Source organism: Hyunsoonleella flava (genome assembly GCF_004310325.1).
Lineage (GTDB): Bacteria > Bacteroidota > Bacteroidia > Flavobacteriales > Flavobacteriaceae > Jejuia > Jejuia flava.
Genome location: NZ_SIRT01000010.1, coordinates 115,343 through 163,941, shown reverse-complemented (window position 1 = coordinate 163,941; position 48,599 = coordinate 115,343). Strand labels below are relative to the sequence as shown.

At 35.7% G+C, this 48,599-nt stretch carries 40 protein-coding genes (1 of these 40 cut by a window edge); 24 read left to right on the top strand and 16 right to left on the bottom strand.

Annotation, left to right across the window (positions count from 1 at the left end; all coding sequences use genetic code 11):
* Positions 1-243: 243 nt before the first annotated feature.
* The 5 genes from EYD45_RS12255 to purN form a co-directional block, all read right to left on the bottom strand.
* Positions 244-693 carry an SMI1/KNR4 family protein gene (locus EYD45_RS12255; protein ID WP_130964848.1) on the bottom strand — a complete coding sequence of 150 codons (450 nt, stop codon included), beginning with the start codon at positions 691-693 and terminating at the stop codon, positions 244-246.
* A 602-nt stretch (positions 694-1,295) separates the two neighbouring features.
* A complete protein-coding gene (locus tag EYD45_RS12250; RefSeq protein WP_130964847.1) occupies positions 1,296-3,194 on the bottom strand; it encodes an amidophosphoribosyltransferase in 1,899 nt (632 codons plus the stop codon).
* A 76-nt stretch (positions 3,195-3,270) separates the two neighbouring features.
* On the bottom strand, positions 3,271-4,197 hold the full coding sequence (locus EYD45_RS12245) for a PfkB family carbohydrate kinase (protein ID WP_130964846.1): 927 nt from the start codon (positions 4,195-4,197) through the stop codon (positions 3,271-3,273).
* A gap of 90 nt (positions 4,198-4,287) precedes the next feature.
* Positions 4,288-4,929 carry a ribonuclease H1 domain-containing protein gene (locus EYD45_RS12240; RefSeq protein ID WP_130964845.1) on the bottom strand — a complete coding sequence of 214 codons (642 nt, stop codon included), beginning with the start codon at positions 4,927-4,929 and terminating at the stop codon, positions 4,288-4,290.
* Between the two features lie 118 nt (positions 4,930-5,047).
* A complete protein-coding gene (gene purN, locus EYD45_RS12235) occupies positions 5,048-5,611 on the bottom strand; it encodes a phosphoribosylglycinamide formyltransferase (protein ID WP_130964844.1) in 564 nt (187 codons plus the stop codon).
* A gap of 183 nt (positions 5,612-5,794) precedes the next feature.
* Here purN and EYD45_RS12230 point away from each other — a divergent pair, with 183 nt between their 5' ends.
* The 5 genes from EYD45_RS12230 (at position 5,795) to pyk (ending at position 10,081) form a co-directional block, all read left to right on the top strand.
* On the top strand, positions 5,795-6,028 hold the full coding sequence (locus tag EYD45_RS12230; protein ID WP_009778413.1) for an acyl carrier protein: 234 nt from the start codon (positions 5,795-5,797) through the stop codon (positions 6,026-6,028).
* Positions 6,029-6,040: 12 nt separating this feature from the next.
* On the top strand, positions 6,041-7,291 hold the full coding sequence (gene fabF / locus EYD45_RS12225) for a beta-ketoacyl-ACP synthase II (RefSeq protein ID WP_130964843.1): 1,251 nt from the start codon (positions 6,041-6,043) through the stop codon (positions 7,289-7,291).
* 7 nt (positions 7,292-7,298) lie between these two features.
* The gene (rnc, locus tag EYD45_RS12220) at positions 7,299-8,039 is read left to right on the top strand and encodes a ribonuclease III (protein WP_130964842.1); all 741 of its coding nucleotides are present in this window, start codon (positions 7,299-7,301) and stop codon (positions 8,037-8,039) included.
* Between the two features lie 114 nt (positions 8,040-8,153).
* Positions 8,154-8,639 (top strand): IPExxxVDY family protein, encoded by a 486-nt coding sequence (locus tag EYD45_RS12215; protein ID WP_130964841.1) that lies wholly within the window; start codon positions 8,154-8,156, stop codon positions 8,637-8,639.
* On the top strand, positions 8,639-10,081 hold the full coding sequence (pyk, locus tag EYD45_RS12210; RefSeq protein WP_130964840.1) for a pyruvate kinase: 1,443 nt from the start codon (positions 8,639-8,641) through the stop codon (positions 10,079-10,081). The genes EYD45_RS12215 and pyk overlap by 1 nt, the downstream gene beginning before the upstream one ends.
* Before the next feature lie 293 nt (positions 10,082-10,374).
* Here pyk and EYD45_RS12205 read toward each other — a convergent pair whose 3' ends face one another.
* From EYD45_RS12205 to dinB, 3 genes are all read right to left on the bottom strand, one after another.
* Positions 10,375-10,653: a VOC family protein gene (locus EYD45_RS12205; RefSeq protein WP_130964839.1), complete on the bottom strand. Its 279-nt coding sequence runs from the start codon at positions 10,651-10,653 to the stop codon at positions 10,375-10,377.
* 129 nt (positions 10,654-10,782) lie between these two features.
* Positions 10,783-12,012: a hypothetical protein gene (locus tag EYD45_RS12200; RefSeq protein WP_130964838.1), complete on the bottom strand. Its 1,230-nt coding sequence runs from the start codon at positions 12,010-12,012 to the stop codon at positions 10,783-10,785.
* Positions 12,013-12,071: 59 nt separating this feature from the next.
* A complete protein-coding gene (dinB, locus tag EYD45_RS12195; protein ID WP_130964837.1) occupies positions 12,072-13,172 on the bottom strand; it encodes a DNA polymerase IV in 1,101 nt (366 codons plus the stop codon).
* A 54-nt stretch (positions 13,173-13,226) separates the two neighbouring features.
* Between dinB and EYD45_RS12190 the strand changes: the two genes are divergently transcribed.
* Positions 13,227-13,697, top strand: coding sequence for a CYTH domain-containing protein (locus tag EYD45_RS12190; protein ID WP_130964836.1), 471 nt, complete (start codon positions 13,227-13,229; stop codon positions 13,695-13,697).
* Positions 13,697-14,254 carry a YciI family protein gene (locus EYD45_RS12185; protein WP_130964835.1) on the top strand — a complete coding sequence of 186 codons (558 nt, stop codon included), beginning with the start codon at positions 13,697-13,699 and terminating at the stop codon, positions 14,252-14,254. The genes EYD45_RS12190 and EYD45_RS12185 overlap by 1 nt, the downstream gene beginning before the upstream one ends.
* A gap of 2 nt (positions 14,255-14,256) precedes the next feature.
* On the opposite strand, the gene pbpC is transcribed toward EYD45_RS12185, so the two are convergent.
* Positions 14,257-16,608 carry a penicillin-binding protein 1C gene (gene pbpC, locus EYD45_RS12180; RefSeq protein ID WP_130964834.1) on the bottom strand — a complete coding sequence of 784 codons (2,352 nt, stop codon included), beginning with the start codon at positions 16,606-16,608 and terminating at the stop codon, positions 14,257-14,259.
* A 124-nt stretch (positions 16,609-16,732) separates the two neighbouring features.
* Here pbpC and EYD45_RS12175 point away from each other — a divergent pair, with 124 nt between their 5' ends.
* From EYD45_RS12175 to EYD45_RS12165, 3 genes are all read left to right on the top strand, one after another.
* Positions 16,733-17,596 carry a hypothetical protein gene (locus tag EYD45_RS12175; protein WP_130964833.1) on the top strand — a complete coding sequence of 288 codons (864 nt, stop codon included), beginning with the start codon at positions 16,733-16,735 and terminating at the stop codon, positions 17,594-17,596.
* Positions 17,587-18,072 carry a hypothetical protein gene (locus EYD45_RS12170; RefSeq protein ID WP_130964832.1) on the top strand — a complete coding sequence of 162 codons (486 nt, stop codon included), beginning with the start codon at positions 17,587-17,589 and terminating at the stop codon, positions 18,070-18,072. The genes EYD45_RS12175 and EYD45_RS12170 overlap by 10 nt, the downstream gene beginning before the upstream one ends.
* A gap of 550 nt (positions 18,073-18,622) precedes the next feature.
* Positions 18,623-20,359 carry a T9SS type B sorting domain-containing protein gene (locus EYD45_RS12165; RefSeq protein WP_130964831.1) on the top strand — a complete coding sequence of 579 codons (1,737 nt, stop codon included), beginning with the start codon at positions 18,623-18,625 and terminating at the stop codon, positions 20,357-20,359.
* A 328-nt stretch (positions 20,360-20,687) separates the two neighbouring features.
* Here the strand turns inward: EYD45_RS12165 and EYD45_RS12160 are convergent, their stop codons facing one another.
* Complete coding sequence (locus tag EYD45_RS12160) at positions 20,688-21,530, bottom strand: GIY-YIG nuclease family protein (protein WP_130964830.1); 843 nt, start codon at positions 21,528-21,530, stop codon at positions 20,688-20,690.
* 169 nt (positions 21,531-21,699) lie between these two features.
* Positions 21,700-27,285: an alpha-2-macroglobulin family protein gene (locus EYD45_RS12155; RefSeq protein WP_130964829.1), complete on the bottom strand. Its 5,586-nt coding sequence runs from the start codon at positions 27,283-27,285 to the stop codon at positions 21,700-21,702.
* 246 nt (positions 27,286-27,531) lie between these two features.
* Between EYD45_RS12155 and EYD45_RS12150 the strand changes: the two genes are divergently transcribed.
* Complete coding sequence (locus EYD45_RS12150; protein WP_130964828.1) at positions 27,532-28,035, top strand: CAP domain-containing protein; 504 nt, start codon at positions 27,532-27,534, stop codon at positions 28,033-28,035.
* On the opposite strand, the gene EYD45_RS12145 is transcribed toward EYD45_RS12150, so the two are convergent.
* Positions 28,032-29,081, bottom strand: coding sequence for an isoaspartyl peptidase/L-asparaginase family protein (locus EYD45_RS12145; protein WP_130964827.1), 1,050 nt, complete (start codon positions 29,079-29,081; stop codon positions 28,032-28,034). The genes EYD45_RS12150 and EYD45_RS12145 overlap by 4 nt on opposite strands.
* 122 nt (positions 29,082-29,203) lie before the next feature.
* On the opposite strand from EYD45_RS12145, the gene amaB reads away from it, so the two are divergent.
* The 5 genes from amaB (at position 29,204) to EYD45_RS12120 (ending at position 34,958) form a co-directional block, all read left to right on the top strand.
* Positions 29,204-30,757, top strand: coding sequence for an L-piperidine-6-carboxylate dehydrogenase (gene amaB, locus EYD45_RS12140; RefSeq protein ID WP_130964826.1), 1,554 nt, complete (start codon positions 29,204-29,206; stop codon positions 30,755-30,757).
* Positions 30,758-30,825: 68 nt separating this feature from the next.
* Positions 30,826-31,500 (top strand): hypothetical protein, encoded by a 675-nt coding sequence (locus tag EYD45_RS12135; RefSeq protein ID WP_130964825.1) that lies wholly within the window; start codon positions 30,826-30,828, stop codon positions 31,498-31,500.
* Entirely contained in the window at positions 31,478-32,176 is a 699-nt protein-coding gene (locus EYD45_RS12130; protein ID WP_130964824.1) for a hypothetical protein, read from the top strand. Before EYD45_RS12135 ends, EYD45_RS12130 begins: the two co-directional genes overlap by 23 nt.
* Positions 32,177-32,276: 100 nt before the next feature.
* The gene (locus tag EYD45_RS12125; protein ID WP_130964823.1) at positions 32,277-33,659 is read left to right on the top strand and encodes a DUF1800 domain-containing protein; all 1,383 of its coding nucleotides are present in this window, start codon (positions 32,277-32,279) and stop codon (positions 33,657-33,659) included.
* 108 nt (positions 33,660-33,767) lie between these two features.
* The gene (locus EYD45_RS12120) at positions 33,768-34,958 is read left to right on the top strand and encodes a DUF1501 domain-containing protein (RefSeq protein WP_130964822.1); all 1,191 of its coding nucleotides are present in this window, start codon (positions 33,768-33,770) and stop codon (positions 34,956-34,958) included.
* Between the two features lie 241 nt (positions 34,959-35,199).
* On the opposite strand, the gene EYD45_RS12115 is transcribed toward EYD45_RS12120, so the two are convergent.
* From EYD45_RS12115 to EYD45_RS12100, 4 genes are all read right to left on the bottom strand, one after another.
* Positions 35,200-35,724 carry a DinB family protein gene (locus EYD45_RS12115; RefSeq protein ID WP_130964821.1) on the bottom strand — a complete coding sequence of 175 codons (525 nt, stop codon included), beginning with the start codon at positions 35,722-35,724 and terminating at the stop codon, positions 35,200-35,202.
* A gap of 230 nt (positions 35,725-35,954) precedes the next feature.
* Positions 35,955-37,088 (bottom strand): ATP-binding protein, encoded by a 1,134-nt coding sequence (locus EYD45_RS12110; RefSeq protein WP_130964820.1) that lies wholly within the window; start codon positions 37,086-37,088, stop codon positions 35,955-35,957.
* Positions 37,089-37,119: 31 nt separating this feature from the next.
* Entirely contained in the window at positions 37,120-37,749 is a 630-nt protein-coding gene (locus EYD45_RS12105) for an HD domain-containing protein (protein WP_130964819.1), read from the bottom strand.
* On the bottom strand, positions 37,746-38,498 hold the full coding sequence (locus EYD45_RS12100; RefSeq protein WP_130964852.1) for an SDR family NAD(P)-dependent oxidoreductase: 753 nt from the start codon (positions 38,496-38,498) through the stop codon (positions 37,746-37,748). The genes EYD45_RS12105 and EYD45_RS12100 overlap by 4 nt, the downstream gene beginning before the upstream one ends.
* 163 nt (positions 38,499-38,661) lie before the next feature.
* Here EYD45_RS12100 and EYD45_RS12095 point away from each other — a divergent pair, with 163 nt between their 5' ends.
* The 8 genes from EYD45_RS12095 to EYD45_RS12060 all read left to right on the top strand — a co-directional run.
* Positions 38,662-39,762: a DUF4382 domain-containing protein gene (locus EYD45_RS12095; protein WP_130964818.1), complete on the top strand. Its 1,101-nt coding sequence runs from the start codon at positions 38,662-38,664 to the stop codon at positions 39,760-39,762.
* Between the two features lie 242 nt (positions 39,763-40,004).
* Entirely contained in the window at positions 40,005-41,006 is a 1,002-nt protein-coding gene (locus tag EYD45_RS12090) for an AAA family ATPase (protein WP_130964851.1), read from the top strand.
* A 112-nt stretch (positions 41,007-41,118) separates the two neighbouring features.
* A complete protein-coding gene (locus EYD45_RS12085) occupies positions 41,119-41,985 on the top strand; it encodes a DUF58 domain-containing protein (protein ID WP_130964817.1) in 867 nt (288 codons plus the stop codon).
* Positions 41,986-41,999: 14 nt separating this feature from the next.
* Positions 42,000-43,658 carry a hypothetical protein gene (locus EYD45_RS12080; protein WP_130964816.1) on the top strand — a complete coding sequence of 553 codons (1,659 nt, stop codon included), beginning with the start codon at positions 42,000-42,002 and terminating at the stop codon, positions 43,656-43,658.
* Positions 43,658-44,665 carry a vWA domain-containing protein gene (locus EYD45_RS12075; protein ID WP_130964815.1) on the top strand — a complete coding sequence of 336 codons (1,008 nt, stop codon included), beginning with the start codon at positions 43,658-43,660 and terminating at the stop codon, positions 44,663-44,665. The genes EYD45_RS12080 and EYD45_RS12075 overlap by 1 nt, the downstream gene beginning before the upstream one ends.
* Before the next feature lie 118 nt (positions 44,666-44,783).
* Positions 44,784-45,821 (top strand): VWA domain-containing protein, encoded by a 1,038-nt coding sequence (locus tag EYD45_RS12070; RefSeq protein ID WP_130964814.1) that lies wholly within the window; start codon positions 44,784-44,786, stop codon positions 45,819-45,821.
* 207 nt (positions 45,822-46,028) lie between these two features.
* Positions 46,029-46,865 (top strand): tetratricopeptide repeat protein, encoded by an 837-nt coding sequence (locus tag EYD45_RS12065; protein WP_130964813.1) that lies wholly within the window; start codon positions 46,029-46,031, stop codon positions 46,863-46,865.
* Between the two features lie 73 nt (positions 46,866-46,938).
* On the top strand, positions 46,939-48,599 hold the 5' portion of the coding sequence (locus EYD45_RS12060; protein ID WP_130964812.1) for a BatD family protein. Its footprint extends 112 nt past the window's final position; 1,661 of the gene's 1,773 nt are visible here — the first part of the coding sequence; it begins with the start codon at positions 46,939-46,941; its stop codon lies beyond the right edge, outside the window.

Here is a 48,599-nt window from a genome sequence, read left to right as displayed (position 1 = left end):
GTAAGTTCGTCTAAAATTTTCAGTTTAAAAGGTTCTGAATACCGTCTGATTACTTTGTCATTTTTATACATAATGTTTAAAATTATGTAGCCTTTATTCAGGACGGGTCAAGCTTGTTACCAACGGTCTGGTATAACCGTCAGTTAAGGTTAAATTAGCATTAATTTTCGGTTTAGCACAGACGTTAGCAATTCCTAGTGGATTCGGACGTAGTCGAATCTGCCGTAATTGCGGTTATACATCTTAAGTTTGTAATCCATTAAATTTCGATTTTATTCTGTTCCAAAAAGAGCTTTTTTCAATGTAAAGTTTATTAATAGACTCAGCTATTTTTTCCATTTCTCTCGTTTCGTGATTCCAGAAATATAATTCGTCAGTTAAGTTTCCATTTCCGATGTGGGTCAGGATTAGTTGATTCCCAAATCCGTCTGCTCCAATTGCGATTCCATTTTCAGGAAATCCATCCCATTCACGAGCATTTTTTGTTTCAAGTCCGATGTGATTACAAGTTCGACTTATTCTTTTTCGGTCAGATTTATCGAAAAATGGGTACAGTTCAAACTCAAACTCATCCGAAACCAATAGTTCTCCACCATTTGATTTTATCATTCGGTTTTTAAATTCAGATGGGAATTTCACATTCAATTCTGATTCAGTTTCTTCTATATATTTTTCGTCTAGTGGAAATGGCATTTTGCGGTTTGGTTAAATTATGCACAACACGTTATCTAGTAACTTTTGTAACTGATATCCCGTAAATATATCAGGATATAGAAAGTTTTTTGTCTCTGTTACCTCGTAAAGATAATTTTTTATGATAAAGAAATAATATGAAGATCTCATAATTTATGAGAATATATAAAATGAAAAAGGTGAACTAGAAAGTTCACCTTTTTGCCCCAAATCTACCATAAACTTAACCTACTTATGTTATGGTGAGTCAAATATATATTGATGCCAAAGCATGCGAAAATATTTTGGCTGAACTGCTTATATATTGGCTTAAAGGAAATACGGTATATAAAAAGGGATGAACGGTACTGTTTAAAAAGAACTAGGGATTTATCACTACGTTTTAATTCTTATCATTTGTTAACAAGAACGCATAAAAAAAGGCGAACAGTTGTTCACCTTTTTTTGCCCCAAATCTACCATGAACTTAACCTACTTATGTTATGGTGAGACCAATTTATATCTATTTCGGATAATCAGAATATTTATTAGATGAATTGCGCATTTATCAGACAAAATACATCTTTTACGGTTTAACCGTAAAAAAACTATTAATATGATAATTAATAAGCCCTTTCTTTATTGCCTTCGTAAAAATTAATGAAGGCCCTATTTACCACTCTATTCCCTCCATCGGTTGGATAATTCCCCGTAAAATACCAGTCGCCCAAGTTATGCGGACACGCCTTGTGGAGGTTCTCAACAGGCTGGAAAAGAATCTTTACTTCTGCTTTAATTGACGTATCACTTAGCAGCTCCGAGATTTTTAAAGAGATATCGTCATCTGTAAAAGGATCATAGATTTCTTTTACATAATTCTGCACATTTTTATCTTCAAAATTCTCTTGAGATTTACACTTAGCATATACCTCTTCTACTATATGGTATTTGCCATGGTCCTTTAACAACGCCAATGCAGCCCTAAAGGCTACTAAATCTTCTAGTCTTGCCATGTCTATACCATAACAATCTGGATAGCGTATCTGTGGAGCCGAAGATACCACCACTATACGCTTTGGATCTAAACGGTCCAGCATTTTAAGGATACTCTTTTTAAGCGTAGTGCCTCGTACAATACTGTCGTCAATAATTACCAAATTGTCATTCGGTTTAATTACACCGTAAGTAATATCATAAACGTGCGCCACCAAATCGTCACGACTGCTATCCTCAGTAATAAAGGTTCTTAGCTTAACATCCTTAATGGCAATTTTTTCGACACGAATTCTTTCAGAAAGAATCTCCGTAACCTTTTCTGCTGAAATATTACGTTGCCCCTTTAATATGTATGACGTTTTTGTTTTGTTAAGTTCAGATTCTGCAGTTTCAACCATCCCGTAGAAGGACGTTTCCGCAGTATTTGGTATATATGAGAATACTGAATTCTTCAAATCATTATCAATCGCTTCTAAAACTTTTGGCATTAGTAATTTGCCCAACATTTTACGTTCCTGGTAAATTTCGGCATCACTACCTCTAGAGAAGTAGATACGTTCAAAAGAACATGCTTTTCGTTCTAAAGGTTCTAAAATTTGTTTGATTGCAAAATCACCAGATTTTTTTGTGATGATGGCATGCCCGGGAGGCAATTCGTTCACATCCTCAAACTTCACATCAAATACAGTTTGAATTACAGGACGTTCAGAAGCAACAACAATTACTTCATCATCACTATAATAATAACACGGTCTGATACCTGCTGGGTCGCGAAGTACAAAAGAATCTCCATGACCAATTAATCCTGCCATGGCATAACCGCCATCCCAGTTTTTGGCAGCACGTTTTAGGATTTTAGATACTTTTAAACGTTCTGCAATTAAAGGAGAAGCTTGTTGTTTATTATACCCTTCTTTTTTTAAGTCTTTATATATCTTACTCACTGCGTCATCCAGAAAATGACCAATTTTTTCCATTACAGTAATGGTATCGGTATATTCTTTTGGATGCTGGCCTAACTCAATTAAATTTTGAAAAAGCTCCTTAACATTGGTCATGTTAAAGTTACCTGCCATGATAAGATTACGATGCATCCAGTTATTCTGTCTTAAAAAAGGATGTACACTTTCTACACTATTCTTTCCAAAAGTACCGTAACGCACATGCCCCAAAAGCAACTCGCCTATGTACGGGATGTTTCTTTTTTGTAATGCTACGCTATCGTTATACTCAGGATTTTCTTTAAACGCTGTGTTAATGCGGTCATTTATCTGATCAAAAACATCTTGAATGGGTTGTTGCGCTACTGAACGTACTCTGCTTATATAGCGCTGTCCAGGATCAACATCTAGCTTAATACTTGCAAAACCAGCACCATCTTGACCACGATTGTGCTGCTTTTCCATCATCAGATACATTTTATTTACACCATAAAAAGCGGTGCCGTACTTTTCCTTATAGTATTCTAGAGGTTTTAAAAGCCTGATAACTGCGATTCCACATTCATGTTTAATAGCGTCACTCATTATAATTGTTGTTTTCTCGCTTTCGCGGAATGATACTTATGTAAAATAAAAACGCACTCGTTTAGAGTGCGATGGTTTAGGTTAATTCTATTTCAAACTGCGTTAGTTGTTTAAACTGCAATAAACGCTTTTCTACTTCTGCTCTTGATAGGTTTTGCATACGCTCAGTACCAAATTTTTCAACACAAAACGAAGCCAAAGTAGAGCCATAAATTACCGCATTTTTCATGTTTTCAAATGAAACATCTTCCGTCTTTGCTAAGTATCCTGCAAATCCTCCAGCGAAGGTGTCTCCAGCTCCTGTAGGATCAAAAACTTCTTCTAACGGTAAGGCTGGTGCATAAAACACATTATCATCATGAAACAGTAACGCACCATGTTCTCCTTTTTTTATTACCACATATTTTGGACCCATCTCATGAATCTTTCGTGCTGCTACTACTAACGAGTACTCGCCTGTTAACTGTCGCGCTTCTTCATCATTTATTGTGATAACGTCAATACGTTTTATAACGCTTAGCAAATCTTCTAAAGCACAATCCATCCAAAAATTCATGGTATCCAAAATGACCAGTTTAGGTGTTTCCGTCATCTGATCTAAAACACTGCTTTGGACAAGCGGATGTAAATTTCCTAACATTACTACATCAGCATCAGTATAATCTTTTGGCACTACGGGATTGAAATCTGCTAGGGTATTCAGCTCTGTAATCAAAGTATCTCTTGAGTTCATATCATTATGATACCTACCGCTCCAGAAAAATGTCTTGCCATCTTTTACAATTTCAATACCAGAGGTGTCAAGATTTTTACTAGCTAATAAATCCAAATACTTTTGCGGGAAATCGCCTCCTACAACAGAGACTAAAGTGGCATCAACATTAAAATGAGAAGCTGAAAGACCAATAAAAGTAGCGGCGCCACCTAAAATTTTGTCGGTTTTACCAAACGGCGTTTCAATAGCATCAAAAGCCACAGTACCAACAATTACTAATTTGCTCATAAAAAAGAGTCCTGAATTTTCTGCAAATATAACGCTTTTAATACTAAATTGATGATTATTTTTTAGCGTGAAGAAGTGCTATTTTCAAATCTATTTTCTCCCAAAATCAGCAGGAATTTCTCCCCAAGCTTTGGTTTCCCATTTTACAATTACAGTGTTGTAAGTATTGTTTTTTAACCAATCCACAGCACGATCTACCAATTCAAAAAGGGCTTTGTTTTTAGTATTGCGCTCTAACTTTGTGTTGCACTTTTTCTTTTTTATCCAGCTAATGGCAGTTCTAGAATCGGTATAAATGATGCGATTGCTTTTCTTTTTCTTTAGAAATGCCAATCCATGAACAATAGCCAAAAACTCACCGATATTATTGGTGCCTTCCTCAAAAGGTCCTTGAAAAAATAACTGCTTTTTGGTTTTGGTATCCACGCCACGATATTCCATTTTTCCTGGGTTACCAGAAGAGGCTGCATCTACTGAAATAGAGTTATAATTGGGCTTTCCTATTTTTTTAAGTTGTTCCTCAGAAAGTTCACTTTTAAATTTTGAGGTTTTTCCAATGTAATCTTTATAATTCCCTTTTAAAGCTTTTTTTGCGGCATCAAAAGTTGAAAAGGATTTGTATATCGCACCTTCAAAATTGGTGATTTGCGCCTTGCAATCCTCCCAAGATTCAAAAACACCAGTGTGATGTCCTTTCCAAACGGTGTAATATTTTTTCTTTTTTTTACTCATTTTGTCATCCTGAACTTGTTTCAGGATCTCATTATGATTTGTCATTCAGAGGGAGGAACGACCGAAGAATCTTCAAATTTGAGTGTTGAGATTCTTCGCTTCGCTCTGAATGACATTTTTATTTTAATAATTCATTTACAACCTTAGGAAAATGTTCCATCTCCAATTCATGAATTTTAGCAGCAACATCCTCAGCAGTATCTGTTTTTAAAACATCACATTCCGCTTGAAAAATAGTAGCGCCTTCATCATAATTTTCATTTACATAATGTATAGTAATACCTGTTTTTGTTTCATTATTTGCTACAATGGCTTCATGAACGTGCATGCCATACATGCCTTTTCCTCCATAATTAGGTAACAATGCAGGATGTACATTGATAATCTTATTAGGAAATTCATTTAAAATAAATTCGGGAAATTTCCATAAAAAACCAGCCAAAACAATCAAATCTGGTTGAGACGCTTTTAAAATATTAAGTACATCATCGGTTTTAGTAAATGCAATTCTATTGAAGGATAATGCACTAACTTTCAGTTTTTTAGACCGTTCTAAAACTTTGGCATGGGGATTGTTACTCAACACTTGAATAACAGATGCATTATCGCTGTTGTGAAAAAACCTGATTAAATTTTCAGCATTAGTACCACTTCCGGACGCAAAAATTACGATACGTTTCATTTTACAGACTGTAGTGTTAAGATTATTCGAACAAAAAGAATAAATATTAACAATTAGAAGGTAAAAGTAAATACTTGAATGTAATTTTTTGTAAATTACAATCACATTTTTTTAGCAAAATATTGTATTACAATAAAGTTTTTTATTTTTGCCAACTAATTAAACCTTTAAAATTAAAAGATTATGTCAGACATTGCATCAAGAGTAAAAGCAATTATCGTAGATAAGTTAGGTGTAGACGAAAATGAAGTAGTTGCAGAAGCAAGCTTCACTAACGATCTAGGAGCGGACTCTTTAGACACTGTAGAATTAATTATGGAATTCGAAAAAGAATTCGATATTCAAATACCAGACGACCAAGCTGAGAACATTGCTACTGTTGGTCAAGCTATCTCTTATATAGAAGAAGCAAAATAAGCAAAACATTTTATGGAAATAAAGCGCGTTGTAGTTACAGGACTAGGAGCTTTAACCCCTATTGGCAATACCAAAGATGAATATTGGGATGGCTTAGTGGATGGTAAAAGTGGTGCTGCGCCTATTACATATTTTGACACTGAAAAGTTTAAAACTAAGTTTGCTTGCGAACTTAAAAACTTTAATGCAACCGATTTTCTTGACAGAAAAGAGGCTCGTAAAATGGATAAGTTTGCGCAATATGCTATGGTAGCTTCAGATGAAGCTATTGCAGATGCAAATCTTAATACAGACGAGCTTAACAAATTGCGTGTTGGTGTGATATGGGGTGCAGGTATTGGCGGACTTGAGACATTTCAGCAAGAAGTATTAAACTTTGCTGATGGCGATGGTACTCCTAGGTTTAACCCGTTCTTTATTCCAAAAATGATTGCAGATATAGCACCTGCAAACATCTCCATAAAATATGGTTTTATGGGGCCTAATTATACCACAGTTTCGGCTTGTGCGTCTTCTGCTAATGCTATGTTTGATGCTCTAAACATGATTCGTTTAGGACATTGTGATGTAGTGGTTACTGGAGGAAGTGAAGCGGCTGTAACCATTGCCGGTATGGGTGGTTTTAATGCAATGCATGCACTATCTACTAGAAACGAAAGTCCAGAAACAGCCTCTCGTCCGTTTGACGGAACAAGGGATGGTTTTGTTTTAGGCGAAGGTGCGGGAGCACTTATTCTAGAAGAATATGAGCATGCCAAGGCAAGAGGTGCAAAAATATATGCTGAAGTAGCTGGAGGTGGATTATCTTCAGATGCGCATCATATGACGGCACCGCATCCAGAAGGCGTTGGTGTAGTTGAAGTTATGAAAAACTGTTTAGAAAACGCAGGATTAAATCCTGAGGATGTAGATCATATAAACACACATGGTACTTCAACACCATTAGGCGATGTAGCTGAGTTAAAAGCAATTTCCAAAGTATTTGGAGATCACGCTAAGAACATAAATATTAATTCTACAAAATCAATGACGGGTCACTTATTGGGTGCCGCTGGGGCTATTGAGGCCATTTCAAGCATACTTGCTATAGAAAATGGTATCGTACCTCCAACGATTAATCACACCACAGTTGATGAAAACATTGATCCAGAATTAAATTTAACCCTTAACAAGGCTCAAAAAAGAGATGTTAAAGTTGCAATGAGTAATACCTTCGGATTTGGCGGACACAACGCTTGTGTATTATTCAAGAAAATAGATTAAGTCCCGAATGGCTTTCATTCGTAACATACTAAATTCCCGTTCTAAACAAGACGGGAATTTTTTTATGCAGTTACATCAAATTTTAGGCTATAAACCCAAGAATATTGATGTTTTCAAAAAGGCATTTACACACCGTTCCATGAATATAAAGGATAGTAAAGGAAACGCTATCAATTACGAAAGATTGGAGTTTTTAGGCGATGCCATGTTAAGTGCCGTAATCGCCTCACATTTATTTCAAGAAGTCCCTAGTGGAGATGAAGGCTATCTTACAAAGATGCGCTCCAAGGTAGTAAGTAGGGAGCATTTAAACGAATTAGGTAGAGAACTTAATTTAATTGATCTTGTAGAAAGCAAGATACCAGCTGGCCAATTTGGAGATAACATTCATGGTAACCTGTTTGAGGCATTGGTGGGGGCAATTTTTTTGGATAGAGGCTATAAATACTGTGAAAAATTTATCTACAAAAGAGTAATTACACCGCATGTTGATATTGAAAATTTAGAAGGCAAAGTTATAAGCTATAAAAGCCTTTTGATAGAATGGTGTCAGAAAGAAAAGAAAATTTTCAATTACAATGTATACGAGGACACGGGGAATGACGATGTAAGGCATTTTTCTGTAAAATTATCTATTGATGATAAAATTATAGCCAAGGCAAGGGCAACTTCAAAGAAAAAAGCCGAGGAAAAGGCATCAAAACGTGCTTTTTTTGCGTTTCAAAGTAAGATGTCTAAAATGATTTAGCAAAAAGACGCAACAACTACAACGTTTTAGTAGGTTTTTGGCGTTAAGAAATGGTAAATCCTTTTACTTCTAAGTATTTTTAACACTATATTTACACCGCTAATAAGTCAGGTTATGGCAGTACACAAACTTATTCTGGACGATATTTTTGAGGATGTGTCTTGCACTTTAATTGCCATTCATTGTGCAATTGAAGATTACAGGCTAGCCTATCTTTTGAATAAGTATTTGGATATTACCTTAACAAGAAAACCAAAGGATTTAGATTTTAATAATGGGGTAACTGAATATTCAGTTTTTGAATATGAAGATGAGAACAAATTGGATACATGGCATTTAGTATCCAACATTTGTAAAATAGAAACCGAATCTAAGATAGAGCAACAATCATTATTCAATGCACATCATAAAGTAATTAGAACCTATAATTTAGTGCCAGAATATGGTAAAGTAAATTACTTTTTAAAAATTGATAATGAATTTAGTAATAGTAAAGAAAAGCAAATAATAAATAACCTTCTTAAGATTCCGCAAATAGCTATGGCCTATAATGTTGATATGAGCGCGTTAAAATCTAAGGAGCATTTAATTTTCGATTGATGGGATTAAGAAAAAAAACCAAAATAGTAGCCACATTAGGGCCTGCAACAAGCACCAAGGAAATACTTAAAGGTATGATGGATGAAGGTGCCAATGTATTTAGAATCAATTTTTCGCATGCAGATTATGAAGATGTAAAAAAGCGTATTACAATGATACGCGAACTAAATGAAGAATTTGGTTATAATGCTGCAATATTAGCCGATTTACAAGGGCCAAAGCTTCGTGTAGGTGTAATGAAAGAGGAGGTTGAGGTAAAACCGGGAGACGAAATTATTTTTGAGACAGGCGAACGTTTTGAAGGCACTAAAGAGCGTGTTTACATGACCTACGATAGGTTTCCACAAGATGCCAAAGCTGGAGAGCGTATCCTTCTAGATGATGGAAAACTAATTTTTGAAGTAGTATCAACGGATAAGAAAACTCAAGTAAAAGCTAAGGTTATTCAAGGTGGCCCGTTAAAATCTAAAAAAGGGGTAAACCTTCCAAATACCGATATTTCACAACCAGCATTAACTGAAAAAGACATCGAGGATGCTATTTTTGCCATAAAACAAGATGTAGACTGGATAGCATTGTCTTTCGTGCGTCATGCTGAAGATTTAATGCAACTGCGCGATTTAATAAAAGAGCATAGCGATTATAAAATTCCGATAGTAGCAAAAATTGAAAAGCCAGAGGCTGTTGAGAACATTGATAAGATAGTAACACAATGTGATGGTATCATGGTAGCTCGTGGCGATCTAGGTGTCGAGGTGCCTGCAGAGGAAGTACCGCTTATTCAAAAACAATTGGTGTTACGTGCTAAAAAAGCAAGAATTCCGGTAATTATTGCTACACAAATGATGGAAACCATGATTTCCAGTTTAACACCAACGCGAGCAGAGGTAAACGATGTTGCAAATTCTGTTATGGATGGAGCAGATGCCGTAATGCTATCTGGAGAAACCTCTGTGGGAAGCTACCCTGTTGAGGTCATCAAACAAATGAGTGATATTCTCAAAAGCGTAGAAGATTCGCCATTAATTAAGGTGCCAGAAATGCCACCGCATATTCGCACAAATCGCTACATCACGAAATCTATTTGTTACCACGCCGCCGTAATGGCAAACGAAATTGATGCAAAAGCCATCTCCACACTAACTAATAGTGGATATACAGCGTTCCAAATTTCAGCATGGAGACCATCTTGCCATATTTTGGTATTTACATCGAACAAGCGTATTTTAACACGTTTAAGCCTCCTGTGGGGCGTTCGCGCATTCTACTATGATAAGTTTGTAAGCACCGACGAAACCATAGAGGATGTAAACGCCATAGCCTGTAAAATGGGCTATTTAGATGTTGGCGACATGCTTATCAGTTTAGCCGCAATGCCAATACAAGACAAGGGTATGGTAAACACCCTACGTGTTACCGAAATTGAAACTTGTAGCTTTTAATTACTAATTATTTGGGCGTTACCCTGCGGGTCGCGCTTTCCACTATATCTTTTACAAACAAAAATGCTGCCTAAAAGCAGCATTTTTGTTTGTAAAAGGATGCCGCTTCAATCGCTAACGCGGGTGTATTTGCAAACGCATGTTTTAACCCGATTGTTGTTTTTGTTTTAGGAAAGCAATATCACAAAATTTGACCAAAACATAAGATATACCCATTATTGTCTTCGATTTCAAATTCACGATTACCATAATCTGAATTTTGAACGTCTTTAATAATTTTCACTTGGGTTTCTTTAACAGAGGTATAAAGTTCCTCTAAATTTATCCACCCATATATAAGCATCCCAAGCTTCAGCACCTTCGAAATGCCAGCCGGAATCTATAAAAGGAATTCTATTCGGCCTTTTTAGTTTTTCTTTTTTTAATTGACGAAACATAAAGGTGATATTATCTCTACTGATTATGGCAGACAAATTACCCTTCCAGTCAACACTAAATTCTAGTTTTTTTGTGTAAAATTCAATGGTTTCCTCTAAGTCGTCAACTATCCATTGTGGTGCTAGCTTTTTCAAGATTTTAGTACTAAGTTAAATCTCAAAACTCAAATTTTTATTCCTTAGAAAACAGGAAAGGTTTTTTAAAAGTACTTTGCGCGATTATATTTATCCCTGTAAATAAAAATAAAGTTAAGATTTTTAATTTCATAATAGTCTATATTTTAATAAAAACACAAATGCATTACCACCTTTTGCATTAGCTCCTGCTTTTATAGTACTTGTTTTAACATAACGAAGCTCTATACCATATTGCGAATTATATTGATAACCCAGTCCTAAATGGAATCCAATTCCATTTTCAATTTCAGGTTCTATAGAAAAAAATTCAACAAATTCAGGTTCGTTGGTAGTTACTTCTTCCTGTGAAAGCAAAATATTATACGTAATAGCTCCATTGTAAAAAATATGACTTTTAATACCAATATTACTGTTGTAACGAAATCCGATGGGTAGTAATTCTAAATTTGTGTAGTTGGATGAAAATAAAGCCTTGCCTATTGCCATAGCATCAGGGTTTGAAGGGACATTTAAAGGGAAATTATAGTTAAAACTCCCATCATATTCATATTTTGAGTAGTTCACCCCAGAGTACAAGGCCCATTTGTACCCATTAAAAGGTATACTATATTCAATTTCAAGTCCAGCTGTATACGAATTTGTTGTATTGACTGTTATTCCATCTAATATATTTGTTGAGTTAAAATTTTGGTTTTGCTCTGTGTCAAATAGCGATGCGCCGCCAACCATTGAAAGATGAAATTTCCCTTGAGCTCTAAGTAGATTATAGTTTTTATATTCTTTGTTTCTACATGAATTAAAATGTTGAAAAACATCAATTAGATGTTTTTCAACATATTTTATGGAACGAAGATTGGATACTGTAATAGAATTACATTTCAACTTTGTAAACAGTTGTTGCTTATAACTGTTGTTTTCAGATTTGCTTTCTAGATTACGGGATTTACTATGCACTAATTTGATAATACCAGAATTTTCAATTTTAAAAAAGAACTCTTCTTTTCCTTTATTTGTATAAGAGTATAAGGAAGCTTCTCCAAGTAACAAGCATTTTAAAAAACGTTTTTCATATGTAGGTGCTTTTCCTATCTGAGGAATTTCAACTTGAGCTAACAAATACTTTTGATTGGTATTATAGATGACCAATTCTTGTAAGGTATTTACATCCCTAACAATAACAGGGCTATCAGTAGACAATTTATACGAAACGGTTTTTGGAGTATTTGACCAATTCTTGTTTAGGATTAAACATTCTTTTTTTTCATTATTAAAAATCAAATATCCTTTTTGAAATTCTAGCTGAGAAAAAAGTTGTTTACTACAAAAGAGCAGGAGGATTATTATAATTTTTTTCATCAAATAACAATAGGTTGAGTAGTTGCATTCCTAACAAATATATTGGATTTTTCTGTAAACTAAAACTCAAACTGCAATTGTACACTCACACTTTTCTTAACTTTAGGTTTTTCCTTTTTCTCCGTATTCAGATTAGATAAAGAAATACCCAATAGCCTAACTGAGTTTTTCAGTGCTTCTTGGTATAACAAATCTTTTGTTGTTTCTAAAATCACACTTTTATCACTGATATAGTAGGGTAAAGTTTTGCTTCGAGTCTGCAATGTGAAATCGCTATACTTTATTTTTAAGGTTACTGTTTTTCCAGCTACTTTACTTTTTGCTAATCTTCGGGACACTTCTTCAGCGATATGGTCTAGTTTTTCTAACATAAAAACTTCAGAAGATAAATTTTTACTAAACGTACGCTCTGCAGCTAAACTTTTTCTGGTTCTGTGTGGTTTAACTTCACTATTGTGAATACCTCTTACAACATAGTAATAATACCTCCCAGATTTCCCAAAGTTTTCATCTAAGTAGTCAAGGGACTTTTGCTTTAAATCTAACCCAGTAAAAATCCCCTTTTGGTACATTTTTTCTGCGGTAACTTTCCCAACACCATAAAATTTTCTGATATCAAGCTGCTCTAAAAATTTTAAAACTTCCTCTGGATTTACTGTTTTTTGTCCGTTTGGTTTGTTGTAATCGCTTGCAACTTTCGCAATAAACTTATTAATGGAAATACCGGCCGAGGCCGTTAAACCAACTTCATTAAAAATACGCTCTCGTATTTCTTTGGCAATTAATGAAGCACTTGGGTTGCCCTTTTTATTTTCAGTAACATCCAAATAAGCTTCATCTAAAGAAAGAGGTTCTACCAAATCAGTATAATCATAAAAAATCTTACGAATTTGCTTAGAAATTTCAGAATAGCGTTCAAAATTTGCTCTTACAAAGATTAAATCGGGACAAAGTTTTGCAGCTAAGGTTCCAGCCATGGCGCTTTTAACCCCAAATTTACGAGCTTCATAACTAGCGGCGCTAACAACGCCTCGCTTTCCTCCACCACCTACCGCAATGGGTTTCCCTTTCAAATCAGGGTTATCCATTTGCTCTACAGAGGCATAAAACGCGTCCATATCTACATGAATGATTTTTCGTATTGGTAAATCGCTAGACATACTGTAAATTTAGACATTAAATGCCTTTTATTTAAACCAACGCTTAGATAATAAATGATAGAAATAGAACGAAAATTCTTGGTAACTTCAGCACAATACAAAGCTGATGCAACAACTAAAACAAGAATAATTCAAGGGTTTTTAAATACAGATAAAGAAAGAACGGTGCGGATAAGATTAAAAGGAGAAAGTGGATTTTTAACCGTAAAAGGAAAATCCTCTGAAGATGGATTATCTAGATTTGAATGGGAAAAAGAGATATCTAAAATTGATGCCGAGGCTTTATTAAAACTTTGTGAGCCAACAATTATTGATAAGATACGTTATGAAATACATGTTGATTCACATATTTTTGAAGTAGATGAATTTTTCGGTGAAAATGAAGGTTTGGTAATAGCCGAAGTAGAATTAACTACTGAAAATGAAACCATACAAAAACCTGATTGGCTAGGAGAAGAAGTAACGAGACAAATAAAATATTACAATTCGCAATTAAGTAAACAACCTTATAAAACCTGGATGTGATGAAAAAAACAATCTTAATTTTAATGCTAGCTCTAGCTTATTTTAGTTGTAAAAAGGAAGCAGAAACCTCAATTTCAGAAACAAATAAAAATGTTGAAATAGAAGAGGAAATCAAAGACGTTGTGTCAGAGGAAGTTGATGTTACCCAAACCAAACAAATAGAAGTGCCAACAGCCAAAGAACTTAAAGAAGCATTAACGGCTAAAGGCTTTAAAACTTTTGATTATGTAGATGAAAAGACAAAGGATACCATTTTAATGCAGCAATACTTTATGGCGTTTTTAAAAAGTGGACCAATTAGAGGACAAAATGAAGAGGAATCTGCCGAATTGCAAGAACAGCATTTAGCACACCTTACAAAAATGTATGAATTGGGGTATGCTGATATCTCTGGGCCTTTTGGAGATAATGGGAATATTCGCGGGATAACCATCTATAATGTGCCTACATTAGAAATGGCAGATAGTTTAGCTAATGCCGATCCTATGGTAAAAGCGGGACGCTTGGAAATTGAAGTTCATCCTTGGTGGGCGGCGAAAGGGTATGCGTTAAGGTAATATTAATTTGATATTTCAAATTGCCTTTTGGCCTCATTTCCAAATTCATCAACAACTGTAATAAGGTGTTTACCTGGTTGTGGTTTAATACCTAATTCATGAATATCTTTTGTGCTGCTAACGAAGGTGTCATCAACATACCAAAACACAGTACTTTCAGGTTTTGAATGAGCCAATTTTAGAATGAGATCGTTCGTCTTTCCATCAAAATCTTTAGGTAAAAATATGGTGTTATTTACCTTAGGATAAATAAATTCAATTGAGATAGATGTATCTCCCAAACAATCTTCTCTAAATTTCGGCAAAGGTTTGTAGAACGGATTTTTTGTTTTGTAATAATACGCCATAAGCGGAGGTAGTACAAACCACGATTTGTGAATCATATTTGATACATCTTCGCAAGAGGAATTTGCTTGATACGTTTCGCTTTTATCCAAATGAACCAATTTATGAAACGGACAAGGTTTTGTTTTTAGACCACTTACTTGAATGTAATTTTCTTCTACAACATCACAATTTGGCGAAGCCCTGTACCCACTTAACTTGCAGATAGAGACTTCTTGCATTTCATCAAAGGGTTTTGCAAACCAATCACTATTGGGCAAAATATCAAACACATCAAAAAGTATTGGTGCTGCTGCTTGCACGCCAACTAACCCTGGGCGCCCTTCACCATCGGCATTTCCAACCCAAACGCCAATAACATAATCTTTTGTAGTGCCAATAGCCCAAGCATCACGAAAACCAAAGCTTGTACCTGTTTTCCAAGCAATTTGTTTAGAGCCATCAAAAAACTCCCAACTTTCATCACTTTCAGGGCGATTTACATTTTTCATACTTTCATACGTCAAGTAAATTGAAGCGGCATCAAAAAGTGTTTTATCATTAGTTTTCTTTCCGAAATCTACCGTTTCAGAAGCCAAAAGTGTAGGCTCACAAAATTCATTTTCAAAATATTCACTAGAACTTTCAGAAAAATGATTTAAAGTGGAGGACATGGCTGCATAACTTTTACACAAATCCCATAAATTGCTCTCGGCGCCACCCAAAACCAGTGACAAGCCATAATGATTAGCGGAATATTTTAAATCTTTAAGTTCCAATTGTTTTAAATAATGATGAAATCTATCCAAACCAAATTGCTGCAGTAGCCTTACCGCTGGCACGTTTAAAGAACGCGATAAGGCTCTACTGGCAGGTACTGCACCATCATAGCTGGTGTTAAAATTTTCTGGGGTGTAGTTACCAAATTGCGTTGGTACATCGGCTACCAAAGTATTGGGCAACAAATCGCCACTATCCAACATTGCAGCGTATAAAAAAGGTTTTAAGATGCTACCTGTACTACGAGGTTTATTAATAATATCTACTTGATTTTGATGTGCTTTATCCGTTGGGGCATTGCCTACATAAGCCATAACCTTTCGGGTTTTTACATCCAAAATAAGTACAGCAGCATTATAAATTTCATTCTGACTCAACTGATTATAATGTGTTTTTACAATGTAGTTGGTCTGTTCCTGCAGATGTTTGTCAATACTTGTTTTTACAAATTCGCCATGATAATTTTGAGCTACCCTTTGTAATAAATGTGGTGCAATTTGCGGCAATGAAAATGGTTTTTGAGGTAGGGATTCAGCAACAGATAAATCGTAAGTTAAGGTATCAATTATACCGTTTTGCAACAGTTTTTTTAGCAGTCTGTTACGTTTTTCCAATAAACGTTTTTGGCGTTTGCCTGGATAAATTAAACTAGGCGCGTTGGGCAATACCGCTAAAGTGGCACTTTCCGCCCAGGACAACTCATACGGACTTCTATTAAAATACCGCCACGATGCGGCATCCAAACCTACAACGTTGCCGCCAAAAGGCGCATTGCTGGCATAATATGCTAAAATGTTTTCTTTTGAAGTTCTGAACTCCAATCGCGTAGCAAGAATAAGTTCTTTAAGCTTTTCAAAATACGTACGTTGTTGTCCTTTTCTGGATAATCTAATTACTTGCTGCGTTATCGTGCTACCGCCACGTTTTATACCATTAGACTTTAAATTTTCTCGCAGCGCCTTAAACATCGAAACAGGATTAAATCCAGGGTGCTTATAGAAATATTCGTCCTCAAATTGAATAATACATTTCTTAAATTTCTCTGGAACGGAATCATTATGCGGAAACCGCCATTGCCCATCGCTAGCAATTTGTGCACCTAATAAATCGTTCGTTTCACTTGTAATTATTGTAGCCGTTGGGTCTTTAAACAATTGATTAGGTAAGCAGAAATAATAAGTGGTTATAATCAATACGAAAAGAATTGATTTAACTTTATTATTCTTAATATAATAGTTTAGTCTATTCATCTAAAATTATATACTGCAATACCTTAGTAATCAGACGTTGTTTAAGATAAGTTTATGATACTTACAGATATATAGCTGAATTATTATTGTAATTTGTATTCATCATCAATCATTCAAAATCGATATGCTAAAATTAATCAAAAAACACATCTGGATATTGTGTTTTGTGCTTGCTTTACAAGTTCATGCTCAACTGGGGTTTTGTGGAGGGAACTCTGGGGAACCAATTTACATCGAAGATTTTGGTACTGGAAGAGTTGATAGTAAATTAAACCCAGGACGTACAACCTATAGTTTCACACAAGGATCACCAAGAGACGGTTTTTACAAAGTGTCTAGTAATACAAATTACTATGGATGGTTTGTAACTAAAGACCACACTCCAAATGACAAGGATGGCAGATGTTTAATTGTAAATGCAAATAACCTCCCAGAAGAGTTTTTTACTATACCTATTTCTGGTCTATGTGAAAACACAACCTACGAGTTTACCTCTTGGCTAATTAATTTGTTTCCTTACTATCACAAGGTATGTGGCTTTAGCGGTAATCAAGTTGCAAACCCCATAAATGTTACTTTCGAGATTTGGGATAGCACCAATAGTTTTATCATCAAACAAGGGAATACAGGAGATATATATGGTTCTAACACTCCAAATTGGCAGCAATATGGTTTGGTGTTTAAAACTGCACCACAACAGACATCAGTGATTTTAAAAATGCGTAACAATGGTTCAAGTGGATGTGGTAATGATTTGGCCATAGATGATATTATGTTTAGAACCTGTGGCGATTCTGTCATCATTGAAGATGCGTCAAAAAACAAAAACAGCGTTAACGTTTCTCAGACTAATTTTCCTTACACATCAAAGCTTACAGCAAATCCAGATTTTGCTGTATTTACATCACACTATTACCAATGGCAAAAGAGTACAGATGGTACTAATTGGAAAAATATAGAAGGAGAAAACAAAAAACAATGGCAATAAAAAACGTAAGTAAAACTACATACTTTAGAGTACTAGTAGCAGAAGATATTGTTAACGTATTAAACACTTCATGTCATTTAATTTCAAAGCATTTCAAGGTGGATATAAAACCTGCACTTAAAAAACCTAAGAAGGTAATAATAAAAGCTACAGTTCCAGCGCCTAAATCTATCGTAGTTGCTAATAAAAAGGACACCATAGCTGTTGCTAAATCAATTGTTAAACCAAAACTAATAGATACAGATAAGCTCCCCAAAACCTATAAAGACGTTGTGATTGTGAAAAACGGACATAAAATTATCACTGATAAAGTATGGATAGATGGCGTAGTAGGCAAGTACGTTCAAACCACAGAAAAGGTCACAAAACAAGGACATGACCGTGGCGATATCGTCATAAATGAAACTTTATATTACAGATCTGTATATGGTTACAACTGTGTAAAAAGAACCTATAGTATTAAGGCAAAACCCTAGATTTTTCAATGCGTTACTATAAGCGGATGATGCGTTATTGTCTACCAGCTAGCTTTATGCCATTACCCATCTTTAGCTATCTGTGCACCCAACAAATCGTAAGTAGTATTTGTAATTACTGTAGATGTTGGGTCTTTAAAAAGTTGTTTGGGTAAGCAAAAATAGTAAGCAATTAAAAGGATGAGTATAGTTATACTCCTTACTTTATGTCTTTTAATATACTTTATAATAGCCATTCTTAAAAAATATACTCTTTGTTTTACTAATTTAGATGTTTTATAGCGCAAAAATTATACTAACTAAATATCTAGTATAAATAAGTCCTATTGAATGGCACATAAGTTGTGGCTATTTTGTTAAGAGGGACACTATTATGCTTTATTTTAAGTTATTGTAGCGTGGTAAAATAATAGCTATCAAAAAGATAATTTTCATAACAATTGGTATTGCATTTATTTGCAAGGTTAGTGCACAAACAGATTTTTGTACGGGCATATTCGGGGACCCTATTTTTACAGAAGATTTTGGAAACGGCACAAACGATACTCCATTGTCATTTGGAAATACGTACTATACCTTCACATCAGAAACTCCTAATGAAGGTTTTTATAAAGTAGCAAGTAATACTGATTATTTAGGTTGGTTTGATACTGAAGACCATACTCCAGGTGATGCCAATGGTAAAATGTTAATAGTAAATGCTGATATCAGTCCTGGAGAATTTTTTAGAATGACAGTCCCAGATTTATGTGAAAATACAATCTATGGGTTTTCTACTTGGATCATAAATCTTATGCCCTTTTACCATGACGGGTGTGGTGCTGAAGGCCTTAGTGTCCCTATCAATATAAGATTCGAGGTTTGGGACAGCACAAACACAAGTCTATTGGCTAGTGGCAACTCAGGCAATATCCTAAGTACAATTACCCCCGATTGGCAGGAATACGGACTGGTTTTCAAGTCGCTTCCAGGTCAAACGTCAGTCATTTTAAAAATGTTCAATAACGAATCAGGCGGCTGTGGTAACGATTTTGCTATAGACGATATATGGTTTAGGTCTTGCGGTGATAGTGTCCCTATTTTAGATTCGCAAAATAATACATCTCGCTTTAGCTGCAATGGAGAGGTGATTTCTAGTACCACATTAACAGCTGTACCAGATTCCTCAATTTTCTCAGAGCATTTTTACCAGTGGCAAGAGAGTAGAGATGGTATAAATTGGGTAGATATACCAGGCGAAACAAGTGATACCTATGTTACGCCAGTAATTACCAGTCAAGTGTTTTATAGAACTAAAGTAGTAGAGAATCCTCTTAATATTTTAAACTCTTCTTGCAATACCTTGTCTGATGTATTTGAGTTTGGCGTTGGTAGAATACCACCAGCTCCAGAAGTTATAGAGAATTTATCACTTTGCGATAATGCTATAGAACCATTAGCAGTAACTGTAACCGAAGGGGTTACAGTAAATTGGTATGATGCCCCAACTGGTGGAAACTTGCTTCAATCCAATAGTACAACTTTCAGTACGGATGTACCGGGGATGTATTACGCTGAAGCTGTAACAGTTCGTGGTAGATGTACTTCTGTATCAAGAACAGCTGTGGAATTTGATTTTTTTGAGACACCAATAATAACTGATGAAGTTTTAGAATTTTGCGAAAACACAAATATTACGTTAAATGCAGATACCAATATCTCTACGGCTACATATAGTTGGAGTACTGGCGAAGTTACAGAAAGCATAATGGTAAGTACACCAGGCGTTTATACTGTAGATGTTACCAATATTGGCTGTACGGTTACTAAAACCATTCAAGTAAATCAAATAGATAATCCTATTATTGAAACCATTGAATCAAACGGAAATAGTATTACCGTCAACCTTTCAAGTCCTAGCAATTTTTTATACTCTTTAGATGGGAGTACCTATCAAACAAACAACACCTTTTTAAATGTTAAAGGAGGCAGGTATACTATTTATGTTAAACTTCAAGAATGCGATAATGCAGTAACAACAGAATATCTACATTTTTTTATCCCTTCATTTTTCACACCAAACAACGATGGCGTAAATGATCGATTCGATTTAAAAGGTATTGAACTCTTCTCAACATCATCGGTTTCCATTTTCAATCGCTACGGAAAGCTTTTAAAATATGCTAAAAACACCTCGTTTTCATGGGATGGTACATTCGCAGGACAACAATTGCCTTCAGACGATTATTGGTATGTCATCGCAATAGAAAATCAGAAGTTTACAGGCCATTTTACTTTAAAGCGATAGTTTTTGGGCGTTACCCCACTCGGTCGCTGAGGCTATCGAAGCGGGGTCGGGCTTTCACTAGTCGCTCTCTGCGAGGAGCTCCAACACCTGTGCTGAGCACAGTCGAAGTATGCCGTTCAATCCCTAACGCGGGTGTGTTTGCTGGCTTGGTTGTTTAAAGAAATTTAGTTCTGCTTTTGGAGGGGTTCGTTTAACGGTCTCGTATAACCGTCAGTTACGGGTTAAATTAGCGATTATTTTCGGTTTAGCACATACGTTAGCAATTCCGAGTGGATTCGGACGTAGTCGAATCCGCCGTAATTGCGGTTATACATTGTTGTACTGCGTTTTATTTTCTTTTAATTTCATCTAAAGTTTTCCCGCCCTTATTTTTCCATTTAGTCCAACCATTTGTTGAACGTCCTAAAACAACTCCTCCAGCTGTACTTGGCGAATTAAAAACATAATCTTGTACGAATTCATAATTACCGTTTTTCTCAATCAGAATTTCATTTTGGATTAGTTTTTGTCTTAAATTGATTAAATATTCATGACAAGACGGAACAGTATCTTTCTTTACTTGTGAACCTTTAAAAACGACAAATCCATCGTCAATTAAATCTCCTTCGGCTTTAATATTACGACCATTTAAAAAGAGTAATTCTTTAGATGTAACTTGTTCTTTACCAACTTTGTCATAAACAGGGAAACCAAGAGTTGAAAGAAGTATTTTGATTGTATCAAAACTATCCAATAAATCGGCTTCCATTGATTCAGTCACGAATGGTTTACTTGGAGCAGTTTGATTTTCAGTTTCGTATCTGTTTGATTCTTTAGCTTGGTCAACTGCAATATGTTCCAAGTATTTCGCGTGTGATTTAGTAAATGCATTGATTTTTGAAACCATCACAACAGCATAATTCCAAAACTCTTTTGTTCGGTTATGTTGTTTTAGTCTTTCAAGACAATCTTCAGCTTCTCCAATATAGACTATTGGTTTTGCCTTTTCAGCAGATTCTCCAAACAAGAAATAAATTCCAACATTATTTAATTCCGTTCTTGTCGATATATATTCGAGTTTATTTCTGGGAACTAATACAGCTTTAACAACTCGATTTGTTATTTCTGCAATTTTTACACTTCTCGGAGAGCCATCTGGCAAAAAAATCTGTATTGTTTGTGGTCTATTCATTTAGTTTGTTTTCAAATGCAGTACAATGTGGAGATATGGTTCCGTTTTAATGAACTATATCGGATGTTAAACGAAATTATCATTTTTTTCTGACAAAATCAAGTTAAACATCAGTACAATATTCTACATTAGATTCCTTCCGATAGCTATCGGAATTCGCAAGAGTTTATCACTTCTCAACCACAACCCATTTCCCTTTTGTTCTAACCAAAAACTCATTATCATACATCGCTTCAGCCTGAATTCCCGGTAAATAATAGGTGCCCAAATACGAAGCATTTAGCATTACGTTAAAGGTTTTGGTGCTGTGTTTGCCTTTTTCAGGTAAATCAAAATAGAAATACACACGGTCGTCCCTAATATCGGTATGTCTTGCATTACTGGCCGTATTACTTCCAAAAGCTGTAAAACGTGTATTTACAATTTCCCAACCCGATGGAAAAATTTGGGTTAAGGCGACATCATTCACCTTACTATTTTTTAAGTTACTTACGCGCACAGTAGCTACAAAATCCTGACCTTGCATCAATTTAGAGATATCAATAGTATTTCCTTGTAAGTCTTTGTATTGCACCGACACACTTAATCCGCGTTGTTCTGCCAACTCTTTACCTAATGGTAATTTCCCTGAGTTTAAAAAACGGACATAAACCACATTGTCTTTGGTATTTTTCAATACTAAACGATTCACACCATCAGCAATGTTGAGGTCACGTTGGGCAATGGCATTTTTAGTAGTAATACTTTCCGTTTTTCCATTAATGGTATAGTTTAGGTGTAACGCTTTTCCGCCATTGGCATTTACCAGTTTCGCCATGGCTAACAAACTGTAAGCCGTGGTTTGTGTACTCATCCAGCGATTGCTTGATAAATCTTTAGCAATCGTTTCAGCTAATTCTCGGGTTTTTGAGTTTTTAGTCAGCACCATAGTTTCTAAAGCCATGGCGCGATTTCTATCTACCGAACCATAGGTGTAATAATTATAGCGTTGCGGTTTAAAATTAATATTAGCCGATTGCGAAATTTTATCGCTCGCTTCTTGTTGTCCCGCCAAAGCATAGGCGGCAGCCAATCGCCATTTGGCTTCATTAGAAATTTCACTAAACTCCCGCAAACGGTTCATACTTGCTAAATCTGGACTGCCCGCTAATGCCAAGGTGTACAACCTATAAGCTTGTGCTAAATCAGAATTGTAGCGTCTATAACTCGGTCGCCAATTTCTAGCGGTTTGCTTTTGATATTTCAGCCAATTGCTCTTAAAGGTCAGCGGTAATACGTAGCCTTTCTTTTCGGCTTCAATCATAAAATGGCCAGCGTAGCTGGTGCCCCAATCATTGGCGTTGTTTTCTCCCATCCAGTAGCTTAAGCCTCCATATGCTCTTTGAAAATGCCCGAGACGTGTAATGCCTTTTTCAATATTGTCTCTAATTTTTTTCTTCTTATCAAACGTTAAATCAAAAATATCTTCTAGAAATAACTGCGGAAATACACTCGATGTGGTTTGCTCCACGCACCCATGAGGATAACGAATCAAATATTCCAAACGTCTCGTAAAATCCATTGGCGGTAAGGTTGAAAACTCAACGGTTGCCGAATTTGTACCTGCTACACCAAAGGTTGAAAACTCCAAAGTTTCAGCCCCATTTGCTGTGAGTGTTTTATCAATAGCTTTGGAGGTAATTGGATTTGTATTCTCTACATCCAACTCTACTTTATATCTTGATGTTTCGCCGTGTCCTGAAGCAATAACTTCAACAGTGTTGATACCTTTGGCTTTACTTACATCCAATTCAAAATATGCCATTTGCTCATCGGGTTTAGCAAAACTCAACGTTTTTTTAGCATTGCCAACAACCGAAATACCCTCGCTTAATTTTAAACTAATATTGACGTTTTTCACTTTCGGTTCCATGGCAAAAACAGTAACAGGTAGGGTTACTTTTTCGCCCGGGCTTAATTTCCGCGGCAATGTTGCTAACACCATCAACGGTTTTTTAACAGGAACAGTTTTGTCTGTACTGCCGTAAGCTTCGTTTGCATTATTTCCAGCCACTACCATGGTGCGTACCGAACCAATATAATTAGGCAGTTTTATTTGGTGGCTTTTTGTTTTTCCAGCATCTAATTTAAAAGGCCCTAAATAGGTGACCACAGGTTTAAAACGGTTTGCTTTTTTGTTTTTACCACCAGCGGCACTACCATCGCCACCAATGGCAAATACTTGATCTATACTCCCCGAAAACGCGCCAATTACATCATCAAAAACATCCCAGGTTTTTACGCCTAAAGCTTCACGCTTGTAAAATTCTGCCCAAGCATTTGGGGTTTTAAATCGGGTTAAATCCAATAAACCTTCTTCTACTATAGCAATGGTATAGGTCATGGGCTTGTTGTCTTTCTCAGACACTTTTACTACAAAGGTTTGTTCGGGTTTCAGCGTTTCTGGCATTTGCAATTCGGGGTGCAATTTGGTGCTAGGGTTTTCTACCATAATTGGAATGACGCCATATAAACGAATAGGTAAATCGTTCGCTGTAATCGCATGCGGTTGTAAGAGTGAAATATTCACAAATACATTGGGAGCCATTTCTTTAGTGACAGGTATATCAACAACTGTTTCGCCTTTTGCTGTTTTTACCCATTTATAATCCAATACTTCAGTGCCATTTTCAATGCTTACCAAAGCGCGACCTTCACTACCAGAGGCAAATGTAACCTTAGCCGTTTCTCCAACATTATAGTTTTCCTTATCCGCAGAAAACACTAACATTTTAGCGGCCTCTTTATCACTAGATGGCGCTTTTTGCCACCAGTTTTTATAGAAATAGGCGGTGCGCCCCGTAGCATGACCACTTACGGGATCTACCACGCGTATCAAATACCGTCCGCGATCTTCATCAGGAATTTTTATATTGAAATTGGCCTTACCATTACCATCAGTATTCACTTTTAAAGTTTTATAAGGTCTATGATATTTACTAGACACGTAGCTGGCTAAATCATCGTATGAGGAATTCCACCACCAACGCCATTCTACTTTATAAATTTTAACCTCAAGATTATTACGTTTTACGGGTTTAGAATTTTCGTCAACCACAACCACATCAAAGGTTTGATTTTCATCTGTAAAAAATGAACCATAAGCATTGCCTTTTGGCGAACGCAAGCCCACAAACGAACTGTAAGGTGCATATTTTTTGGTAAAGGCATCCATGGAAAAATCGCCACCATTTTCAAAGGCTCTTACTAAAAACTGAACATTCAGCATTCCTGGAGCATTCTTCCCGATGTTGAGCTTTTTATTGATAGAGGCTAATCCTTCTTCATTCACTTTCCCTTCAAACACCGTAACTTCTTCGGTTTGAAATTTTCGTGTGGGGTCATTAAAGGTGTAGTTTTTATAATTTTCAAAAGCGGTGTAAGCTGAACTAAATTTCGCCTTCACTTCAGCTTTTAAATTTTTTCCTGGAGCACCATGTAACCATTTCACATCCAAATCGCCATTAAGAGGTTTAGTGCTTGAAAGCATCTCATCATCAAAATCAATTTTAATTTTTAGACGGTTAGGTTTTACGGTTTCAATTTTAAGGGTTTTATTGAACGTTGCGCCACCGACTGAAACTTTTGCATTGTAATTCCCTGTTTTGTCTTCTGTGGATGTTGGTACGGTAAACTTGTAGAAATTGTTAAGATTATCCGTAGTTACATTTTTATACACCAGTTTTCCGTTAGGATCTGTTAATTCTAACTTTATAGGATGACGCTTTGGAAGCGGATTTGCGTTATCATTCAACATAAAAGTTAAATGCAAAGTGTCTCCCGGTCGCCACACACCGCGTTCGCCATACAAATAGCCTTTTAAACCACGCTGTAAACGATGACCAGATACATCAAACTTACTAAGCGATAAAGAGTTCCCATCTTGTAACTTCACATAAGTGGTGTTATTCCCTTTTGAAACTATGGCGAAATTAGCGTGCTTATCGGCATCAATAGTGGTTAATCCTTGGGCATCAGTAGGTCTGCTTGCAATTTCTTGCTGTTGAAAATTATAAAGTGCAACTTTAGCATTCGCTTCTGGCTCAGTATTTAAAATATTGGTAACCGCAAAATAATAGGAGTTATTCCCTCCACGTTTTGCAATAACGCCCAAGTTTGAAGCGAGTAAATTTTGAGATACAATTTTACGTTCGTTGTAATATGCATCATGACATGGGTTTTGTTCCTCGCGCCAATTATAGCTGTAATTTTTATAGCGATATAACAAATTATCCCAATACATTTCCTCGCGTAAATCTTCATCCCGATAGCTATCGGGATCTGAAGCTAAATCATCATAGTTTTCCTCGTAGTAATCTTCCTCGTAATACGTATCATAATCATCATTTTCAGAACGGGATACATTGGCATTGGCTTCACAATCGTATAAAGAGTAACGGCGGTCGTAACTTAACTCAATACGATAAATGGCGCCTGCATCTGCTTGAAAAAACTTGGATAAATCAATACTATAGGCTTTCCATTTTCCAGTGTTTTCTGAGGCGGTTTGGAGTTGAATGGTTTGTTTTGCAATGCGACGTCCAACTTTCTTTATATCATATCTGTTGTTGCTATTCAAATTATTGTCTTGAAGAAATTGAAGCACATTATCTTCAAATATTTTAATAACACGTACATCAACGGCACTTAAATTTACGGCTTCAAAATTGAATTTTAACTCTTGAGAATTTGGTAAAATGGTGCCATTGCTTATCAATCTCACTTGCGGTTTTAAATCTTCAAAGGCAATAGTTTCAGAAAAGGGTTGCTTCAATTTATAACCATCGGTGTTTTTTATACCTTGAAAAATATCAACTTGAATATTGCCTACTAACTTGCTGTCTGGATAGACTTTTAATACGTTGCCTTCAACAATATATCTTGGGTTTTTTACTTTTTGAATGGATACTAAGCCATCAAAATTTTGCTGTTTTTTTAAAGGATCAGAAAAGTTAATGGATAAGAATTGCTCGGGTGACTGTGTTACTTCAGTATCCACAATAGTAAAGTTGTTTTTACCCGGAATTACAACTGTGTTTTCGCCTTTGTTGTCTGCCTTAATGGCTTTTCCATTCCATTTTACAAGAATTTTGCTGTCTTCAACGAAGCGGTTAATACTATCAATTTTAAATTCGAAATGCTTGGAACTTGTATTTAATTCGTTAAAAATAACATTTAATTTTTTGCCATTTTGCGATGCTTCAACTAAGGTTTTTGCATCTTCAATAGTAATAATATCAGCAGATTTTATAACACCTTCTAAATATTGCCATGCTTTGCTGTAGGATTGTAAACTATTGGTAACCACATTAAAACTAGGTGTTATGGTTTTAAACTGAAAGGTATAATCTTCAAAACCATCTGGCATATTTTTATAAATATCCTTCAGTTTTACACTAACGGTATATTCGGTATCAGGCTCTAAATGCTCATCTGGTGTAAATAGTAAGCTGTGTTTATTGGCAACGGTTAATTTACCTTCAATATGTGGTGTGATGGAAACAATGTTATCGGTTATTTCCTGTCCCATTTCCCAACCTTCTACATCATTGGCTAAATTTATTTGAATAGGATTTGCTACCGAACTCATTCCTGAAGTCGTATAACTGACATAATCTCGGAACTTGAAAATATTATCGGTTTCTACAGCTTTCTTTTTACAGGAAATCGCTAGTGCAATTATGATTACAAAAGCAAGGCGTTTTTTGAATGACATGATGAAGATATTTAAGTGAACAAATTACTGAAAAAACGAAAGCGTAGGTAGAATCTCGTTAATTTAATTACGGAGGAATTTTGAGATTTAGTCTTTTTCAGATGTTAAATAAGTCTTAATGTTTTAAGCGAAGCACGAAATTATCGATGAATGACATGTTTTTGTGTAAGATTATCGATTTTCAAGGATTTTTTCATCCCTAAACCTTTGGTACGCGTATATTTCAATACCTAATCTACTTATATTATGAATACATTTCGTTTAAAAACCTACACCCTTTTATGTTGTTTTGCTGTAATTTTTTCAAATATATCTTGTTCTAAAGATGCTGTTTCAGTAGAAGAGATGGAGCAATTAGAGGCTCTTTCGATGGCCGAAGAAATTCTACAGATTGTAAATGCACATAGAGCGAGTATTGGCAAGAATGCTTTAGAATTTAATATTTTGGCAAATGATTTAGCCTACGAGCATACATTGTATATGATTGAACAAAGTGATATCAGTCATGATGATTTTGACAAACGGTCAGACAGATTGATTACCGAAGAAAATGCAAATAAAACAGGAGAAAATGTAGCTTACGGTCAGCGCGATGCTAAAGCAGTTATGGACGCTTGGTTAAACAGTTCGGGTCATCGCGAAAACATTGAAGGCGATTTTACGCATATTGGTATTGCAGCGGTAAAAAATAGCTCTGGAACGTACTATTATACACAGATTTTCCTTAAGAAAAGAAATTCTAATGCTTAATCCTTAAACATCCCAACATACAATTCACCTTCATCATTCATAGTAGCGCGAAACATGCCAGGGGTATTAAATTCCATCACCATATTACCATGTTTATCAACAGCAATAATACCGCCATTACCTTTGCCGTCACCTATGCTTGGTAATTTATTTTGGACAACTTGTTTCGCAGCTTCCTTTAAAGACAAATTTTTATATTCCATCAATGCGGAAATATCATAGGCCACCATACCACGGATGAAGTATTCGCCCCAACCGGTACTGGAAATAGCACAGGTATTATTATTAGCATAAGTACCAGCACCAATAATAGGAGAATCTCCAATGCGTCCCCAACGTTTATTCGTCATACCACCTGTTGATGTTCCTGCAGCTAAATTGCCATGTTTATCTAATGCAGCACAACCCACTGTACCAAATTTAGAGTTTTGAATATCGGAATCATAGAAGGAAGCTACTTTTTTATTTTCAGAAGCTTTGACGCGTTCTAAGGCTTTCATGCTTTTTTCTGTGTAAAAATAAGAAGGATCTACAATGTCTAAACCTTGTTCTTGAGCGAAGGTTTCTGCACCTTCTCTTGCAAGCATAACATGAGGAGATTTTTCCATAATAGCCCTTGCCAAATCTATGGGGTTTTTAACGGTTTTAGTGCCTGCTGATGCACCAGCATTTAAGGTGCTGCCGTCCATAATAGAAGCATCGTGCTCGCACATGCCTTCGTTTGTATAAACACCGCCTTTGCCAGAATTAAAAAGAGGCGAATCTTCCAAGATATTTATAGTTTTTTGTACAGCATCTAGACTGCTACCGCCGTCTTTCAATATGTTGTATCCAACCCGAATGGCTTCCTCCAGTTTTTGACGATATTCTGCTTCTTTCTCGTCAGATGTACTATCTTTTCTAATATAACCAGCACCACCATGAATAACAATTGAAAACTGTGATGTTTCAGGTGTTTTTTCTGCATATGTAGCGGTTTCTTTTACATCTTCTTTACAAGAGTAAAATAAAATGATGGATACAAGCAATACAATAATTTTTTTCATTGTGAAATATAATTTTTCAGCTACTAAAGTTAGTGATTTTATCATTAATAAATTTCAACAAAAACAACATTTTATTAGTATATTCGCAAATAATTTAAACATATTTAATAAATCAATAATTAATGAAGACATTAGCGACTGATTTCGGTATAGATGAGGCACTTGAAAGTTTAGGTATAAAAGCTATTAACGAAGGCACATCTACAGGATCAAATAATTTTTCGAATGGTGAAATCATCGAGAGTTATTCGCCAGTTGATGGACAACTAATCGGAAAAGTAAAAACCACTACAAAAGAAGATTATGAGCAAGTGATGGATGCCGCAACTTCCGCATTTAAAACATGGCGAACTATGCCTGCACCACAGCGTGGAGAAATTGTACGCCAATTTGGGGATAAATTACGTGAAAAGAAAGAGGCTCTGGGTAAATTAGTGTCCTACGAAATGGGTAAAAGCTACCAAGAAGGTTTAGGAGAGGTTCAAGAAATGATTGATATCTGTGATTTTGCTGTCGGTTTATCACGTCAGCTACATGGCTTAACGATGCATTCAGAGCGCCCAGGACATCGTATGTACGAGCAGTATCATCCACTAGGTGTTGTGGGTATTATTTCAGCTTTTAATTTTCCAGTAGCGGTTTGGTCTTGGAATACCGCTCTCGCATGGATTTGTGGTGATGTTTGTGTTTGGAAACCTTCAGAAAAAACACCTATTTGTGGTGTGGCTTGTCAAAATATAGCAGCAGAAGTTTTTGCCGAAAATAATCTGCCAGAAGGCATTTCATGTTTAATAAATGGCGACTACAGGGTAGGAGAATTCATGACGAAAGACACCCGAATTCCATTAATTTCAGCAACTGGCTCTACCAGAATGGGTAAAATAGTTGCAAAAGAAGTTGCGGGTAGATTAGGGAAATCACTTTTAGAATTAGGTGGGAACAATGCCATTATAGTAACTCCTGATGCTGATATAAAAATGACCGTGATAGGTGCGGTTTTTGGTGCTGTTGGTACAGCGGGACAGCGTTGTACGTCCACACGTCGCTTAATAATTCATGAATCCGTTTACGATAAAGTGAAAAACGCGGTCGTTGATGCTTATGAGCAATTGCGTATTGGAAATCCCCTTGATGAAAACAACCATGTAGGTCCGCTAATTGATACAGATGCAGTAAAGATGTACAATCAAGCTTTAGAAAAAGTTGTTGAAGAAGGTGGGCATATGGTTGTTGAAGGAGCCGTACTTTCAGGGGAAGACTATGAAAGTGGTTGCTACGTAAAACCAGCCATAGCAGAAGCGAAACCAGATTTTAAAATTGTACAACACGAAACTTTCGCACCTGTATTGTATTTGTTAAAATACTCAGGTGATGTTGAAAATGCAATTGCCATTCAAAATAATGTAGCACAAGGTTTATCTTCAGCAATCATGACGAATAATCTTCGCGAAGCGGAACGGTTCTTATCGCATGCTGGTTCAGACTGTGGCATTGCTAATGTAAATATTGGAACTTCAGGAGCCGAAATAGGTGGTGCCTTTGGTGGTGAAAAGGAAACAGGTGGTGGACGTGAATCTGGCTCTGATGCTTGGAAAATTTATATGCGTAGGCAAACAAATACAATTAATTATACTACTGAGTTACCATTGGCACAGGGGATTAAATTCGATTTGTAATTTATTAAGATATTTCGCGCAACCTTTTCTTGGTTTTTGTATCTATATAATAGATTAAATCAAACCAGATGCAGCAAAACTTTTTAATGCTCCTCACTTTGTTTTTCATGGTGAGTTGTGGTCCTCCCGAATTTGAAAAAAACACAAGAATTTTAGTGAAAGGAAATATTGTTGATGAGAATGATGTTCCCGTTTCAAACATTAAGATTAACATATATACTGAAAGAGCTAGAGGTGCTTTTGTTTTAGGGAATGGTTCAACTAATGAAGACGGTTCTTTTTCAATAATTTCTCTTTTTGATAGGGATGAAGAATTTCAAATAGAAATTTATGGGGAGCAATTATTTTCAAATTATTTTTACTTAAGAGACACTAAAGATCATCCTATTAGAAACCTGATTTATGATTTAGGTATTGTAAAACTTAACAGGTTAGCTCAATTAAATTATAATATTACCAGAACCAGTCCCCCCAATACACAATTAAAGTATGCCTTTCAATATCTAAATACAGAATGTTTTCAGGTTTTTGATAATAGAGGATTGAATTTAGTTGAATCTAGGTGTTTAGAGGAAGTTAATTTAAACAGAACTTTGTCAGAAAATCAACCTGAAATCTCAAGAGGTTTTACGACATTGTTAGGTTCCGTAGTAAGCTTCACTTATTCAATAGATAATAAGCCAGAAATAACCGAAACATTTACCATCGATACAGAAGATTATGAATTCAATTTTTCATATTAAGTATTTTCTTTTTGGTATTTTTTCCTTGATAGGAGCTATTGTCTTTGCACAGGAGTTACCCGAAAATGAGGATGAAAATAACCCAGAAGATGTTACCAAAAATGATTGGCAAAAGCTAGGTTTTGGGGCAATAGAATATGTACAACCGATAACAACAGGAGATAATAATTTTTTTGGACTTGGCATAAAGGGTAAAAGCGGTTTTAACATTAGGGCACAATTATTTGTTTACGAGCATATTTTTGTTTCTGCAACCATTGGCACGAGTTATTTTACTGTTAACGACAAATCACTTGTTGGGAATTACAATAAAACACAAGTAAACCATCAATATGTCAACATTGGCTATGAAATTATTCCAGTAAAGAATGTACGTATAGGGTTGAGTTTTTCTGTTTTTGGTCAAGTAGATCATGAAAATAAAAGTAGAACCAATACTAACGATGCGTTTCAGATTGATGATGGCCAAGTAAGAAGTTATGAGGGGTATATTGATTATATGCTGAATAAGGAATTTGCTATTTGTTTAAACTATTCTTATCGCAATGATAAAATGGATATTGTATCGCCTCCAGAAATACAATCTCTTTTTGAACGCGCGTCTTTCCATAATATAGGTGTTGGTGTTAAGTTGTATTTCGGGCAATCTGCAGTATTTCCAACAGTATTTGAATAAAAAAACTTTTCGTATCTTCAATTCAAATTAAACCTTTTTAACTTCTTGCGGTCTAAAGAGTTAAAATTGATATCTTCATCAATCAGCAAACTTTTAAAATATGAAGAAGCACATACAACATCTCTACAGGCGTATTGGTTTTGGGATTTTACCTTCTGAGTTGGATAAATTATCCGAAAATAGCAGAAAGGAAATTGTAAGCGGGTTGTTTAAAGCCTCCAGTGTTATGTCTCCTTTAGAGGTTGATGCTTCTGAAATTAAAGCTGCATTTTCAGAGATGATGGGTAAAAAACTGGACTCGCAGACGCGGATGAAAGTGCAAAAAATAAGTCGCCAGAAACAAATAGAACTGAATGTGGCTTGGATTGATAGGTTATCTACTTCAAAAGAAATACTAAGGGAAAAGCTTACCTTATTTTGGGCAAATCACTTTGTATGCGAAGACAACAACATACTTTATATTCAAAAGTTTAATAACACACTTCGAAAACATGCTTTAGGCAATTTTAAAGATTTTGTTAATGCCATTTCAAAAGAAGCGGCAATGACGAAATACTTAAATACCAAACAAAATAGAAAACAAAAACCTAACGAGAATTTTGCACGGGAATTGATGGAATTGTTCACATTAGGCGAAGGGCACTATACTGAAGCTGATATTAAAGAAAGCGCAAAAGCATTTACCGGTTATTCCCATAATTTAAGAGGTGAATTTGTGTTTAGAAAAAGGGCACATGACTATGGAGATAAAACCTTCTTTGGAAAAACAGGGAACTTTAATGGTGAAGATATTATAGATATTATTTTAGAAAATAAACAATGTGCCAAATTTATCTGTGGAAAATTGTATAGGTATTTTGTGAATGAAAATGGCAACGATAAACATATCAACGAATTAGTAGATGTATTCTACAAAGACTATGATATTGAAAACGTTATGCGTCATATGTTAATGGCCGATTGGTTTTATGATGAAAACAATGTTGGTAATAAAATAAAATCTCCAATTGAGTTTTTGGTAGGTATGAAAACGTTGGTGCCAACCGATTTTAAAAAACCAAGACAATTAATGTATATACAGCGTCTGTTAGGGCAAACCTTGTTAGATCCTCCAAACGTAGCAGGCTGGAAAGGAGGCAGGAGCTGGATTGATAGCAACACCATTGTGTTGCGTTTAAGGCTACCATCGCTATTATTAAATGGAGCTTACATTTCAAAAACCAAGGAAGGTCAGATAGATACGCAAATGGAAATGAAAAAAGAACTGTTTAAAAAGAGATATGGCAAACGTTTTACAACAGAGACCAATTGGGCGTATTTCACACAGCAGTTTAAAAGTGTAAAGATTGATGAGCTTGCACCACATATTTTGGCCTGCGGGGTAAGTCCAGAAGCCAAATCGTATTTAAATGCTCTAGAGAAAGTATCCAAGCAAGAGTATTGCATACAATTAATGTCGTTACCCGAATATCAAATGTGTTAATGATAAAAAACTCAACAATGCGCAGCATTGGTGTATCAGTTGAAATTGTCATTCTCGCGAATGCGGGAATCTAAAAAAAGAATTTTGCCTTAGGAAAATTATTTATTTATGGACAGAAGAAAATTTTTAAAACAGTCATCCTTAGCTAGTAGCCTATTTTTTGTGCCTAGTTTTGTTAGAGCATTTGAGGAAGTTGCCAGTGGTTCTTTGGGTTATAAACGTTTGGTAATCATTCAGCTTTCAGGCGGTAATGATGGTTTAAATACTATTATACCTTACAGAAACGATATTTATTACAGAGAACGTCCATCGCTAGGGATAGCAAAACCAGAAGTAATAAAATTAACGGATGAGGTAGGGTTAAACCCAAGTTTAACACCTTTAAAAAGGCTTTACGATAAAGGCTATTTATCCATTATAAACAATGTAGGTTACCCAAATCCTGTAAGATCGCACTTTAGGTCTATGGACATTTGGCAAACTGCCACAGACGCCGATGAGTTCTCCCAAAGTGGTTGGCTGGGGCGATATTTGGATCATTATGGTAAGCATCCCTATACTGCCATTGAGGTGGATGAAAGTCTCTCACTGGCCATGAAAGGCGAAGAAGTAAATGCCATTGCCACTAAAGACCCCAAAGCATTTCATAATTTATCACGAGATCCTTATTTTAAAAACATACAAAAGCATCAAAACGATGTGCATTTAAGCGAGCATAATTTGGGGTATTTGTACAAGTCTATGATTGATGCACATTCTTCCGCAAAATATATTTACGAAACGAGTAAAACGGTATCCACGCAGCAGAACTACCCTCAAAACAAGTTTGGGAAACAGCTAAAAACTACCGCACAGTTTATAAATTCCAGACTCGATACTAAGGTGTTTTACACGTCCTTAAATGGTTTTGATACCCATGTGAATCAATTAAACACCCAAAAGCGTCTGCTAAAACAATACGCTGACGGGATAGAGGCTTTTGTAATCGACCTAAAGAACAATGGCACCTTTAAGGATACCCTGATCTTAACCTTTTCAGAGTTTGGCCGTCGCGTAAAACAAAACGCTAGCGTAGGAACAGACCACGGTACTGCAAACAACGTCTTCATTATCGGTGAAAACCTAAAAAAGAAAGGTTTTTATAACGGTATGGCGAATCTGAACAATTTGGATGATAACGGCGATTTAAAATTCGAAATAGATTTTAGAACCATTTACGCCACTGTTTTGGATAAATGGCTGGAGGTAGACGATAAAAAAGTATTGAATAAATCCTTTAGTCAACTCGATTTTATTTAAAATTATTTGGGCGTTACCCACACCCTTCGAGTCCCTCAGGGCAAGTGGGTCGGGCTTTCACTAGTCGCTCCTCCTTAGGTCGGGAGCTCCAACATGCCGTTCAATCGCTAACGCGGGCTAATTTACCAGCTGAGTTTTTAAGTTGCTTATATTTTGCAAGCTTATGCAACCTCATTAACATTGAATTCTAAGAGTTTGTTTTGGCTTAGGTTAATTAGCACCTGGAAAAAACAATTTCCTCTCACTCATTCAACAATCTAGTATATTTTTTCCAAGGCCCTACATCTTCTGAAAAATATTTTACAATAGCTCGTGATAATTGGTTTAAATGGGCAAGGTCATGAATTGTCCAAGTTGCAATTAATTGTTTTAAAGTAACGATTCCCAAGTCAGGATGGATGCCTTCTCTCTGTAGATCGAATTCTTGTAAATTCCAAGAAAGAAGTTTTTCAATATTTTGCTTTCTAAGTGTTTTAAACTCAATTAATAATTCATTGGTGTTTTGTGTGGCATACAATTCTTCTTGTGCAAACCTATCATAAGGTTCAAATATTTTGGACTCATTATTTCCTAGAATTATTTCTGCTCTGGGAATCCAATCGGTTTTTTCGCCATGTATTAAATGTCCAATAATATTATAACCGTTCCAAGTGCCATCGCCTTCATTTATTTTTTCTAAATCGTAGATGGAATCCTTTAAAAGCGATTCGTATACTTTTGGAGTGCGCTCAAGTATCTCTATGGATTGGTTTAAGTTGAAGTTCATTTATACAATTATCTAGTTTATTAGACGATAAAGATAAAACTTCATTTAAATTTTACTCAATTTGAGCATTTTAACTAAGGAAAGTGTAGGCAATAAAAAAAACCTTGACACTCTGTTTCGATTTGGAGCACAAGGTTTGATTAAATGATTAATAGCGGTGCAAACATACTATTTTTTCATAAAATGAAAATATTTCATCGTTAATTTACCATAAAATTTATTAACAAATGTTAATTGTATTTTACTTTCCTTAAAATACGCATGGCTTCTTTGTATAATAGGTAAATGCCATTACCCTGATTTTTTAAATACGGTTTGGCTTCTTGTAATTTATCTATGGCGTTTTCAAAATCGTTTAGGTAGCAAATCAAGTAAGTAGAAGGTAGATTGTTTAAGTCTAAAGCTTCTCTTTCTGTTAAGCTCAACCCTTTTTTTAGTTTTTCTAAAAGGGCATTGTTGGTGTTGTAGATATGGTATAGCGTTTTTTTATTAAACTGTGGCGGTTCAAAAAGCAGTTTAGTTTCGATGTTATAACTGGCATTGTCCTGAAAATGGATTACCGTTTCTTCCAATGGATAATATTTGTAGCTCTTTTGAAATCCTAAATTCACATACTCGATAATCTCAAACGTATCTTCGGTAATTTTGATAGAAACTTCATCCAGAGCCGAGAAAAATAACCGTACCTGCTCATTTATCAACTCTATATCCACTCTGGAATAAAACACCTCGTTTTTTACGGTTTTCTTTTGGCCCGCCCAACACACCACAAAATATTCCTTAAACACTTTGTACTGCGCATTAAAGTCCTTGCGCTTGTTCATAAAATCCATCACACCATTCAAAGTATGCTCAATGTTGTTTTGAGCATTGTTTTCGATGGCTTCCACAATTTTGGAATTCACATCCTTGATGTCACTTTCAAAAACCTTGGGCATGCTCATACTACCATCCCTAAAAAACACAGAGCCGCCGTAATACTTCCAAATATTTTTTCGCAACGACGTTAGCATACCAGTAGGCCTAATAGTTACCAAGCCCACTACCTTATCATCGGGTAAATGCGGAAACGGAATGTTCTCATACTGCACAATAGGCGGATGGGTTAAATAAGCATTGATGAGGTTTTGAATTTTACTGTCATCAAAAAAATCTACACCTATAATTTTGTTGTCCTCATCTTCAACACCAATAACAATGTATGAGTTGTTTTTTGGGTTGCTGTTGGAAAGCGCACAAATATGCTTTAAAAACTTAGCCTTTCCTTCTTTATGGCTGATATCAATTTTTCGTTTTTTATCATAAAAACTGTTCTCATCATTATGAGCTAAAAGATGTTTGATAAGGAGACGTTTGTTAATCATATCTGTCATTCCTGCAAAGGCAGGAATCTATTTAAAGTAATTCAATTTCTTTGACTAAATTTTTTCGGGCTTGTTCTTCATATTTATTCTGAAATATCTCAGTAAAGTACAACGATTCACGTTCTAGAAAATGATACAATACTTTTTTCCTTCCTTTACGATACATAAAGCTAGGGTAAATAGAATACTCCTTTCTTATATTCTGAATATAATTTTTATAAGTATTCCAATCGCTTCCTAAGATAGATAAATCAATATCTAAAAGAAAAGCATTATCGTTGTTTTCAGTCAAATTAATTTTATGATTTTTGGTAGAAATGATTAGTTTTTGAATGATTTTTGAGGTTTTTTCATCAATATTTAACTGTTTTAGTCTAATTTTAGCTAAAACAGCACTTTTCACTTCATTATCTTTTCGAGTTGGTTTGTAAACGATATCGTGATACCAAATTGAAAAAAGAAAAGCCTGCCAATTCTTAATTTCATCTTGAATTGAATATGCATGTGTAAGCATATTTTCAAGATGCATAAGGTTGTGATAATGGCGAATTTTTAAACTATATTGCTTTTTTATCTCAAGCCAAAGCTTTTCAATCAATTCTAGATCATTTGAAACTTTTAAGCAATGTTGTTTCCATTCATCTTTTAAGTTTTTGGTCATACTGTCTTTTTCACCGTCACACTATTAGCCTGCGCCGTACAAAACATTAAAACATCTGCGATATTAACATGTGCTGGTCGGGTAACTGCAAAATGAATCACTTCAGCAACATCCTTTGCCTGTAATGCTTTAAACCCTGTATAAACGCCGTCAGCCTCTTTTCCGCCTTTAAAGCGTACTTTGGAAAATTCCGTTTCTACCAAGCCTGGGTTTATGGCGCTTACTTTTATTCCAAACGGATTCAAATCTACACGCATTCCTTCGGTTATTGCCAAAACGGCATGCTTACTACCGCAGTACACGTTGCCTTTGGGGTATACTTCCTTTCCTGCGGAAGACCCAATATTGATGATGTGCCCAGATTTCCGTTCGGTCATTTGCGGAATAATCCCTTTACTCACGTACAATAAACCTTTTACATTGATGTCCATCATAGCGTCCCAATCATCTAAACTGCCATCCTGTATAGGGTCTAAACCATGGGCGTTTCCAGCATTGTTTATCAAAATATCAATCTTGCTAAAATCCTTTGGTAAGGAAGTAATAGCATCTAAGGTTGCCTGTCTGTTTCTAACATCAAAATTTAAAATATGTACATCAGTCAGTCTGCTCAATGCATCTTGAATAGTTTTTAAGCGATGTAATCGTCTGCCACACAGCACTAGTTTTATGCCATGTTTTGCAAATTCGTAAGCGGTAGCTTCTCCAATCCCGCTTGTAGCTCCAGTGATAAATGCTGTTTTTGTCATCATTATATTTTTATTCACTTTAAAAATAAGGAAAAGTCATCAGTGTTTACCGTTCATCGAAATATTAACTAGAAAACTATCATTTTGATTTGGTTTTGTTGACATTAGACATCTAGATATTTAATTTTGACGTAATTACCATTAAAATTAAAAAATAAAAAGTATGAGATTTTCAAAGTATTTCAAAGTATTTCTTTTATTGACGTTTTTGTCATTTTTCCTGTCATGTGATGATTCAGAATCTACTAAAATAAGTGCAGAGGCTCCAAGGATTTCTGTGATATTAGTAGATGCACCTGGAGATTTTGAGGAAGTTAATGTAGAAATTGTTGACGTCATGATTAAAATGGATAATAACAATAATGACGATGATGGTTGGATGTCTTTAGAAGCTGAAAGCGGAACAGTAAACTTACTTGATTTTACGGGAGGTTTTAGCAAGGTTTTAGTGGATAGATTTCCTGTCCCTGAAGGTGAGTTGTCTCAAATGCGTTTGGTTTTAGGTGACGGGAACACCATTGTAATAAAAGATGAGAATGATGAAGATGAAACTTTTGATTTAAAGACGCCAAGTGGACAGCAGTCTGGACTAAAAGTGAAGGTAAATACTCAAATTGAAGAAGGTTTTGCCTATGACTTTATTCTTGATTTTGATGTTGAGAAATCTGTTGTAATTGCGGGAAACTCAGGAAACATCATTTTGAAGCCTGTGCTTTATGCAAGTGCAGAAGTTAATTCTGGAATTATACAGGGTATGGTTAGTCCAAGTGATTTGCCATCAATGGCTTCTGTTTTAGTAGATGATATGGGAACACCAGAAACAGAAGATGATTTTGTGATTTCTGCTTACACTGACGATATGGGTAAATTTGCATTATGGGGTGTTCCTGAAGGGACTTATGATGTGGTAATAGCCCCTAAAGATGAAACATCTGGTTATGACAACACTATAGTGCAGGATGTTAGCGTAACAAAAGGAGATATTACAGTAATTGATGAAACCATCGTGTTAAGTCTTAAACCAGCTTCAATAAAGGGAACAGTTTCAGGTTTAGTGGGCGATATTACGGCTTCGGTTTCATTAAACGACACTAACAGCACAAGTGTTTCCACTGCTACAGATGGCGCTTACAGCATCGAAAATATTGCTCCAGGGGATTATAAAGTCACGTTTAGTGCCCCAGGATATATTACTCAAGAAGTAGATGTAACATTATTACCTGAGGAGGAAAAAGTAATCGATATCACCTTAGTTGCGGAATAGATACTGAATATTAAAAAAATTAGAAGAAGCAATGCAGTAATGTGTTGCTTTTTCTTTTTAGTACTTTTCGCGCATCTTTCTTCTAATTAAGAAAATCTTATCATAATAATTGGTTAAAGTCAGGTTTCATCATATTTGCCCCATTTTTTTAACCTATTTTTAACAGCTTTAAAATAAAAATTTTAACAATTTGCATTGCTTAAAAAAATGGCGATAAATAGATCTCTTAAACTTAAAAAATGATGGAAGAAACCAGTACAATTGATATTAAGTCTATAAACGAGAAAATTGAGAAGGAAAGTGCCTTTGTAGATTTGCTAACTTTAGAAATGAACAAAGTTATTGTTGGGCAAAAACACATGGTAGAGCGCCTATTGATAGGGCTTTTAGGGCAAGGGCATATTCTGCTTGAAGGTGTTCCTGGTTTAGCGAAAACTTTAGCGATAAATACTTTGGCGCAGGCGGTTGATGGGAGTTTTAGTAGAATACAGTTTACCCCAGATTTATTACCAGCCGATGTTACTGGTACACTGATTTACAACATGAAGGAGAACGATTTCTCCATCAAAAAAGGACCAATTTTTGCCAATTTTGTTCTGGCAGATGAGATAAACCGTGCACCGGCCAAAGTGCAGTCGGCATTACTCGAGGCTATGCAGGAAAAGCAAGTTACCATTGGTGATGAAACATTTGTCTTAGACAAGCCATTTTTAGTAATGGCAACGCAAAACCCAGTGGAACAAGAAGGAACTTACCCATTGCCAGAGGCGCAGGTAGACCGTTTTATGTTGAAAACGGTAATCGATTATCCAAAATTGGATGAAGAGCAAATGATTATCCGCGCCAATTTAAAAGGTGCTTTTGAAAAAGTGAATCCAGTAGTGTCCTTAAAGCAAATTCTAACTGCTCAAGAAGCAGTGAGAGATGTGTACATGGATGAAAAAATTGAGAAATACATTTTGGATATCATATTTGCTACTAGATATCCTGAAAAATATAGACTTACCGATTTAAAACCACTTATTTCTTTTGGAGCGTCGCCTCGTGGTAGCATCAATTTGGCTACTGTAGCAAAGTGCTATGCATTTATTAAGCGCCGTGGTTATGTTATTCCAGAGGATGTTCGCGCCGTGGTTCATGATGTGTTACGCCATAGAATAGGCATTACTTACGAAGCCGAAGCTGAAAATGTAACTTCAGAAGACATCATAAACAAAATTGTAAACGAGATAGAAGTACCTTAAATAGTTCACAGTGCGCAGTGGCAGTAGGCAGTTGCTTACTCTGCTGCATACTAAATGACTCAACGGTTTAATGCTAACTGAAAACTGAGACTGAAAACTGTTTACTGAATAGATGGATACTAAAGAATTACTAAAGAAAGTACGCAAAATTGAGATTAAGACACGACGGTTGTCTGATCATATTTTTGGAGGCGAATACCATTCTACCTTCAAAGGGCGTGGTATGACCTTTAGTGAAGTACGACAGTATCAATTTGGAGATGACGTTAGAAATATAGATTGGAACGTTACTGCACGTTACAGCGAACCTTTTGTGAAAGTTTTTGAAGAGGAACGGGAATTGACCATGATGTTAATGGTGGATATTTCAGGTTCGGAGTTATTTGGTACAGAACAGCAATTTAAAAATGAAGTCGTTACTGAAATTGCGGCAACTTTAGCATTTTCAGCAACGCAGAATAATGATAAAATAGGTCTGATTTTGTTTTCAGACCAAATAGAATTATACATTCCGCCTAAAAAAGGACGCTCGCATGTATTACGTATTATTCGTGAGTTGATTGAGTTTAAGCCAGAAAGTAAACAAACCAATATTGCGGAAGCATTGAAGTTTTTAACCAATGTAATGAAGAAAAAAGCAATTGTGTTTGTATTGTCTGATTTTATTGCAGATGATTATGAGCGCACTATGAAAATAGTGTCTGGAAAGCATGATGTTACAGGAATAAGGGTTTATGATAAGCGCGAGGAAGACATCCCAAATCTTGGTGTGGTACAAATGCAGGATGAGGAAACGGGGGAATTAATGTTGGTAAACACCACATCAAAAAAGGTGCGTCAAAATTACGCTAAGTTTTACAGGGATAAAGTGAATTATTTTAAAGAAACGTTTTCACGCTCTGGAGCTGGTGTTATTGATTGTAGGGTTGATGAAAGCTACGTGAAAAAGCTGTTGGGTTATTTTAAACGAAGAGGATAAAGGATTAACGATTTATGAGTAACGAATTACGATTTATGAAAGCTAAATACACTGTCTTCGGTCTTCCGTTGTCGGTTATTTTTTCTTTTCTTTTTATCCAGTTTTCTTTTTTCTCTTTCGCCCAAGTTACATCGTCCATCGATTCTACCTCCATAAAAATTGGAGAACAAATTACCTATAACATTCAAGTTGAAACTGATACAACAAGTTTAGTAGTATTTCCAGAAGGGCAAACCTTTAGTCCCTTAGAGATGATTGAGTCTTATCCTATAGATACGGTAACGAACCAAGACAAATTCAACTTAATAAAAAAATATGGTTTAACGCAGTTTGATTCTGGTGCTTACACTATTCCACGTCAAAAAATAATAGTTGGCGACAATACATTTTTTACTGATTCCTTAAAGGTTGAAGTAAGAAATATTGAAGTAGATACTACCAAACAGGGGCTTTATGACATAAAACCTATTATCGAAGTAAAGAAGCGTGGTGGTAATTGGTGGAAATATTTGCTGATAACACTTTTGGTGATTGGTGTGATTGCAGCAGCTTTATGGTGGTTTATATGGCGACAAAAACCACTTACTGAAGAAGAAAAAATTGCCTTACTGCCACCTTATGATAGAGCAAAATTGGCATTACAAAAGCTGGATGAAAGTCATTATTTAGAACATCAACAGTTGAAAGATTACTATTCAGAATTAACACTGATTATTCGTAAATATTTAGATGAAAAGGTGTATGACCATTCCTTAGAGAGTACTACGGATGAATTGATAAGTAAGCTGCGCTTATTAAAAGATGGTAACCAAATTGATTTAAGTGCTGAAACAATAAAGAACTTAGAAAGCATTTTAAGAAGAGCCGATTTGGTGAAATTTGCAAAGTCGGCACCAGATGTGGCTTTAGCTGAATTGGACAGAAAAACCATAGATGCAGAAATTGACCATGTAAAAGAGGTATTGCCAGAGCCTACTGAAGAAGAAAAGCTTTTAGATGAGCAATATCGTGAAGAGCAAGAGCGCAAAAAGCAGCGTAAAAAGATTTGGTTAACAGTTGGAATTAGCGTGTTTCTGCTACTTGCCGCATTAACAGGGTTTTCCTTAAAATACGGTTTTGATTATGTAAAGGACACCATTGTAGGTCACGAAAGTAAAGAACTATTGGAAGGCGATTGGGTTACAAGTCAATACGGTGTACCGCCAATAACCATTTCTACACCAAGAGTTTTAAAACGTGTTGAACTGCCAGTGCCAGATGAGGTAAAAGGTAAGGTGAAAACTACCACTTTTGTATATGGAACATTGATAGATGTTTTTAGTGTTTCCGTAAGTACCACAACATTCCCTAGTTCAAACAAAAATAAAATCGAGCTAGAACAGGTTTCGGAAGGTAGCATAAAGGGTATGGAGTCTCAGGGGGCAAAAAATATTACTGTATTTAGAGACAAATTTACAACACCTAATGGAGCAGAAGGGTTAAAAACCTATGGTACGCTAACTGCAAGTGATTTGCTGACTAAAAAAGAGCAAGATGGCAATTATGTCTTATTACAATTTTTGTCTCAAAACGTATTACAGCAAATAATAATAACATATCCTAATGATACTTACGCCAAAGATGTGGTTGAGAGAATAGTAAATTCTGTTGAACTTAAAAATGAGGAGGAATAATGCTAGAGGGAATTCAGTTTTTAAATAAAGAATTGTTTTGGTTGCTACTGTTATTGCCAGTTGCTATTGCGTGGTATATTTTCAAAAACAAAAAGCAAACCGCAGAACTGAAAATATCAAGTTTAAAAGGGTTCAAGGTTACCAATTCATGGTTGCCAAAATTGAGACATTTTCTTTTTGTATTACGACTCTTGGCATTGGCATTATTAATTACAGCTTTGGCAAGACCACAAACTGTAGATGTGTCCAGCAAAACTAAAACTACCAGAGGGATTGATATAGTGATGGCTATTGACGTTTCGGCAAGTATGTTGGCGAAAGATTTAAGTCCAAATCGATTAGAGGCTCTAAAAGATGTAGCTTCAGAGTTTATAAAAGGAAGGCCTAACGACCGAATTGGTCTTGTGGAATACGCAGGGGAAAGCTATACCAAAACACCAATTACCAGTGATAAGGCTATTGTATTACGGTCCTTAAAAAGTATAAAGTACAATACTATTATTGAAGGCGGGACTGCCATCGGTATGGGTTTGGCTACTTCGGTAAACAGATTGAAAGATAGCAAAGCCCAAAGTAAAGTTATCATTTTGTTAACCGATGGTGTGAACAATACAGGATTTATTGACCCGAGAACAGCAAGTGAACTGGCAGTAGAATATGGTATAAAAACCTATACTATTGGTTTGGGAACAAATGGTATGGCGTTATCGCCAGTTGCGATTGATTCCAGGACAGGGCGTTTTCAGTATGGTAGAATTCAAGTTGAAATAGATGAAGAACTGCTTAAAGAAATAGCCGATGCCACCGGAGGTAAATATTTTAGGGCCACGAACAATGAAAAGTTAGAAGCTATTTATGAGGAAATAAACAAGTTAGAAAAAACAGAAATTGAGGAATTTAAATTTTACAATTACGAAGAAAAATACAGACCGTTAGTGCTGCTAGCAGGATTATTGTTGCTGCTAGAGTTACTGTTGAGATTTACTGTTTTTAGAAGTTTTGTATAAGTTTTTGTCATTTTCGCGAAGGCGGAAATTTTATAATAATAATTTAAAATAAATAAAAAGGTGGTTAATTAGGTTTGAATCCTAACTGTAAACTGCCACTGAATACTGAGACTGAAATATGTATCAATTAGATGAAAAAATATGGTTTTGGACGCTGGGAATTATTCCAGTAATCGTCCTATTCTTTTTGGTGCTTCAATTTTGGAAATATAGAACACAAAAGAAATTTGCCGATAAGGAGTTGCTGAAAAAACTAAGCCCTGATAAATCGGTTTTTAAATCGGTTTTAAAAATTGCTTTGTTATGTTTAGCGTTTCTGTGCTTAACCATAGCTATGGTAAACCCAAAAATTGGAACTAAGCTAGAAACTGTGAAGCGTGAAGGTGTTGATATTGTATTTGCGGTTGATGTTTCTAAAAGTATGTTGGCTGAAGATATTGCACCAAACCGATTGGAAAAAGCAAAACAATTGGTAACGCAGATCATCAATAATTTAGCCAGCGACCGCGTTGGGATTATTGCTTATGCAGGTAAAGCATTTCCGCAGTTGCCGATAACAACCGACTATGCTTCTGCAAAAATGTTCCTAAACAATATGAATACCGATATGTTGTCGTCGCAAGGAACAGCGATTAACGAGGCTATAAAACTGGCAACCACTTATTTTGATGACGAAGAGCAAACCAACCGTGTACTAATAATTATTTCAGATGGGGAAGACCACAGTGAAGCTGCTATTGATGTTGCTGAAGATGCCAATGAAGAGGGTATCCGCATTTTTACTATTGGGGTTGGTGATGTAAAAGGAGGCCCAATTCCTCTAAAAAGAAATGGTGTAGTTATAAGTTATAAAAAGGATAATCAAGGTGAAACCGTGATTACAAAGTTGAATGAAGAGACTCTAAAAGGTATCGCCGCAGAAGCAGATGGAGCCTACATTAACGGAAAAATCACCAATGATGTCGTTGAAAATATAAGGGAGATTTTGAACAAAATGGATAAAACCGAATTTGAAGCCAAACAATTTGCTGATTTTAAAGATCAGTTTCAATGGTTTTTGGGTTTCGGTATTTTCTTTTTGTTACTTGACATCTTTTTACTGGAGCGGAAAACGGCATGGTTAAAGAAGTTGAATTTATTTAATGAAAACTTATAGATGAGATGGGTTTTAAGGAAAGCCTCGGTTTTAGCTGGTATGCCCGCGTTAGGGATAGAACGGTATGTTTAAAATCCCCGACGAAGGAGGGATTGAGTAGTGAAAGCCCGACCCGACCTAAGGAGGGTAACGCCCAAATTTATATTTTTTTTAACGCTATAAAAAACAGGGTTTTATAATTTAGAAAGAGTAAGTAATATAGGAATCATGAAAAAGCTAGTTGTATTAATCATATCATGTATTTCCCTTCTTGGGTTTTCACAAGAGGATAAAGCACGATTATTGGCTGAGAAAAAAGCAAATAATTATGTTTATGAAGCCAATGAATTGGTAAATGAAGATTTTGTTGCTGCGGAAATGGAATACAGAAAAGCATTGTCGAAACAGCAGGATAATATTGCGGGTTTATACAATTTAGGGAATTCTTATTATGAAAAAGGCAATTTTGAGGAAGCGTTGTATCGGCATCAGCAAACTGCAAAATTAGCGACTTCAAAAGAAGCGAAGCACAAAGCTTTTCATAATATGGGCAACGTTTTGATGAAAAATAAAAAGTGCAAAGAGGCGGTTGAGGCGTATAAAAGTGCTTTGAGAAATAATCCTTCTGACGATGAAACCCGTTATAATTTAGCCTTGGCAAAGGAATGTGCGAAACAACAGGAAGACGAAAATAAAGACGACGAGAATAAGGACGATAAGGATAATAGTGACGATAAGAAAGACGAAGAAAAGGAGAACGAGGACAAGAATAAGGAGAATCAGGACAATAAAGAGAACGAAGATAAAGACGATAAAAAGGAGGACGGAAAAGACGAAGAGGACAAGAAAGACGAGAAAAAACCTGAGGATAAAAAAGACGATAAAAATAAAGGAGATAAAGAGAAGGAGGAGAAGAAAAAACCACAGCCAAAACCAGGACAATTATCGCCACAGCAAATTAAAAGTTTGCTAGAAGCTATGAATAATCAGGAGAAAAAGGTGCAAGAAAAGATGAACGCCGAAAAGCAAAAAGGTGTAAAGGTTAAGACCGAAAAAGACTGGTAGTTTAAAAAATTTGCAATCTTAGTTGACAATAGCCCGAAATGATTATATAACCTTGTAGTTGTGTGATAACAGAATGAAAGCATTTAAGAACATAACAATTTTTCTAATAATACTTGCCACAAGTGTTGCTGCTGGACAGGTTAAATTTGAAGCCAAGGTTAGCAAGAAAAAACTTGGTGTAAACGAACGTTTACGGGTAGACTTTGAAATGAATAAGGATGGGGACAATTTTAACCCCCCAAGTTTCAACGGCTTTACTGTAATTGGTGGTCCAAATCAGTCGGTAAGCAATTCGTGGATAAATGGTGTACGTACTTACAAAAAGACATATAGTTATTTTTTAGCACCCAAAAAGAGAGGTGTGTTTAATATTGGGCAGGCAACCATAGAAATTGAAGGCGAAATCTATAAAACTACACCTATTAAAGTTGAGATTACCGCCGCAATAGATAAGCCTAAAAACCCTAACGACCCAAGCTATGTTGCATCAAATAATATTCATCTAGTTGCAGAGGTTTCTAACTCCACGCCATATTTGAATGAGGCTATCACTGTAGTTTACAAACTTTATGTGGCACCTACAACCGGTGTTGATAATTGGAGGGAAATAGACATTCCAAGGTATGATGATTTTTGGAGTCAGAATATAGACACACAAGGCCAACGTGTACAAAATGGCACTTATCAAGGCGAAGATTATCGGTATTTGGTATTACGAAAAACCGTATTATATCCTCAACGAACCGGTAAGCTTAATATAGAGCCACTAACCCTAAACGTATCGGTACAAGTACCAACCAATAGACGCGATATTTTTGGAAGTCGTTTAATGACCAGAGTGAGTAGAACAGTGTCAGCTGGAAACAGAACGATTAATGTAAAACCATTACCAGAAGCTGGGAAGCCAGCCGATTTTAGTGGTGCCGTAGGCGATTTTAGTTTTAAAGTTACTACTTCAAAAACAGAGTTGGATGCAACAGAATCGTTGCAAGCCAAGGTTGAAGTGCGAGGGAAAGGAAATTTGAAGCTATTTAATTTACCTAAAATGAATTTACCAAGCTCTTTAGAAGTGTATGAGCCTGAGCATAAGGAAAACGTTAGCACCACATCCCGAGGTATGCAAGGAAGTATTTCCGATAATTATACTATAGTACCACAGTATAAAGGGAAGTATCCCATTCCAAGTATTTCGTTCTCATATTTCGATTTGAAAACCGAAAGTTATAAGCGTTTGTCTTCTGAAGAAATTATAATAGATGTATTGGACGGTCCAATAAATAATGCATCCAATGCGTCAAATAACACAACCAATGTTGTAAAGCAACAAATAAAAACTGCTAGCAACCAATTTGCATTTATAAAAACCAAAACAGATTTCACTCCTAAGAAAAAAGAGTACTTTTTTAAGACTAAATTATTTTGGAGTCTACTATTAGGGCCTTTTTTAGTTATTCCTTTGGCCATTGTTGTAAGACGAAAAAAGGCAACAAGAGATGCTGATGTAGTTGGGAACAAGAGAAGAAAAGCTGATAGACTGGCACGAAAATATTTAAAAGGAGCCAAAAGAGAATTAGGCAAAAAAGAAGCCTTTTATGAAGCTCTAGAAAAGGCATTACATAATTATCTTAAGGCAAAATTACATATTGAAACTAGTGAGTTAAGTAAAGATAGGATACAGAGCTTACTCATAGAAAGAGGTGTGGAAACTGATGTAGTAACTGATTTTATTGCCAT

Bases quoted from the DNA above. Each gene is read 5' to 3' on its own strand.
- EYD45_RS12255 (WP_130964848.1), bottom strand. From the start codon at position 693: ATGCCATTTCCACTAGACGAAAAATATATAGAAGAAACTGAATCAGAA.
- EYD45_RS12250 (WP_130964847.1), bottom strand. From the start codon at position 3,194: ATGAGTGACGCTATTAAACATGAATGTGGAATCGCAGTTATCAGGCTT.
- EYD45_RS12245 (WP_130964846.1), bottom strand. From the start codon at position 4,197: ATGAGCAAATTAGTAATTGTTGGTACTGTGGCTTTTGATGCTATTGAA.
- EYD45_RS12240 (WP_130964845.1), bottom strand. From the start codon at position 4,929: ATGAGTAAAAAAAAGAAAAAATATTACACCGTTTGGAAAGGACATCAC.
- purN (WP_130964844.1), bottom strand. From the start codon at position 5,611: ATGAAACGTATCGTAATTTTTGCGTCCGGAAGTGGTACTAATGCTGAA.
- EYD45_RS12230 (WP_009778413.1), top strand. From the start codon at position 5,795: ATGTCAGACATTGCATCAAGAGTAAAAGCAATTATCGTAGATAAGTTA.
- fabF (WP_130964843.1), top strand. From the start codon at position 6,041: ATGGAAATAAAGCGCGTTGTAGTTACAGGACTAGGAGCTTTAACCCCT.
- rnc (WP_130964842.1), top strand. From the start codon at position 7,299: ATGGCTTTCATTCGTAACATACTAAATTCCCGTTCTAAACAAGACGGG.
- EYD45_RS12215 (WP_130964841.1), top strand. From the start codon at position 8,154: ATGGCAGTACACAAACTTATTCTGGACGATATTTTTGAGGATGTGTCT.
- pyk (WP_130964840.1), top strand. From the start codon at position 8,639: ATGGGATTAAGAAAAAAAACCAAAATAGTAGCCACATTAGGGCCTGCA.
- EYD45_RS12200 (WP_130964838.1), bottom strand. From the start codon at position 12,012: ATGAAAAAAATTATAATAATCCTCCTGCTCTTTTGTAGTAAACAACTT.
- dinB (WP_130964837.1), bottom strand. From the start codon at position 13,172: ATGTCTAGCGATTTACCAATACGAAAAATCATTCATGTAGATATGGAC.
- EYD45_RS12190 (WP_130964836.1), top strand. From the start codon at position 13,227: ATGATAGAAATAGAACGAAAATTCTTGGTAACTTCAGCACAATACAAA.
- EYD45_RS12185 (WP_130964835.1), top strand. From the start codon at position 13,697: ATGAAAAAAACAATCTTAATTTTAATGCTAGCTCTAGCTTATTTTAGT.
- pbpC (WP_130964834.1), bottom strand. From the start codon at position 16,608: ATGAATAGACTAAACTATTATATTAAGAATAATAAAGTTAAATCAATT.
- EYD45_RS12175 (WP_130964833.1), top strand. From the start codon at position 16,733: ATGCTAAAATTAATCAAAAAACACATCTGGATATTGTGTTTTGTGCTT.
- EYD45_RS12170 (WP_130964832.1), top strand. From the start codon at position 17,587: ATGGCAATAAAAAACGTAAGTAAAACTACATACTTTAGAGTACTAGTA.
- EYD45_RS12160 (WP_130964830.1), bottom strand. From the start codon at position 21,530: ATGAATAGACCACAAACAATACAGATTTTTTTGCCAGATGGCTCTCCG.
- EYD45_RS12155 (WP_130964829.1), bottom strand. From the start codon at position 27,285: ATGTCATTCAAAAAACGCCTTGCTTTTGTAATCATAATTGCACTAGCG.
- EYD45_RS12150 (WP_130964828.1), top strand. From the start codon at position 27,532: ATGAATACATTTCGTTTAAAAACCTACACCCTTTTATGTTGTTTTGCT.
- EYD45_RS12145 (WP_130964827.1), bottom strand. From the start codon at position 29,081: ATGAAAAAAATTATTGTATTGCTTGTATCCATCATTTTATTTTACTCT.
- amaB (WP_130964826.1), top strand. From the start codon at position 29,204: ATGAAGACATTAGCGACTGATTTCGGTATAGATGAGGCACTTGAAAGT.
- EYD45_RS12135 (WP_130964825.1), top strand. From the start codon at position 30,826: ATGCAGCAAAACTTTTTAATGCTCCTCACTTTGTTTTTCATGGTGAGT.
- EYD45_RS12130 (WP_130964824.1), top strand. From the start codon at position 31,478: ATGAATTCAATTTTTCATATTAAGTATTTTCTTTTTGGTATTTTTTCC.
- EYD45_RS12125 (WP_130964823.1), top strand. From the start codon at position 32,277: ATGAAGAAGCACATACAACATCTCTACAGGCGTATTGGTTTTGGGATT.
- EYD45_RS12120 (WP_130964822.1), top strand. From the start codon at position 33,768: ATGGACAGAAGAAAATTTTTAAAACAGTCATCCTTAGCTAGTAGCCTA.
- EYD45_RS12115 (WP_130964821.1), bottom strand. From the start codon at position 35,724: ATGAACTTCAACTTAAACCAATCCATAGAGATACTTGAGCGCACTCCA.
- EYD45_RS12110 (WP_130964820.1), bottom strand. From the start codon at position 37,088: ATGATTAACAAACGTCTCCTTATCAAACATCTTTTAGCTCATAATGAT.
- EYD45_RS12105 (WP_130964819.1), bottom strand. From the start codon at position 37,749: ATGACCAAAAACTTAAAAGATGAATGGAAACAACATTGCTTAAAAGTT.
- EYD45_RS12100 (WP_130964852.1), bottom strand. From the start codon at position 38,498: ATGACAAAAACAGCATTTATCACTGGAGCTACAAGCGGGATTGGAGAA.
- EYD45_RS12095 (WP_130964818.1), top strand. From the start codon at position 38,662: ATGAGATTTTCAAAGTATTTCAAAGTATTTCTTTTATTGACGTTTTTG.
- EYD45_RS12090 (WP_130964851.1), top strand. From the start codon at position 40,005: ATGGAAGAAACCAGTACAATTGATATTAAGTCTATAAACGAGAAAATT.
- EYD45_RS12085 (WP_130964817.1), top strand. From the start codon at position 41,119: ATGGATACTAAAGAATTACTAAAGAAAGTACGCAAAATTGAGATTAAG.
- EYD45_RS12080 (WP_130964816.1), top strand. From the start codon at position 42,000: ATGAGTAACGAATTACGATTTATGAAAGCTAAATACACTGTCTTCGGT.
- EYD45_RS12075 (WP_130964815.1), top strand. From the start codon at position 43,658: ATGCTAGAGGGAATTCAGTTTTTAAATAAAGAATTGTTTTGGTTGCTA.
- EYD45_RS12070 (WP_130964814.1), top strand. From the start codon at position 44,784: ATGTATCAATTAGATGAAAAAATATGGTTTTGGACGCTGGGAATTATT.
- EYD45_RS12065 (WP_130964813.1), top strand. From the start codon at position 46,029: ATGAAAAAGCTAGTTGTATTAATCATATCATGTATTTCCCTTCTTGGG.